General features: G+C 66.2%; 56 protein-coding genes and 2 tRNA genes. 26 read left to right on the plus strand and 32 right to left on the minus strand.

Annotated elements, in window-relative coordinates; all coding sequences use genetic code 11:
• Positions 1–123: 123 nt before the first annotated feature.
• On the minus strand, positions 124–519 hold the full coding sequence (locus WC597_RS14795; RefSeq protein WP_372694483.1) for a PaaI family thioesterase: 396 nt from the start codon (positions 517–519) through the stop codon (positions 124–126).
• Positions 516–968 (minus strand): PaaI family thioesterase, encoded by a 453-nt coding sequence (locus tag WC597_RS14800; RefSeq protein ID WP_372694485.1) that lies wholly within the window; start codon positions 966–968, stop codon positions 516–518. The genes WC597_RS14795 and WC597_RS14800 overlap by 4 nt, the downstream gene beginning before the upstream one ends.
• A gap of 85 nt (positions 969–1,053) precedes the next feature.
• Here WC597_RS14800 and WC597_RS14805 point away from each other — a divergent pair, with 85 nt between their 5' ends.
• Positions 1,054–2,085 carry a ligase-associated DNA damage response exonuclease gene (locus WC597_RS14805; protein WP_372694487.1) on the plus strand — a complete coding sequence of 344 codons (1,032 nt, stop codon included), beginning with the start codon at positions 1,054–1,056 and terminating at the stop codon, positions 2,083–2,085.
• A gap of 3 nt (positions 2,086–2,088) precedes the next feature.
• Here the strand turns inward: WC597_RS14805 and WC597_RS14810 are convergent, their stop codons facing one another.
• Positions 2,089–3,726 carry a response regulator gene (locus WC597_RS14810; protein ID WP_372694489.1) on the minus strand — a complete coding sequence of 546 codons (1,638 nt, stop codon included), beginning with the start codon at positions 3,724–3,726 and terminating at the stop codon, positions 2,089–2,091.
• A 199-nt stretch (positions 3,727–3,925) separates the two neighbouring features.
• Between WC597_RS14810 and queC the strand changes: the two genes are divergently transcribed.
• From queC to WC597_RS14825, 3 genes are read left to right on the plus strand one after another with little or no spacing between them, the layout of a single operon-like run.
• On the plus strand, positions 3,926–4,645 hold the full coding sequence (gene queC, locus WC597_RS14815; protein ID WP_372694617.1) for a 7-cyano-7-deazaguanine synthase QueC: 720 nt from the start codon (positions 3,926–3,928) through the stop codon (positions 4,643–4,645).
• Positions 4,642–5,277, plus strand: coding sequence for a 7-carboxy-7-deazaguanine synthase (gene queE / locus WC597_RS14820; protein ID WP_372694619.1), 636 nt, complete (start codon positions 4,642–4,644; stop codon positions 5,275–5,277). Before queC ends, queE begins: the two co-directional genes overlap by 4 nt.
• Positions 5,277–5,645 (plus strand): 6-pyruvoyl tetrahydropterin synthase family protein, encoded by a 369-nt coding sequence (locus WC597_RS14825; RefSeq protein ID WP_372694491.1) that lies wholly within the window; start codon positions 5,277–5,279, stop codon positions 5,643–5,645. The genes queE and WC597_RS14825 overlap by 1 nt, the downstream gene beginning before the upstream one ends.
• Positions 5,646–5,648: 3 nt before the next feature.
• Here WC597_RS14825 and WC597_RS14830 read toward each other — a convergent pair whose 3' ends face one another.
• Positions 5,649–5,927: a hypothetical protein gene (locus WC597_RS14830; protein ID WP_372694493.1), complete on the minus strand. Its 279-nt coding sequence runs from the start codon at positions 5,925–5,927 to the stop codon at positions 5,649–5,651.
• Positions 5,928–5,983: 56 nt separating this feature from the next.
• Entirely contained in the window at positions 5,984–6,832 is an 849-nt protein-coding gene (locus tag WC597_RS14835; RefSeq protein ID WP_372694495.1) for a thioesterase family protein, read from the minus strand.
• A 179-nt stretch (positions 6,833–7,011) separates the two neighbouring features.
• Between WC597_RS14835 and WC597_RS14840 the strand changes: the two genes are divergently transcribed.
• The 4 genes from WC597_RS14840 to WC597_RS14855 all read left to right on the plus strand — a co-directional run bounded on the left by WC597_RS14840 (position 7,012) and on the right by WC597_RS14855 (position 8,658).
• Positions 7,012–7,500 carry a helix-turn-helix domain-containing protein gene (locus WC597_RS14840; RefSeq protein WP_135195212.1) on the plus strand — a complete coding sequence of 163 codons (489 nt, stop codon included), beginning with the start codon at positions 7,012–7,014 and terminating at the stop codon, positions 7,498–7,500.
• Positions 7,501–7,609: 109 nt separating this feature from the next.
• Entirely contained in the window at positions 7,610–7,732 is a 123-nt protein-coding gene (locus WC597_RS14845; protein ID WP_372694621.1) for a hypothetical protein, read from the plus strand.
• A complete protein-coding gene (locus WC597_RS14850) occupies positions 7,726–8,250 on the plus strand; it encodes a helix-turn-helix transcriptional regulator (RefSeq protein WP_372694497.1) in 525 nt (174 codons plus the stop codon). The genes WC597_RS14845 and WC597_RS14850 overlap by 7 nt, the downstream gene beginning before the upstream one ends.
• Before the next feature lie 60 nt (positions 8,251–8,310).
• The gene (locus WC597_RS14855) at positions 8,311–8,658 is read left to right on the plus strand and encodes a VOC family protein (RefSeq protein ID WP_372694499.1); all 348 of its coding nucleotides are present in this window, start codon (positions 8,311–8,313) and stop codon (positions 8,656–8,658) included.
• A 6-nt stretch (positions 8,659–8,664) separates the two neighbouring features.
• Here WC597_RS14855 and WC597_RS14860 read toward each other — a convergent pair whose 3' ends face one another.
• From WC597_RS14860 to WC597_RS14895, 8 genes are all read right to left on the minus strand, one after another.
• On the minus strand, positions 8,665–9,354 hold the full coding sequence (locus WC597_RS14860; protein ID WP_372694501.1) for a response regulator: 690 nt from the start codon (positions 9,352–9,354) through the stop codon (positions 8,665–8,667).
• 158 nt (positions 9,355–9,512) lie between these two features.
• On the minus strand, positions 9,513–11,861 hold the full coding sequence (locus WC597_RS14865) for a TonB-dependent receptor (RefSeq protein WP_372694503.1): 2,349 nt from the start codon (positions 11,859–11,861) through the stop codon (positions 9,513–9,515).
• Positions 11,862–12,062: 201 nt separating this feature from the next.
• A complete protein-coding gene (locus WC597_RS14870; protein WP_372694505.1) occupies positions 12,063–13,988 on the minus strand; it encodes a S9 family peptidase in 1,926 nt (641 codons plus the stop codon).
• Between the two features lie 85 nt (positions 13,989–14,073).
• Positions 14,074–15,285 carry a tRNA 2-thiouridine(34) synthase MnmA gene (mnmA, locus tag WC597_RS14875; RefSeq protein WP_372694507.1) on the minus strand — a complete coding sequence of 404 codons (1,212 nt, stop codon included), beginning with the start codon at positions 15,283–15,285 and terminating at the stop codon, positions 14,074–14,076.
• Positions 15,286–15,377: 92 nt separating this feature from the next.
• On the minus strand, positions 15,378–15,662 hold the full coding sequence (locus WC597_RS14880; RefSeq protein WP_026108337.1) for a DUF1153 domain-containing protein: 285 nt from the start codon (positions 15,660–15,662) through the stop codon (positions 15,378–15,380).
• A gap of 172 nt (positions 15,663–15,834) precedes the next feature.
• A complete protein-coding gene (gene flgE, locus WC597_RS14885; protein WP_372694509.1) occupies positions 15,835–17,595 on the minus strand; it encodes a flagellar hook protein FlgE in 1,761 nt (586 codons plus the stop codon).
• Between the two features lie 48 nt (positions 17,596–17,643).
• On the minus strand, positions 17,644–18,372 hold the full coding sequence (locus WC597_RS14890; RefSeq protein WP_372694511.1) for a flagellar hook assembly protein FlgD: 729 nt from the start codon (positions 18,370–18,372) through the stop codon (positions 17,644–17,646).
• Between the two features lie 4 nt (positions 18,373–18,376).
• A complete protein-coding gene (locus WC597_RS14895; RefSeq protein WP_372694513.1) occupies positions 18,377–20,383 on the minus strand; it encodes a flagellar hook-length control protein FliK in 2,007 nt (668 codons plus the stop codon).
• A 399-nt stretch (positions 20,384–20,782) separates the two neighbouring features.
• Between WC597_RS14895 and flgK the strand changes: the two genes are divergently transcribed.
• The 9 genes from flgK to WC597_RS14940 all read left to right on the plus strand — a co-directional run bounded on the left by flgK (position 20,783) and on the right by WC597_RS14940 (position 31,418).
• Positions 20,783–22,900 carry a flagellar hook-associated protein FlgK gene (gene flgK / locus WC597_RS14900; protein ID WP_372694515.1) on the plus strand — a complete coding sequence of 706 codons (2,118 nt, stop codon included), beginning with the start codon at positions 20,783–20,785 and terminating at the stop codon, positions 22,898–22,900.
• Positions 22,897–23,862 carry a flagellin gene (locus WC597_RS14905; protein WP_372694517.1) on the plus strand — a complete coding sequence of 322 codons (966 nt, stop codon included), beginning with the start codon at positions 22,897–22,899 and terminating at the stop codon, positions 23,860–23,862. Before flgK ends, WC597_RS14905 begins: the two co-directional genes overlap by 4 nt.
• 66 nt (positions 23,863–23,928) lie before the next feature.
• Complete coding sequence (locus WC597_RS14910; RefSeq protein WP_372694519.1) at positions 23,929–25,158, plus strand: putative DNA modification/repair radical SAM protein; 1,230 nt, start codon at positions 23,929–23,931, stop codon at positions 25,156–25,158.
• Positions 25,158–26,720, plus strand: coding sequence for a UdgX family uracil-DNA binding protein (locus tag WC597_RS14915; RefSeq protein ID WP_372694521.1), 1,563 nt, complete (start codon positions 25,158–25,160; stop codon positions 26,718–26,720). Before WC597_RS14910 ends, WC597_RS14915 begins: the two co-directional genes overlap by 1 nt.
• A 230-nt stretch (positions 26,721–26,950) precedes the next feature.
• Positions 26,951–28,066 (plus strand): MlaE family ABC transporter permease, encoded by a 1,116-nt coding sequence (locus tag WC597_RS14920; protein ID WP_372694523.1) that lies wholly within the window; start codon positions 26,951–26,953, stop codon positions 28,064–28,066.
• The gene (locus WC597_RS14925; protein ID WP_372694525.1) at positions 28,063–28,851 is read left to right on the plus strand and encodes an ABC transporter ATP-binding protein; all 789 of its coding nucleotides are present in this window, start codon (positions 28,063–28,065) and stop codon (positions 28,849–28,851) included. Before WC597_RS14920 ends, WC597_RS14925 begins: the two co-directional genes overlap by 4 nt.
• A gap of 12 nt (positions 28,852–28,863) precedes the next feature.
• Positions 28,864–29,802, plus strand: a complete 939-nt coding sequence (locus WC597_RS14930; protein ID WP_372694527.1) for an MlaD family protein — start codon at positions 28,864–28,866, stop codon at positions 29,800–29,802.
• A complete protein-coding gene (locus tag WC597_RS14935) occupies positions 29,799–30,452 on the plus strand; it encodes an ABC-type transport auxiliary lipoprotein family protein (RefSeq protein ID WP_372694529.1) in 654 nt (217 codons plus the stop codon). Before WC597_RS14930 ends, WC597_RS14935 begins: the two co-directional genes overlap by 4 nt.
• An 84-nt stretch (positions 30,453–30,536) precedes the next feature.
• Entirely contained in the window at positions 30,537–31,418 is an 882-nt protein-coding gene (locus WC597_RS14940; RefSeq protein ID WP_372694531.1) for a hypothetical protein, read from the plus strand.
• Between the two features lie 53 nt (positions 31,419–31,471).
• Here the strand turns inward: WC597_RS14940 and uvrA are convergent, their stop codons facing one another.
• On the minus strand, positions 31,472–34,417 hold the full coding sequence (gene uvrA / locus WC597_RS14945) for an excinuclease ABC subunit UvrA (protein ID WP_372694533.1): 2,946 nt from the start codon (positions 34,415–34,417) through the stop codon (positions 31,472–31,474).
• Positions 34,418–34,468: 51 nt separating this feature from the next.
• Here uvrA and WC597_RS14950 point away from each other — a divergent pair, with 51 nt between their 5' ends.
• Positions 34,469–34,834 carry a hypothetical protein gene (locus tag WC597_RS14950; RefSeq protein ID WP_372694535.1) on the plus strand — a complete coding sequence of 122 codons (366 nt, stop codon included), beginning with the start codon at positions 34,469–34,471 and terminating at the stop codon, positions 34,832–34,834.
• On the plus strand, positions 34,831–35,118 hold the full coding sequence (locus WC597_RS14955) for a type II toxin-antitoxin system RelE/ParE family toxin (RefSeq protein ID WP_372694537.1): 288 nt from the start codon (positions 34,831–34,833) through the stop codon (positions 35,116–35,118). Before WC597_RS14950 ends, WC597_RS14955 begins: the two co-directional genes overlap by 4 nt.
• Position 35,119: 1 nt before the next feature.
• Here WC597_RS14955 and WC597_RS14960 read toward each other — a convergent pair whose 3' ends face one another.
• On the minus strand, positions 35,120–35,614 hold the full coding sequence (locus WC597_RS14960; protein WP_372694539.1) for a group III truncated hemoglobin: 495 nt from the start codon (positions 35,612–35,614) through the stop codon (positions 35,120–35,122).
• 24 nt (positions 35,615–35,638) lie between these two features.
• Positions 35,639–36,073 carry a hypothetical protein gene (locus tag WC597_RS14965; protein WP_372694541.1) on the minus strand — a complete coding sequence of 145 codons (435 nt, stop codon included), beginning with the start codon at positions 36,071–36,073 and terminating at the stop codon, positions 35,639–35,641.
• A 175-nt stretch (positions 36,074–36,248) separates the two neighbouring features.
• On the opposite strand from WC597_RS14965, the gene WC597_RS14970 reads away from it, so the two are divergent.
• A complete protein-coding gene (locus tag WC597_RS14970) occupies positions 36,249–37,859 on the plus strand; it encodes an ABC-F family ATP-binding cassette domain-containing protein (RefSeq protein WP_372694543.1) in 1,611 nt (536 codons plus the stop codon).
• Between the two features lie 214 nt (positions 37,860–38,073).
• Here the strand turns inward: WC597_RS14970 and WC597_RS14975 are convergent, their stop codons facing one another.
• From WC597_RS14975 to WC597_RS14990, 4 genes are all read right to left on the minus strand, one after another.
• Positions 38,074–39,651, minus strand: coding sequence for an EAL domain-containing protein (locus WC597_RS14975; protein WP_372694545.1), 1,578 nt, complete (start codon positions 39,649–39,651; stop codon positions 38,074–38,076).
• 117 nt (positions 39,652–39,768) lie between these two features.
• Positions 39,769–40,206, minus strand: a complete 438-nt coding sequence (locus tag WC597_RS14980) for a flagellar basal-body protein FlbY (protein WP_372694547.1) — start codon at positions 40,204–40,206, stop codon at positions 39,769–39,771.
• Complete coding sequence (locus tag WC597_RS14985; protein ID WP_346495873.1) at positions 40,203–40,505, minus strand: rod-binding protein; 303 nt, start codon at positions 40,503–40,505, stop codon at positions 40,203–40,205. The genes WC597_RS14980 and WC597_RS14985 overlap by 4 nt, the downstream gene beginning before the upstream one ends.
• A gap of 2 nt (positions 40,506–40,507) precedes the next feature.
• Entirely contained in the window at positions 40,508–41,629 is a 1,122-nt protein-coding gene (locus WC597_RS14990; RefSeq protein WP_372694549.1) for a flagellar basal body P-ring protein FlgI, read from the minus strand.
• 183 nt (positions 41,630–41,812) lie between these two features.
• Here WC597_RS14990 and WC597_RS14995 point away from each other — a divergent pair, with 183 nt between their 5' ends.
• Together WC597_RS14995 and dksA are read left to right on the plus strand one after the other, a co-directional pair.
• Entirely contained in the window at positions 41,813–42,238 is a 426-nt protein-coding gene (locus tag WC597_RS14995; RefSeq protein WP_372694551.1) for a flagellar assembly protein FliX, read from the plus strand.
• Between the two features lie 179 nt (positions 42,239–42,417).
• Complete coding sequence (gene dksA / locus WC597_RS15000; RefSeq protein WP_346495876.1) at positions 42,418–42,852, plus strand: RNA polymerase-binding protein DksA; 435 nt, start codon at positions 42,418–42,420, stop codon at positions 42,850–42,852.
• A 12-nt stretch (positions 42,853–42,864) separates the two neighbouring features.
• Here the strand turns inward: dksA and WC597_RS15005 are convergent, their stop codons facing one another.
• Both WC597_RS15005 and WC597_RS15010 read right to left on the minus strand, forming a co-directional pair.
• The gene (locus tag WC597_RS15005) at positions 42,865–43,257 is read right to left on the minus strand and encodes a type II toxin-antitoxin system VapC family toxin (protein WP_372694553.1); all 393 of its coding nucleotides are present in this window, start codon (positions 43,255–43,257) and stop codon (positions 42,865–42,867) included.
• A complete protein-coding gene (locus WC597_RS15010; protein ID WP_372694555.1) occupies positions 43,254–43,517 on the minus strand; it encodes a type II toxin-antitoxin system VapB family antitoxin in 264 nt (87 codons plus the stop codon). Before WC597_RS15010 ends, WC597_RS15005 begins: the two co-directional genes overlap by 4 nt.
• 104 nt (positions 43,518–43,621) lie before the next feature.
• Between WC597_RS15010 and gltX the strand changes: the two genes are divergently transcribed.
• Positions 43,622–44,956, plus strand: coding sequence for a glutamate--tRNA ligase (gene gltX / locus WC597_RS15015; protein WP_372694557.1), 1,335 nt, complete (start codon positions 43,622–43,624; stop codon positions 44,954–44,956).
• Between the two features lie 16 nt (positions 44,957–44,972).
• Here gltX and WC597_RS15020 read toward each other — a convergent pair whose 3' ends face one another.
• A complete protein-coding gene (locus WC597_RS15020; protein WP_372694559.1) occupies positions 44,973–45,266 on the minus strand; it encodes a hypothetical protein in 294 nt (97 codons plus the stop codon).
• Between the two features lie 105 nt (positions 45,267–45,371).
• Positions 45,372–45,977, minus strand: coding sequence for a TIGR00730 family Rossman fold protein (locus tag WC597_RS15025; RefSeq protein ID WP_372694561.1), 606 nt, complete (start codon positions 45,975–45,977; stop codon positions 45,372–45,374).
• A gap of 111 nt (positions 45,978–46,088) precedes the next feature.
• On the opposite strand from WC597_RS15025, the gene WC597_RS15030 reads away from it, so the two are divergent.
• Entirely contained in the window at positions 46,089–46,847 is a 759-nt protein-coding gene (locus WC597_RS15030; RefSeq protein WP_372694563.1) for a hypothetical protein, read from the plus strand.
• A gap of 78 nt (positions 46,848–46,925) precedes the next feature.
• Here WC597_RS15030 and mnhG read toward each other — a convergent pair whose 3' ends face one another.
• From mnhG to WC597_RS15065, 7 genes are all read right to left on the minus strand, one after another.
• Entirely contained in the window at positions 46,926–47,267 is a 342-nt protein-coding gene (mnhG, locus tag WC597_RS15035; RefSeq protein WP_372694565.1) for a monovalent cation/H(+) antiporter subunit G, read from the minus strand.
• Positions 47,264–47,545, minus strand: a complete 282-nt coding sequence (locus WC597_RS15040; protein WP_045810222.1) for a K+/H+ antiporter subunit F — start codon at positions 47,543–47,545, stop codon at positions 47,264–47,266. Before WC597_RS15040 ends, mnhG begins: the two co-directional genes overlap by 4 nt.
• Entirely contained in the window at positions 47,542–48,030 is a 489-nt protein-coding gene (locus WC597_RS15045) for a Na+/H+ antiporter subunit E (protein ID WP_372694567.1), read from the minus strand. Before WC597_RS15045 ends, WC597_RS15040 begins: the two co-directional genes overlap by 4 nt.
• Positions 48,027–49,622: a monovalent cation/H+ antiporter subunit D gene (locus WC597_RS15050; protein ID WP_372694569.1), complete on the minus strand. Its 1,596-nt coding sequence runs from the start codon at positions 49,620–49,622 to the stop codon at positions 48,027–48,029. Before WC597_RS15050 ends, WC597_RS15045 begins: the two co-directional genes overlap by 4 nt.
• Entirely contained in the window at positions 49,619–49,960 is a 342-nt protein-coding gene (locus tag WC597_RS15055; RefSeq protein WP_159851560.1) for a Na+/H+ antiporter subunit C, read from the minus strand. Before WC597_RS15055 ends, WC597_RS15050 begins: the two co-directional genes overlap by 4 nt.
• The gene (locus WC597_RS15060) at positions 49,960–52,878 is read right to left on the minus strand and encodes a monovalent cation/H+ antiporter subunit A (protein WP_372694571.1); all 2,919 of its coding nucleotides are present in this window, start codon (positions 52,876–52,878) and stop codon (positions 49,960–49,962) included. Before WC597_RS15060 ends, WC597_RS15055 begins: the two co-directional genes overlap by 1 nt.
• A gap of 220 nt (positions 52,879–53,098) precedes the next feature.
• Positions 53,099–53,173: transfer RNA gene (locus WC597_RS15065), tRNA-Asn, on the minus strand.
• 42 nt (positions 53,174–53,215) lie between these two features.
• Between WC597_RS15065 and WC597_RS15070 the strand changes: the two genes are divergently transcribed.
• Positions 53,216–54,046, plus strand: a complete 831-nt coding sequence (locus WC597_RS15070; protein ID WP_372694573.1) for a TrmH family RNA methyltransferase — start codon at positions 53,216–53,218, stop codon at positions 54,044–54,046.
• 54 nt (positions 54,047–54,100) lie between these two features.
• Here WC597_RS15070 and WC597_RS15075 read toward each other — a convergent pair.
• Positions 54,101–54,174: transfer RNA gene (locus WC597_RS15075), tRNA-Cys, on the minus strand.
• Positions 54,175–54,308: 134 nt separating this feature from the next.
• Between WC597_RS15075 and WC597_RS15080 the strand changes: the two genes are divergently transcribed.
• The gene (locus WC597_RS15080) at positions 54,309–54,938 is read left to right on the plus strand and encodes a protein-L-isoaspartate O-methyltransferase (RefSeq protein WP_372694575.1); all 630 of its coding nucleotides are present in this window, start codon (positions 54,309–54,311) and stop codon (positions 54,936–54,938) included.
• Positions 54,939–55,070 lie beyond the last annotated feature (132 nt).

A 55,070-nucleotide genomic window follows, 5' to 3' on the forward strand; every position in this document is an offset into this window, starting at 1 on the left:
GCTTTAACAAGCTCAAGCACTTCCGACGCTTCGCCACACGGTTCGACAGGCTGGCGCGTCACTACCTCTCCTTCGTCCACATCGCCGCCTCCATGCTCTGGATGCGGTGAATGTCGATTCGTCCTAGCCCTGGTTGTCGAGCAGGAAGTGGGCCGTCAGGGATGCGATTGGTTGTGCACGTTCTTCCTGCCACGCCTCGGCCTGAACATGGGCGACGCGGCGGCCCGCGCGGCTTATGCGGGCGCGGGCGAAGACGTCGATGGGCCTGCCAGTTCGTAGATAGGCGACCGTCACATTGATCGGGCGGGGCAGGCGAGAGCTGGGGAAGATGATCGCCACCTGGGCCATGGCGGTCATTTCCAGCAGGGCGGCCGTCGATCCGCCGTGCAGGGCGGGCAACATGGGATTGCCGATCAGCTTATCTGCAAACGGCATGATCACCGTGATCTCGTCGCCGCTGACCAGGGTCTGAAGACCCAGGAAGCGGGCATAGGGCATGCGGTTCAGGATGTCGGTCATGCGACGGCTCGCGTCGAAGACTCGCGGGTCTGGTTGAGGATATAGGCGGACTGGGCGGCTGCGACGGGATCGGACGGGTCGTCCTCGAACGCCCAGGCACGCACGAAGGCGATGGTGGGGGTCAGGCGGTAGCAGAGCCCCTGGGCCAGAAGATCCTGACGCGGTCGCGCCGCACGCATGTAATCCACACGCAAATCCAGGGTGGCGATGGGCTGGAAGGTGTCGAGCGCCGTCCAGACCGCCAGGCCGCCAATGTGGTCGAGCAGGGTGGTGACGAGGCCGCCGGCGAAGACGCCGCTGTCGGGATCGCCTACCAGATCCTCGCGCCACGGCACGCGGATGCGCGGCTCGCCGTCATGCAATCCATCGAAGGCGAAACCCAGCGCGCCAGTGTGGGCGGCGCCGGCGGCCAGTTGCGGCAGGATGGTGGTCAGGAAGCTCTCTTGCATCGTGCGGACTGGACCTTCTGGCGCCGATTTTCTGGACATCTTGTATGAGGCGGCGACCTGACGGCGTCGAGAGCGTTACCGCAACATGATCCGCCCCGAAGACCTGCTGCATCCGACGCCTGCCGGCCTCTATTGTCCGCCGGGGGACTTCTATGTCGATCCGGTGCGGCCGGTGGATCGCGCCGTCATCACGCATGGCCATGCCGATCATGCACGCGCCGGGCATGGCGCAGTCTTGGCCACGCGCCAGACCCTGGCGATCATGGCCGAGCGCTACGGCGCCGATTTCACGGGCAAGCCGCAGTCGGTGGAATATGGCGAGGCGACCGCGATCAACGGCGTGGATCTGCGGCTGGTCCCGGCGGGTCACGTCCTGGGGTCTGCCCAGGTCGAGGTGCGGTGGAAGGGACTGACCATGGTGGTCTCGGGTGATTACAAGCGTCGCCGCGACCCGACCTGCGCGCCGTTCGAGCCCGTGCCGTGTCATGTCTTTATCTCCGAGGCGACGTTTGGGCTGCCCGTCTTCAGTCATCCCCCGGCGGAAGAGGAGGTGGGGCGGCTGGTGCGGTCGCTGGGCCAGTTCCCCGAGCGCGCGCATCTGGTCGGCGCCTATGCGCTGGGCAAGGCGCAACGGATCATCCGGCTGCTGCGCGAGGCGGGCTGGGATCGCACCATCTATGTCCACGGCGCGATGGAGCGGCTGAACGCCCTGTACGAACGCGAGGGCGTCGATCTGGGGCCGCTGGCGCCGACGCGGGATCTACCCAAGAATGCGCTGGGGGGAGAGGTCGCCATCGCCCCGCCGTCCGCCATTCAGGATCGCTGGGCGCGGCGGTTCGCCGATCCGGTGACGGCCTTCGCCTCGGGCTGGATGGGGGTGAAGGCGCGGGCGCGTCAACGGGGCGTGGAACTGCCGCTGGTCGTGTCGGACCATGCCGACTGGAACGAGCTGACGGCGACTTTCACCGAGCTGAAGCCCGAGGAGATCTGGATCACCCATGGCCGGGAGGAGGGCCTGCTTCGATGGGCCGAGATCAACGGCCAGAAGGCGCGGGCGCTGCGTCTGGTCGGTTATGACGAAGAGGACGAGGAGGCGCTGGACGTTCGCCCGGACTGAGGATCAGGCGGCTGACCGGTCGCCTTCGTCTTCAGAGAGCCGGTCGGCGTCGCCGGCCTCTTCCTGCGCCGCCGAAAGGGCGGCGTTCATCGCCATTCGCAGGCGTTCGGGCTTGATCGGTTTTTCGACCACGGCGGCCATGCCGATGGAAAGATAGTGTTTGGCGTCTTCCGGGTCGGCGTTGGCGGTCAGGGCCACGATGGGCACGCGGCCGACGGCGCCGGGCAGGGCGCGGATCGCCTGTGTCGCCTGAACGCCGTCCATGCGCGGCATCTTGATGTCCATCAGGATCAGGTCGTAGCGGCTTTCCTGAACGGCCTGAAGCGCCTCAAGGCCATCCTCGGCCAGTTCGGAACTGCACCCGAACATCTCGCACAGGGCCTGGGCCACGACGCGGTTGGTGGCGTTGTCGTCGACGATCAGAATGTGGGGGGCCGACTTAAGGTCCAGCCCGGACAGGTCGGACACGTTCGATTGAACTTCGACCTCCACGGCCGCACGCGGTGCAGTCAGATCGAAGGCGAAGGTGGCGCCGCGACCCTTGTTGTTTTCGGCCCAAATTCGGCCGCCCATGCGGTCGATCACTTGGCGGCAGATCGATAGGCCCAGGCCTGCCCCGTCGGGGCCGGAGCCGTGAACGAAGGGTTCGAAGATCGAGTCGACGCGGTCGGTGTCGATGCCGGGCCCGTCGTCGCGGATTCGGGCCTCCATATGGATGCTCTCGCCCTCCACCCAAGCCTTCAGGCCCGCCTCGACGACGCCGTTGCGGGCGAACTTGAGGGCGTTGCCGACCAGATTGTTGAACACCTGTTTCAGACGCGTGCCATCGATCACGGCGGCCAGCTCGGTGTCTCCTTCGTAACCGACCAACAGGGTGACGCCGTCCTGAGAGGCGCGCGGCTCCCACATCGACTGGATGTCGTCCATTACGGCCCGCAGAGCGGTGGGGGTGCTGTTCAGCTCCAGCTCGCCGGCTTCGGCCTTGGACAGGTCGACGGCGTCCTGAAGAATGCGCAGCAGGGTTTCCGACGAGTCCATGATCGTCTGGACGTGCGCCTGAGCCGCCGCGTTCAGCGGCTGGCGACGCAGCAGTTCGGCGACCGCCAGCACGCCGTTCATCGGCGTGCGCAGCTCGTGGCTCATGATGGCCAGGAACTGGCTCTTGGCGCGGGCGGCGGCGATGGCCTGGGCGCGCGTATCGCTGAGGATCGCGGCCTGTTCGGCCAGTTGTTCGTTCTGTTCGCGTTGGCGCGTATTGACCGCTTGAAGCAGCGTCGCGGCCGTGCCGACGCCCAGATAGGCGCCGTTGTGCGTGACGATGAAGCCGCGCAGCAGGGCGGCCGGGCCGCCCTTCAGCATGATGTCGCAGAAGGCGTCGATGCGAACGCCGGCCTCGACCACGGCCGGCTCGGGATCCATGGCGAAGGTTATGGGGCGCAGGTCGTAGAGGGCGTGGCCGAAGCGGGCTGCGATCTTTTGGAGGAAGGCGGTGCGTTCGACCAGCCCGACCGGACGATTTCCATCGACAACGGGGATGACGAGCGTGTCCGGCTCGCGTTCGAAACGCGCCAGCACCTCGCACCCGAGCGTCGTCGGAGCCACCGGCTTGGGACGCTCGGAAAGGGTCTCGATGGTCGGCATACTGCCCGGAACTCCTACTCGTTGGGACTAAAGCCCAAAATCGCTTGCGGATTGGTTAAGCTGGCGCAGCGTGATGCAAATCGATGCAAAGGGTGATTTTGCGCCGCATCCGGGTCTGGTGTATGAGGCCCGCCTGACCCATCTGGGTTCCCATCCCTTTGTGCATGCGCGCGGCCGACCGGCCGACCGCAGATTCGTCATGAGCGTCATCCTGGAAAAGACCCCAACATCGGCTCTCGTCCTGTTCTCCGGCGGGCAGGACAGCGCGACCTGTCTGGCCTGGGCGCTGGAACGGTTCGAGCGGGTTGAGACGGTCGGCTTCGACTATGGCCAGCGCCATCTGGTCGAGATGGAGGCGCGTCAGGCCGTGCGCGCCGGCATGACCTCGGCCCTGCCGCAATATGCCGGCCGGCTGGGCGACGACCATGTGGTAGACCTGACCGGATACGGCCGGATCGCCGAGAGCGCCCTGACCGCCGATCGCAAGATCGAGATGGACGCGCGCGGTCTGCCGACCACCTTCGTGCCGGGACGCAACCTGATCTTCCTGGTCGCGGCGGCGGCACTGGCGGATCGGCGTGGGCTTGAGGTGCTGGTCGGTGGCATGTGCGAGACGGATTTCTCGGGCTACCCGGATTGCCGCCACGAGACGATGGAGGCGATGGCGCGAGCGTTGTCGCTGGGGCTGGACAAGCCGGTGGTGATCGACACGCCTCTGATGTGGTTGACCAAGGCCCAGACCTGGGAACTGGCCGATACGCTGGGCGGGGCCAAACTGGTCGAGCTGATCGTCGAGGATAGCCATACCTGTTATCGGGGCGACCGGACGCATCGGCATGCGTGGGGATATGGCTGCGGCGACTGCCCGGCGTGCGAGCTGCGGGCGGCGGGCCATGCGGAATGGGTCGCGAGCCGGTGACCTATTCGGCCAAGGAAGTCTTTCTGACGGTGCAGGGCGAGGGCGGACAGGCGGGGCGGCCTGCGGTCTTCCTGCGCTTCGCTGGCTGCAATCTGTGGAGCGGGCGTGAGCAGGATCGCGCGACGGCCGTCTGCAGTTTCTGCGACACGGATTTCGTCGGCACGGACGGCGGCGGGGGCGGTAAGTTCAGGACGCCAGAAGCCATGGCTGACCATGTCGCCGCGATGTGGCGGGGGCGGGAAGGGGATCCGAAACTGGTGGTCTGCACCGGCGGCGAGCCCTTGCTGCAATTGGATGCTCCTCTGGTCGAGGCCCTGCATGCGCGCGGGTTCGAGATCGCCATCGAGTCGAACGGCACCCTGGCGGCGCCTGACGGCATCGACTGGGTCTGTATCAGCCCCAAAGCCGATGCGGATGTCGTTCAGGTCACGGGCCAGGAGCTGAAGCTGGTCTATCCGCAAGCCAGGGCCATGCCGGGTCGGTTCGAACATCTCGATTTCGAGCGGTTCTGGCTCCAGCCCATGGATGGCCCCGATCAGGTCGAGAACACCGCCGCCGCCATCGAATACTGCCTGACCCATCCCCAGTGGCGCCTGAGCGTCCAGACCCACAAATACATCGGCGTCCGCTAATGCCCGTTTTCGAGATCACCAAACAGGCGACTTTCGACGCCGCCCACCATTTCCCCAACGAGCCTGAAGGCAGCATCTATCGCCGCGTTCACGGCCATTCCTTCACGGTCGAGGCGACGGTGCGGTCTGAGGTGCTGGACGCCGAGCACGGCTGGGTCGCCGACTTGGGCGCGCTGGACCGGGCGCTGAAGGGGGCGGCGGAGACGCTGGATCACGGCATGCTGAACGAACACGAAGGCCTGGAACTGCCCAGCCTGGAGAACCTGTGTCTGTGGTTCGTCAAGACGTTGCAGCCCGACTGGCCGGGCCTGTGCCGGGTTCAGGTCGCCCGGCCGACCGTCAACGAGCGGTGCGTGCTGAGCCTGTAAGCGTCAGCAGCGCTTGCCCTGACGCTGGCGCTGTTCGCAGCGCCGTTGCTCGCGGTCGTAGTCGCGCTGTTCGCGCTCGCGGCGCAGCCTGGTTTCCTCATCCGAGGTGGTGACGGCGTCGAAGCCGGCGCCGACGACCGCGCCGGTGGCCTTGGCCGTGCCGCCGACGACCGCAGCGGTCCCGCCGACGACGGCGCCGACAAGGCAGCCCTGAAGCATCAGACAACCGCCCAGAACGACGACGATTTGAGATACTGAAACGAGACGATTTCGACGACGCATGAGGACGACTCCAGAGATTTGGAATAGTCGTCGATAATGATGAATGAGGGCTGACTTCAGGCCGTGCGTTGCGGCAGTAGCTTTCGGCGCTGGCGCGAGAGGGCCAGCGGCGTTCCGTCGGCGCCCCAGGCGGCGGCCTCGTCCACCGTCCAGCCCAGGCCCAGGTCCAGCATCCTGAACTCGAAGAAGGCCCAGCCGTCGGACGCCGTCTGCGGCGTCGGATCGGTCAGGATGTCGATGCGCAGGTCCACAGTCGTCATCGCCGACGGCGTTTTCGACAGGGTCCAGGCCGGCGGATAGAGGGCGTCCAGCAGGTAGCACAGCCCGACCTCGTCCAGCGGCCGGCCGTCCGCCATCCGCATCCAGGTGCGCTCGACCGCCGGCCGGCCTGCATTGCCGCCTAGGATGTTGGGGCCGCCGTCGAACCGATATTCGACGTGCTGCGAGAAGTGCGGGGCCATCGGGCCGTGGATGGTCGCCTTTGGGTTCAGGCTGTCCAGCGGCGGGGGTGGCAGGTGCAGGGGCGTGACCGGCGGCGTGGCCCCGTCCAGTCCGTATGTGCCGGTGGCATGGTGGGTCAGACGGCCGTCCTGTTCGGCCTCGACCGCCGCATAGACGACGTTGCGGCCGCCGCGCAGCAGGCGCGGGCGAAAGGCGACCTGCTCGCCGAACTTGGCCGCCGACAGGTATTGCACCGACAGGGTGCGCAAGGGCGCGGTCAGGGCCAGACCCTGGCGCATCGACTGGGCGCACAGGGCCGCCAGCAGGCCCCCGAACGGAAAGCCCTTTTCCGGCGCCATGCCCGACGGGCCGTTGGAGAAATGGCCAGGCACCGGGGCGGACAGGCCGCCGTCGTCCAGAGTCTGAAAGGCCAAAGCGGCGTCGAGGGAGATCGGCAGCGTCATTGCGCAATCCTGCGTCAGGCGAAGAGGCGGCGGAAGACCTGATGAAGATCTCCCGCCGAAGTCGAAGGAACAAGGCGGCGAACCGAGAGGCCCGCACGTCCGTTGCCAAACAAGACTGACTTGGACCGTTCTGATTTGCAACCCTTGCCAAATGGCTGACGCGGGGTCACTTTCGCCGCATGGGACGCACCGCAGACTACAGCCGCCAAAGCTGCTCCATCGCCGCCACGCTTGAGGTGATCGGCGACCCCTGGACCCTGCTGGTCATTCGCGACGCCTTCAACGGCGTCAGCCGGTTTGAACAGTGGCAGGACAATCTGGGCGTGGCGCGCAACGTCCTGGCCGCCCGTCTGAAAAGCCTGGTCCAGCACGGTGTGCTTGAGCCGCAGCTTTATTCCGAACGCCCGCCGCGCAACGAATATGTCCTGACCGCCAAGGGCAAGGATCTGTACGGCGTGCTGGTGACCCTGCACGGCTGGGGCGCCAAACACGTCTATGGCGACGCCGACAGCGGCATCGACATGATCCACAAGACCTGCGGCTCGACCCTGACGCCGCGCATCGCCTGCGGCTGCTGCAACGAGATCGTAAAGCCAAGAGACATCCTGCTGACCCGCGCCGAAAACCGGCCCACGGTCGGGGACGTGATGCCAAAGGAAGCGGCGTAAGCCTCAGCCTGCTGCCGCTTTCTGGCAGGAGGTCTGCTAGGATCGTCGCGTGTCCCGGTCCGAACGTCTTCTCGATCTGCTGAACGTCCTGCGGCGACATCGTCGGCCGGTGAGCGGGCAGATGTTGGCGGATGAGATGGGCGTCAGCCTGCGGACCCTTATCGCGACATCGCCAGCCTGCAAGCTCAGCGGCCGACGATCGAGGGGGAGGCGGGGGTCGGCTATGTGCTGAAGCCGGGCTTCATGCTGCCGCCGCTGATGTTCACGCCGGAAGAGATCGAGGCGCTGGTGCTGGGCTCGCGCTGGGTGGCGGATCGGGCCGATCCGCGCATGCGGGATGCGGCGCTGACGGCCCTGGGACGGATTTCGGCGGTGCTGCCGCCGGATCTGAGGGACGAGATGGAGACCTCGGCACTGCTGGTCGTGCCGGGCGCGCCGTTCCCGGCGGACCAGGTCGACCCAGGGCTGTTGAGGAAGGCGATCCGCACCGAGCGACGGCTGAGGCTGTGTTATCGCGACGAGGCGGGGGCGGCGTCGGAACGGGTGGTCTGGCCCTTCGCCCTGGCCTTCTTCGACCGGGTGCGGCTGCTGATCGCCTGGTGCGAGTTGCGAAACGATTTCCGTAGCTTCCGAACAGATCGCATCGTCGAGGCCGAGGTGATGGAGGCGCGCTATCCCGCCCGTCGCCAAACATTGATGAAGACCTGGCGCGAGGCGCACGAAAGGTCGAGAGCGTCCGAAGGCTGCTGACGGAAACTGGCGGCAAGATCGGTTAGGCTTCGTGGTGTTGGAAACCAGGGGGCAGGGCTGATGACCGAGATCGAGGACATTCTTCTGGCCGTCGCGGATCCCGAAACCAGCGCGCGGTTCTATGCCGGCCTGTTCGGCTGTCGGCCCGTCATGGCGGGGCCGGATCGGGTCTTGTTCGTGCTGAAGTCGGGTCGGGCGCTGGGGCTGTTGCGGCGGGCCGGGGACGGGCAGGTCTGCGAGGTGGATTTTCCTCTGGAAGGCGCCGCGGCGGTGGATCAGGCGCATATCGACTGGTGGGACCGGGGTGCGCGCATCCTGACGCCGCCGATGGATATGCAGCCGGGCCGAAGCTTCGTGGCCGGCGACCCGGACGGGCATCGGCTCAGAGTCTATGCCGTCGCCGCGTGAGTATTGTCAGACCTCGGCTTCGAGCCGATAGCCGACGCCGCGCACATTGGTCAGCAGGCCGGCGGCGTCGGCGGCGTCCAGCTTGCGGCGCAGATGGCTGACGTGGCTGTCGATGGTGCGTTCCAGAACGTCCTGATTGGGGAAGCAGGCCTGCATGATCTCGGCCCGGCTGAAGACCCGCAAAGGCACGCGCGCCATATGGGCCAGGATGCGGAACTCGGTCAGGGTCAGGTCCAGGCGGCGCTTGCCCGCCGGGGTGAGGATGGCGGCCAGATAGTTTTCCAGCTGGACCTCCAAGGGGCCGACGCGCAGCACCTTGATGGAGCGGTCGCCATTGCTGCGCCGCAGGATGGCCTGGGCGCGGGCCACGACCTCGATCGGCTTGAAGGGTTTGACGACATAGTCGTCGGCGCCGATGCGCAGGGCCTGCAGCCTGTTCGTGCTGTAGTCCAGGTCGCTGACCATGATCACGGGCGTCTCGCCGCGACGACGCACCTCGCCCAGCACGTCCCAGCCGTCGCGGATCGGCAGGCGAATGTTCAGCAGGACCAGGTCCGGTTTCAGCGCGGCGTGCAGGTCGGCGGCCTTCTGACCATCGGCGGCGACGACCGTGCGGAAACCCTCGCGGCGCAGACAGGCGTCCAGGGCCTCGACGCTCTCTGCGTCGTCGTCAGCGATCAGGATCAGGCTGCTCATCGCGCCGCCATCGCCCTGTCGGCCGCTAAAATCCAGCAAAACCGGACGCGTTCGGACAAGTTTCATCGCGCCGTCGCAAAGGCTTCACGCAGATAAAGAAAAACCCCCTTCCGCCGTGGCGGAAGGGGGCAGTCTGTCTGTCGTTCGGGAGGAACGCTTCAGTAGGAGGCGCGCAACTCGATGCCGAAGGTGCGCGGGGTGTTGAAGTTGCCGTAATCGCCCAGCGTGGCCCGGTTCGAGGGGTCACGACGATAGACGTAGGTCTCGTCCAGCAGGTTGCGCGACCACAGAGCCACTTCCAGCAGCGGGCCGCCGTCGCGGGTCGTGATGTCGGCGACCGCCAGACGGGCGTTGACCGTGAAGGCCTTGTCGTTCTTGACCGCGAACTGTTCGAAGCTGTGCGACGCATCGGCGTAGTTGGCGTCGATGTGGGCGCGCAGGGTTGCGCCCATGAACGGCGATTCCCAGTCGGCGGCGACCGTGCCCGAGTTTTCCGGCGTGAAGGCGATGAACACCTGTTGGATCACGCCGTTGAAGGGGTTCACCGTGTCCGGGATCTTGGCGTCCGTATAGGCGTAGGAAGCCGAGAAGCGCAGGTTGGCGGTGGCCTGGAACTGGCCTTCCAGCTCAAGACCGCGGATTTTGGTGGTGCCGGGCGCATTGACCGTTTCCAAGGTGTTCCGGGTGCCGGTGATCAGGCTGAAGTCGATCTGGCTGTCCGTGCGGTCCATGGCGTAGAGGGCCGCGTTCAGGCGAAGACGGTTGTCCAGCATGTCGCCCTTGAAGCCGATTTCGTAGGCCTTGACCTCTTCCGGGCGGAACGAGCGGTAGGTCAGCGAGCGCGACGAGGCGCCGCCGGCGCGATAGCCGGTCGAGTATTTGGCGTAGACGTTCATCCGGTTGGTGATGTCATAGGCCAGGGTGACCAGCGGATCGAAGCGTTTGACCGAGGTGTTGAAGGTCAGTTCGCCGGAAACGCCGTTGACGACCGGCAGGGCGTTGTTGACGAGTTCGAGCGTGCCGTCCTTGTCATCCCAGGTGTAACGGCCACCGACCGTCAGGTGCAGGGCGTCGTCCAGAACCGCAGGGGTCCAGGTCGCTTGACCGTAGACGGCCTTGGATTCCGAATGAGCCGTCGAGGCGCGGTCGGTGAAGCGCGATCCGCGGAAGGTCGGAGTGGGGTCGTTGATGGTGTAGCCGGTGCCGTCTGCATTCCAACGGTTGGTCTGCGGCGTGGCCGCGTCGTCCGAAACCGTTTCCTTGAAGTAGTAGAGGCCGCCGACGTAGTCGATGCGGTCGCCCAGCGAGCCGACAGCCTGGAGCTCCTGGCTGAACTGATGCTGCCAGAAGCCGGCCAGCGAATAGCGGCTGAAGGTTCCGTTCGGCACGCCGATCGGCGGACGGTGGGCGCCGCCGATGTTGTCCCATTGCTCGACATCGACGTCGCGGTAGGCCGTGATCGAACGGAGTTCGAGATCGTCGTTCGGACGGTAGGACAGGTGCAGGTTGGCGCCGCGGGTGTTGTCGACGCTCCACTGTTGCGGCACGCCGATGTCGGCCTGTGTCATGCGCTCTTCGCCCTCGACCCGGACCAGCGGCGACAGGCCGCGGATGTTGCCACGAGCGACGGTGGATGAGCCCGAAACGACCGGCGAGGTGAACGGGACGACGTTCAGGCCATTGGGGTTGAAGTTCAGCAGTTGGCTGTAGAACGGGGTGTTCTTGTCCTTGCCGATGTCGGCGGCCAGATCGGCGGTGAAGTTGTCGCTGGGGCGCCAGCGCACCTGGGCGCGCAGGCCGCGACGGTCGTAGGAGCCGAAGCCTTCTTCGCCAGGCATGATGTTCTCGGTCACCGGGCCCTGGGCCGAGACCACGCCGTCGACCTTGAAGGCGAAGTCGCCGATGGCCGGGAAATCGACATGCAGTTCCGAGTTGTAGGAGTCGAGGTTGCCGACGCCGGCGACGGCGCGCATGCCGAACACGCCGGTGGGCTTGCGGGTGACCAGCGACAGGGCGCCGCCTTCGGTGTTGCGCCCGAAGAGGGTGCCTTGCGGGCCCTTCAAGACCTCGACGCGCTCGATGTCCAGCAGTGCGGCGCCCAGGCCGTGCTGGCGGGCCAGATAGACGCCGTCGACATAGACGCCGACGCCCTGTTCACGGGCGGGCTGGTTGGCGTCGTTCGGCACGATGCCGCGGATGCCGATGGTCAGGGCCGACTGGCGGGCCTCGAAAGTGGTGATACGCAGGCCGGGGACGCTGCCGTCGGCGAGGTCCATCAGGCTCTGGACGTGGCGGTTCGCCAGATCCTCGGAATTGACCACCGAGATCGAGATCGGCGTGTCCTGCAGGTTCGTCTCGCGCTTGGTCGCGGTCACGACGATGTCGTCCAGGCCGGCGGGCTCGGCGTTCACGGGCGCCGGAACGGTTTGGGCGAAGGCGGAAACGGGTGCGGCGAGAAGCGCGGTCCCCAGCAGCAGCTGAAGGCGCAGTTTGGTTTGACGATGCATTTTTATCCCCTGCTTAGTCGGTGCGGGGATTACGGCGCCATTGCGATGCGCAGTTTACATCTGCGCGACACTGGGATGCATCTTTGATGTCTGGAGTGAAGACCGACATTCGGTCAATCTCAATATATTCTCCATTCGATCTCCATAATCGAAAGCGAGGGGGCGCGGCCGGCGGACGCGCGCCCCCTCGCCGGCCGGCCGCTACTTCCTCACATATTTGTCCAGGAAGGTCAGATAGGCGTCCTGGGCGGTGATGCGGTTGTCGCGACGGGTGAAGCCGTGCCCTTCGTTGGGGAAGACGACGTATTCGACCGGCACGCCATTGGCGCGGACGGCGGCGACCAGTTCGTCGCTCTCGACCTTGAGCACGCGCGGGTCGTTCTCGCCCTGCACCACCAGCAGCGGTTTGTTGATGCCTTCGGTATGGAACAGCGGAGAGATGCGGCGGTGGCGCTCGGCGTCCGTCGCCGGATCGCCCATCTCGTCATACAGGGCGATGCGCTGGGCGCCCCACCACGGCGGGATCGACTCCAGGGTCCGCACCCAGTTGGTGACGCCGAAGATGTCCACGCCCGCCGCGAAGGCGCCGGGATGGAAGGCCAGCGCCGCCGCAGTGATGTATCCGCCATAGGATCCGCCCATCACCGCCACCTGGTCGTCGGCGATCCAATCCTGCTGCCTCAGCCATTCGCCGCCGGCGACGATGTCGCGCAGATCGGCTTCGCCGTGCTTCTTGTCGTCCAGGTGGAAGAAGGTCTTGCCATAGCCGGAACTGCCCCGGTTGTTGGCGCCCAGCACGGCATAGCCGTGGTTCACCAGATGCTGGACCATGGCCGAATAGCCGCGCCGGGTCTGGCCGCCGGGACCGCCGTGGACCAGGACGATGGCCGGGGCCGGATTGGCGGCGGACGCGCCCTTGGGCGTGTAGAGCACCGCCGGGATCATGACGCCGCCCTCGCCGGGGTATCGGACGATGGTCGCCTCTACGAGGGCGTTCTCGTCGATGGCGGGGTTCAGGGCATGGGTCAGGCGTCGGGCCTGGCCCGTCGTCAGATCGGCGACGAACACATCCGCCGGGGAGGTGTCGGACGAGACCGTGAAGGCGATGATCTTCTCATCGTCGTTGAAGCGCACACTGCCGATGTCGCCGTCGGGCAGGCCGGTCAGGGCGACGGGACGGTCGGTCGTGGCGTCAAGCAGCGTCAGTTCGGTCTTGGCGTCGGCGTTCAGGCCCGAGACGCGATAGCGGCCGGTGGGTGAATAGAAGACGAAGCTGACATCCCAATCCGCCTGGATCAGCGGCGTGTTCGCACCGCTCGCCAGATCATGGCGAATGGCCTGCTGGAACTCGCCGTTCTGGTCCGTGCCGATCAGGACGGCTTTCGAATCCGGCGTGAAGTCGAAGGCCGTATAGGCGACATTCCCCTCATGCGGGGTCAGCAGCTTCGGCTCGCCCGGTGCAGTCAGATCGACCAGATAGAGGTCGTTGTTCGCGCTGGTCAGCGACTTGTCCAGCACCAGCCAGCGGCCGTCCGGCGAAAGGGCGGCGGGCGAGAAGCCGCCGGTGTTCTCGAACACCGTCCGATGCGCATAGGTGGTCGCGTCATAGGCGACGACGTCGAAGGCCGAGGCGTCGCGTTCGTTCGATGTGACGAAGAAGGTCTTGCCGTCCTGGCTCCAGCTCAGGAAGTCCGCCTTGACCTTGTCGCCCGGCGTCAGGTCGGTGATCGCGCCGTCGGGCGTCCGCACGAACAGATGGCTAAGTTCGTCGCCGCCCCCGTCCTGGGTGAACAGGATGCGCGCATCGGCGGGGAAGTAGGTCACCGGATTGACGGCGCTGGTGGTCGAGGCGGTCAACTGGACGGGGTCGCCGCCGGCGACGGGCAGGGCGTAGGCGTTGAACACCCCCGTCTGATCCGACCGGATCAGCACCGACTTGCCGTCCGGCGAAAAGGCCTTGGCCCCGCCGTAGCCCAGGCCATACGTCGTGGTGTCGAAGAACTGCGCCGCCGTATAGGTCGGCGCGGCCGGACTGGCGGCCGGCGCCGGTGCGGTCTGCGCCATCGCTGCGGTGGGAAGGGCGGCCATCAGGGCCAGTACGGAAACCAGGCAGGCGGTGGTGCGCATCGGAACCTCTCGTCGGTGGGATGACCGTAGGAGGCGACAGAACATCACGTCGGATGCAGCCTGTCTCCGATTTAATGAATCGTCGCTATGCAGCGACCGCCGCCGTGTCTCGAATGAAGCCGCCGCCCAGGACGCGCTCTGTGTCCACAGGGTCGTAAAGGGCGCAGGCCTGGCCTGGCGCCACGCCTTCCTCGCCGGTGTCGAAGGCGATGCGGATGTCGCCGTCGATCATCGCAAGGCGGGCGGGGGAGGGCTGACGGGTCGAGCGGACGCGGGCCAGGACGGGGACGTTCGCCTCGGCGGCCTCGACGATGGTGGCTTCGTCGCCCAGCCAGTTGGTTTCTTCCAGCGTCAGTGAGGCGGTCAGCAGCGCCTCGCGCGGGCCGACGATAACGCGGCGCGTTTCGGGTTCCAGCCTGGTCACGAACAGGGGCTCGCCCACGGCGACGTTCAGGCCCCGGCGCTGGCCGATGGTGTAGTCGGTGATGCCGGCGTGCTTGCCCAGAACCCGGCCGTCCATATGCACGATCTCGCCGGCCTCACGGCCTTGGGGGCGCAACCTGTCGATCAGGGTGCGATAGTCGCCGGAGGGGACGAAACAGATGTCCTGACTGTCCGGCTTGGCGGCGATCTTCAGCCCCAGTTCGGCGGCGACGCCGCGCACCTGGGGCTTTTCCAGATCGGCCAACGGGAAGCGCAGATAGTCGAGCTGATCCTGGGTGGTGGCGAACAGGAAATAGGACTGGTCGCGCGAATGGTCGATCGCCTTGCGCATCTGCGAGCGGTTGCCGGCGACGGCGCGGCGGACATAGTGGCCCGTCGCCATGGCCTCGGCGCCTAGGTCGCGGGCGACGTCCAGCAGGTCGCGGAACTTGACCGTCTGATTGCAGCGGATGCAGGGGACCGGCGTCTGGCCCTTCAGGTAGCTGTCGGCGAACTGGTCGATGACCGCATCCTTGAAGCGGCTCTCATAGTCCAGGACATAATGGGGGATGCCGATCATGTCGGCGGCCAGACGCGCGTCGTGAATGTCCTGGCCCGCGCAACAGGCGCCCTTTTTCTTTAGCGCCGCGCCGTGATCGTAGAGCTGAAGCGTCACGCCGACGACGTCATAGCCGGCCTTGTGCAGCAGGGCCGCGACTACGGTGGAATCCACGCCGCCCGACATGGCCGCGACGACCCGCGCCCCGACCGGCAGGCCGACGGCCGCCCGCGCGCTCTCGACCGCCGCATCCATGTCGGTGCGGACGATGTTCGGAACGGCGCAGATGTCTTGGACCAGGGTCATTGCGGCCATTTAGTGCGGAACCGGCGCGATTTCGAGGCCCACATACGAAAAGGGCCGCACCCGTCGCCGGATGCGGCCCTTCTTCGTCTTCGGGGAAACCCTTAGGAGCGGTAGCTCTGGATCCGCGTCGTGCGCAGACCCTGCATGCCCCATTTGTCGATGGCCTTCTGCCATGCGAGGAATTCTTCGGCCGTCAGGCGATACTTCGCCAGGGCGTCGTCAAGGCTCAGCAGACCGCCGCGCACGGCGGCGACGACCTCGGCCTTGCGCCGGATCACCCACCGGTCCGTATTGGACGGCGGCAGATCGTTCAGGGTCAGGGGCGTGCCAGTCGGTCCGACCACGTATTGTTCGCCTTTGCTATTCAGGCGTCGCTCTTGCAACATGGGCTTATGCCTCTTTCACCAACACCGTAGTGTCATGAATGTAGGCGGCCCCGACTAAGGTCCGTTTAAGCGTCGTGGTGAAGGAACGGATAAAATCCGTCCCTCCGCGAACGACTCTGTCAACCTTGATTGCGCGACGATTCATCGAGACTAACGCTTACTTACTCGCCGATCAGCGTTTGATGTTGATCAGCTCGGCCAGCATTTCATCGGCCGTGGTGATGATCTTGGATGAGGCGGAATAGGCCCTCTGGGTGGTGATCAGGCCGGTGAATTCGGCCGACAGATCGACCGTCGAGGACTCCAACTGCTTGGCCGCGATCTCGCCCGCGCCGCCCGTGCCGGCGGCCTTCAGATTGAAGGTGCCGGACTGAAGGCTGACGGCGTAGGCGTTGCCGGACACTTCACGAAGGCTGTCGGGGCTGGGGAAGGTGGCGACCGCGACCTGGGCGATGCGACGCATCACGCCATTGTCGAAGATGGCGGTGACGAAGCCGCCTTCGTCGATCTTGATCTCGCTCAGATTGCCGAAGGCCGTGCCGTTGGTGACGGTCGATTGCACCACCGAGGCGGTGTTCAACTGGCTAAGGCCGCCGGCCGAAGTGTTAAGGTCCAGCGTCACCGCCTGGGCGGCGATGCCCAGGCCGTCGGCCCAGGCGACCTGGCCCGCAGGCATGGTCAGGTTGTTCGGATCCGACTTGCCGAAGTCCAGCGTCGCCATGGTCGGGTCATCGAACAGACCCGTGCCCGCCGGCCAGGTCTTCATCGTTTCCACGTCGAGACGACCCGACGGGGTGAAGGCGACCTTGCCGATCTTGATCTGGCCGTTGGAGAAAGGCGTGCCGGTGACGACATCGCTGGCCGGCACGGACACGATTTCCGAATACCAGATGTTCGGTTCGTCGCTCTTCAGGAAGCGGATTTCCAGATTGCGCTGGCCGCCCTTGGAGTCCGAGACGGGGATGTTCATCTTGAAGTCGGGCTTGACGCCGACGGGGTTGTCGTCGTCCGCGTTGTACATCGCCATCGAATTGACCGACGGGTCGTATTTGGTCTTGGCCACGTTGGCGTTGCCCAGGCCGATGTCCGCCAGGTTGACCGTGTAGGCCGGTCCGGTCGCGGGCGTGAACTGCAACTGGGTCGGCGGCGTGCCGATCGGGGTCGCCGTGCCTGCGTTCGCGCCTGTGACCGTCAGGCCGGTCAGAGCGCCGGTCGTCGCGTCGAAGGTCGCGGCGCCGTTGATCCTCTGCGTGCCGGACTTGATGACCACATCGTGGGTATTGGCGCCAGTGCGCGTGTAGCGGACCGAGACGTCGTGCGTGCCGGCCGTCGGCAAGGTCGTGTCTGGGATGCTCTTGTAGGATTGTGCGCTGGCGGCCGCGGCCGGGTCCTGGCTGGAACGCAGGTTGGCGTTGATCTGGACGCGGGTGGTCGGTTCGGCGGTGCCGCCGACCGAGCCGATGTTGATCGAGCGCAGGCGTGACAGGTCGGACGGGTCAGTCGCGATCTCGCCGTTGGGATCCACTGGCCAGCCCTGCAGGTACAGACCGGCGCTGTTCTTCAGATAGCCCTGCTTGTCGACGGTGAAGGCGCCCGCGCGGGTGAACAGGCGGGTGTCGGTCGAACCGACGTTCTCGGCCTGGGTCGTCGTGACGAAGAAGCCCTGGCCGCTGACGGCGAGGTCGGTGCTGGAGGTCGTGCGCTGAAGCTGGCCTTCCTGGCTGACGAACGACCGCGTGTTGGTGGTCACGCCGCCGGCGGAATAGCTGCCGCCGGATGAGGACTGGCTGTTGACCAGGGTCTGGAACTCGCTGGCCGTGCGCTTGTAGCCGACCGTGTTGACGTTGGCGATGTTCTGGGAAATGGCCGCCAGGGCGGCGGAGTTGGCGGCGAGACCGGACACGCCGGCCAGCATTGCACTGTTGAGGCTCATGGAAGAACGCTCCTTAAATGAAGGTCATCGGGAAGGCGGCGGATCGCATCATGCGGCCGCCTCCTCGGTGGGGACGTTCGGATTCTCCGTATCGTCGGTGTCATTTTCGGCCTGCGCCTTGATCTCGTTCAGCGAGATCACGGTCGAAAGCGGAAGGATGGAGTCGCCGATCACCAGATACGGCGCGCCGTTGTACATTTCGACGCCGGTCACCCGGCCCTGGATCAGGGCCTGAGCATCGACCTTGGCGCCTGCGGCATTGGTCGCGGCGACCTTCAGCGTATAGACGCCGCCGTCCTCGGCCGTGCCGCCGTCCTTCAGCTTGCCGTCCCAGTTGAAGGTGTGCAGGCCGGATTTCTTGTCGGGTGCAGCGCCTTCCCAGACGACGGCGCCCTTGCTGTCGACGACCTGCAGCGTGGCCTTGTCGGCGTCGGCGCCCAGTTCGTAGGCCCAGGTCGCCTTTCCGTCGTTGAACTCGGTCGCCGTCCAGGCGGCGGTCACGCTCTTGCCGATGTAGTTGGCGGCGTTGTCGAGCCCTCCGCCAGCTTGCGCCTTTAGCAGGCTGGTCAGCAGGTCGTTGGTCAGCAGTTGCTGCTCGACGCCGGCCATCTGGGTCAGCTGGGCCGTGAACTGGTTCGAATCCAGCGGCGACAACGGATCCTGGTTCTTCATCTGCGTGGTCAGCAGGGTCAGGAAGGTCTCGAAGTTAGAGGCCAGGCCCTTGGTGCCGGTCGTTACGCGGTTTGCTGCAGCATTGGTTGTGACGGCGTCGACCATGGGGTCAGACCTTCAGATCGACGCGCTCGGGCGTCTGGGAATGATTGACCCAGGCGCCGGGCGCCGGGACGATGGGGGTGTCGGCCTGGGCCGCCAGGCGAGAGCCGCCAGCGAACAGGGCGTTGCGTTGCTGCTGGCGGTCGAAGGCGCCGCCGTTGCCCGCAGACGGATCGCGTTGGGAGAAGTCGAGCGCGTCTCCCGCGACCTGGAAGCCGGCGTCCTGAAGCTGGCGACGCAGTTCGTCGGCGCGACCCTTCAGGTCGGCGGCGGCGGCGGGATTGTCGAAGGCCAGGCGGGCCGACAGCTGACCGTCCTTGCCGATCTCCAGGCTGACATCCACGCGACCCAGGTCTTCCGGCGTCAGCACCATGTCGAACCGGGTCGAACGGCTGTCCAGCCTGCGCGCGATCTGGGCGGCGAGTTGGGTGGTGGTCTCGACGGTCGCGCGCGACAGGGTCGAGAGGCCCAGATCGCGATCAGGCGCGACGGCCTGCTGGATGGGCTGGGCATCGGTGGGCGCCGCGCTGGTCGTCGGTGCGGCGGTGGGGGCGACCGCGAGAGGCGCGGGGGCGGCAGCCGTGTCCGTCGTCGCCGTCGGTTTGGCCGACGGTGCCGAGGCGGCGCCAGCGTCCGCCAGAGACATCGTCTCTGCGCCCGTCTTCTTCGTGTTGGTCGTTTCGGCCGGGTCGGGCGTCGTGGCTGCGTTGCTGGTTTGCTGAGCCAGTTCGTGGCGCGATGGCTTGAGCAGCGGCGCGGCTTGGGTGGGCGCGGGCAGGGTCTGCGACGGCGTGTCGCTGGATGCGGCCTCGGCGTGTTGGTCGGATGCGGAGGCCGTTTCGGATTTGGCGGACAGTTCGGCCACGATCACTGCTGCGGCGATATCGGCCGATACGGCCGGCGTCGGTTTTGACGACGCCGCAACGACCGAGATCTGGACCTGGGCCGCCGGGATCTGTGCGGCCGTCATGGCCTGGGCGATGGGCGAGGGGGCGGACGGCTTGGCGGTGTCCGCTGGTGTCGTCTGAGCGGCGGCCTTGGCGTTATCTGACGAAGCAGTGATCAGTGTCGCGGCTTCAGCCGGTCGCGTCGCAGCATCCGCCACAGGCTGACCCGCAGGCGTGGGGACGGCTGCGGGTTTCTGGGCGCTTGCCATCAATGCCGACTGAGCGGGTTGGCTCTGGTCATTATCGGCCGTCCGAGCAGTTTCGCTCTGGTCATTATCGGCCGTGGTCTTGTCCGAAATCTTCGCTGCGGTCGGAGTCGACGCCGGTTTTGCGACCGCCAGGAGATCGCCGAGTTCGGCTGCAACCGCTTGGAGGGCTTCGGGTAGGACGATGGCCGCAGCGGTTTTGGTCATGATCTCGACCGACAATGAAGTCGCCGCCGCGACGACATCCGATGCCACGGCGTCTGTCGTGGCGGGGGGCGGCGCCGGCGCCGATCCTGTCGTCGAAACGAATGGCGTGAGCGTCGCCAAACCTTGCGCAGCTTTCACATCGACGGAGGTCGTCGTCGAGGGTGCGGTCTCGATTGATTGCCCAGCGGAAACTTCCACGGTCAACGGCTGCGGCGTCGCTGACGTCAATGGCGCAACCGGTGGCGTCGGCTGCGGGGTGGAGAAGAGTGAGGACGTGACGGCGACGCTTGCCGCATCGTCATCGTTCGCGGCGTCTTCGGTTCCTACCGCCGTCTCGTCGGAAACGATGGGCGGGGTTTGGGAGTCGGCAGTCTCGATCGTGGCCGTTGCAGAGGGCTCGACCATCAGGACAGGCGCGACGACGTTCGTTTCGTCACTGACGGCTTGGGTCAGGGTGACGCCGAGCGATTGAACGGTCGTCAAACGACCGGGCGCGACCCGCTCGACCGGCGCGGTATCGAGGCCTGCGTCCAGAACAGCGGCGATCTTGCTGGAGAACAGGCCGGCGTCGGCCATGTCTGCGCCCGAGGCGACAACCGGCGTTCTGGTCGAAACCGGAGCGGCAGGCGCAAACAGGGCGGAGGCGATCGACATGGAGGCGCGGCGGCTTTCGTGAGGGATAAGGTCGGCGCCTGCTGCGCCCAAGGGTTCGCCGCCATCAACGCAAGGGTCGGGCCAAGGCCTTAGTCGAACAAAAACAGTGGGTAAGGCAGGCCATCCGATGGGCGGTCGTCATGGCGGCGGTCGTTTATTGCCGCGCTATCGCCATTTTTTGCCCGGCTGTAGACGAACGCCCCTCGATGCGCGCCCAATCCCAAAACCGCATCTGTCGCTGTTGGCCCGACCTTTGCGCGTCTTGCCGATCATGACGGCTGCCCGATCTGTGATCTTGTTGAAAAACAATGCTCTGCATGAGCGGGGGCGGCGCGTGGCTGGGCAAGAACTGCGCGCGACAGTGCAGCGGTTGCCGGGTAGGGCGGGGGAGATGCGTCAATGTCGCTGAACTCGATCATGAACATCGCGACGTCGGGGCTGAAGACCGCCCAGGCCCAGTTGCGCGTCACCGCCGACAATATCGCCAACGTCGACACGCCCGGATACATCCGCAAGGTCGCCGATCAGTCCGCCGCCGTAACCAACGGCTACGGCTCCGGCGTCGATGTCACGCGGGTCCGTCTGGCGACCGACCGCTTCCTGCAGGCGGCGAGTTTGAGCGCGGGGTCGGACGCCGCGCGCCAGACCGTGCGGTATGAACTGTACGACCAGATCCAGAACCAGTTCGGCGATCCCAGCAGCGACAGCAACTTCTTCGCCCAGGTCGACAAGCTGTTCGCCAGCTACGCCACCCTGGCGGAAAGCCCGACCTCGTCCGCCGGGCGTCAGGACACGATCTACAAGACCCAGGCGATCTTCAACCAGGCCTCGGGCATCGCGGCCCAGATTCAGTCGGCACGTCAGGAGGCGGACGGCCGGCTGCAAAGCGCGATCGAGACCGTCAATCCGCTGCTGGAGCAGATCGCCAAGCTGAACAAGACCATCGCTTCCGGGACGGTCACCAATGAGGACGTGACCGGCGCGCAGAACGCACAACTCGGCCTGATCAACGAGTTGTCGAAATATATGGACGTGAAGGTCGAGGCCCGGTCGAACGGTGGCGTGACCCTGCGTACCAATGCCGGCACGACCCTGGTCGGCGAAGGCGCCGCGACCCTGTCCTATCAGGCGGCCGGCACGGTCGGCGCCATGACGGCCTTCTCCGACATCATGATCACCGAGCCCAGCGGCACGCGCTGGCCTCTGCTGGACGGGGTGTCGTCGGGGCAGATCAAGGGTCTGGTCGAAATCCGCGATGTCGATGCGCCGGCGGCTGCGGCGCGTCTGGGCGAACTGACCGCCAAGCTGGCGGACGAGTTGAACCGCGCCCACAACGCCAACAGCAGCGTGCCGGCGCCGACCCAGCTGACCGGACGCAACACGGGTCAGTCGCTGGAAAACGCCCTGACCGGCTTTACCGGAACGACGACGATCACGGCGGTCAATGCGGCGGGCGTGGTGCAGGCCTCGGCACGGATCGTCTTCTCCGGCGGCACGATGACGATCAACGGCGCAGCCGCCGACCCCACCACCTTCCTCAGCGTGCTGAACGCCCAGATGGGCGGGGCGGCGACGGCAGGATTCTCGGAAGGCAGGCTGCAACTGGACGGCGCAGGCGGAAACGGCGTCGCCATCGCCGACGATGCGACATCGCCCAGCGCCAAGGGCGGGCGCGGCTTCTCGCAGTGGTTTGGGCTGAACGACCTCGTTTCGACGACGACGCCCAGCTTTTATGAGACCGGCCTGACCCTGGCGTCGCAACACGGCTTCGATCCGGGCGAGAGCCTGACCCTGCGCTTTGCCGGTGAGTCCGGGTCGCGCCAGCGCGACATCACCGTCTCGGTTCCGACCGGAACGGGCACGATGGGCGAGATGCTGGGGGCGCTGAACGACCCCATCACCGGCGTCGGCCGTTACGGCGCCTTCAGCCTGGATGCGGCGGGCAAGCTGTCGTTCAAGGCCTACGATCCGTCCGCCACGACCATGAGCGTGGTCAAGGACAACACGACCCAGAATCCCTCGGGCGTTTCCATGTCGCAGCTGTTCGGCCTGGGCGCGACCGGATCGACGCGCGCCGGCGCCTATAGCGTCCGCAGCGACATCCAGCAGGATCCCGGCAAGCTGGCCTTGGCGCAACTGAACCTGTCGGCGGCGGCGGGAACGCCAGCGTTGAGCAAGAGCGACGGGCGCGGCGGGCTCGTGCTGGGCGACGTGGGCAAGAAGAACGTCGCCTTCGGTGCGGCCGGCGGAAACTCGGGCGGGACCAAGACCCTGTCGTCCTATGCGGCGGATTTCGCCGGCGAGATCGGCGGCAAGGCCTCGGCGGCCAAGACCCGCAGCGAGACCGCGACCGCCCTGGCCAAGGAGGCGGACAGCCGCCGCACCTCGGCCGAAGGGGTCAATATGGACGAGGAGCTGGTCAATATGACCACCTTCCAGCAAGCCTATAACGCCTCTGCGCGCCTGATCCAGGCGAGCAAGGACATGTACGACGTTCTGATCGGAATCCTGCAATGACGCGCGTCGCCACGAGCGGAAACTACCAGTCGGCGCTTCTCAGCCTCATGAATGCGCAGAGCCGCGCCCAGCAGGCGCAGGAGCGGATCGACAGCGAGAAGATCGCCACCGACATGTCCGGCTACGGCCGGGGCGCCGAGCAACTGACCAGCCTGACCTCGACCCAGGCGCGTCTGGACGGCTTCATCTCCACCGGAGAGGCCGTGGCGGCGCGGTTGAGCGCGCAGGACTTGGCCATGAGCCGCATCTACGAAGGCGGAACCGGCGCGCGCGAAGCCATCGCCACCAGCATGGCGGCGGGCAATATCACCAACCTGATGACCGAGCTGGGCCTGCAGTATCAAACGGTCCAGGGCGGACTGAATGCCGAGCACCAGGGATCCTATCTGTTCGCGGGCGGTCAGGGCGACATCGCTCCGGCGACGGCGGGAACCATGGCCGATTTGGCGACGGCGCCGTCGGTCGCCTCGACCTTCGCCAACGACACGCTGAAGCAGAAGTCGCGCATCGACGAGAAGACGACGGTCGAGACCGGCTTCCTGGCCAGCGAGATCGGCGGACCGCTGACAGAGGTGTTCCGCAACATTCAGGCCTTCCAGAACGGCACGCCAGTGACGGTGGGCGGGATGACCTATACGCCGGCCGGGGCCGGAACCCTGACTGGGCAACCGAACGCCGACGTCACCGCCTTCCTGAAGGCGCAGCTTGGCGAACTGGACAAGGCGAACGTCGGCCTGACCAACCAGACCGCCAAGAACGGCTTGATCCAGAACCATGTCGAGGCGGCGCTGGACTCTCAGGAGGGCCAGAAGACGGCCCTGCAGAAGATGATGCAGGACAAGTCCGGCTATGATCCCGCGCGCGCGATCACGGACCTGCAGATGGCCCAGGTCGCCATCGAGGCCTCGGCCCAGATCATCAACTCGCTGAAGAATACGTCGCTGTTGAATCTACTGCGTTAAGCGGCGGCATTAAAAAAGAAAACGGCTACGCTGGACCGATCGCCGTGCGAGAACGTATCATGAACAATGGCTCGTCTCGATCTGCGTCGAAAACTGTCCGTTCTCGCTGATGCTGCGAAATACGACGCCTCGTGTTCGTCATCTGGAACGTCGAAACGGAACTCGGTCGACGGCAAGGGGATTGGTTCGACCGAGGGAATGGGCATCTGCCACGCCTATACGCCGGACGGGCGGTGCATCAGCCTGCTGAAAATCCTGCTGACCAACTTCTGCATCTACGACTGCGCCTATTGCATCAATAGGGTGTCGTCGAACGTGGAGCGAGCGCGGTTCGATGTGGACGAGGTCGTCGACCTGACGCTGAACTTCTACAAGCGCAACTATATCGAGGGGCTGTTCCTGTCGTCGGGCATCATTCGATCCGGCGACTATACGATGGAACAGCTGGTCCTGGTGGCCAAGACCCTGCGCGAGGTTCACGATTTCCGCGGCTATATCCACCTGAAGCTGATCCCCGAGGCCGATCCCAAGCTGGTGGAGATGGCGGGTCTGTATGCCGACCGTCTGTCGGCCAATATCGAACTGCCGCGTGACGAGGCCCTGGCCCGACTGGCGCCCCAGAAGGACGTCGGCGTCATCAAGAAGGCGATGAGCCAGGTGCGGTTGGGCGTCGAGGCGGCCAAGCGCGACAAGATTAAACCGCCGAAGTTCGCGCCGGGCGGTCAGAGCACTCAGTTGATCATCGGCGCCGACGGCGCGCCGGACACCGAGATCCTGGACCGCAGCGCGTCGCTGTACGGCGGCTATGGCTTGCGGCGGGTCTATTATTCAGCGTTCAGCCCGATCCCGGATTCCAGCGCCATCCTGCCGTTGTCCAAGCCGCCGCTGATGCGCGAGCACCGCCTGTATCAGGCCGATTGGCTGATGCGGTTCTATGGGTTTTCAGCGCCCGAGATCGGCGAGGGGGCGACGGGCGGGATGCTGGACCTGGCGGTCGATCCCAAGCTGGCCTGGGCTTTGAACAAGCGCGAGCAGTTTCCGGTCGATGTGAACCGGGCTTCGCGCGAGATGCTGCTGCGGGTGCCGGGGCTAGGCGTGAAGGCGGTGGACCGGATCGTGTCGGTGCGGCGGTATCGGACCTTGCGGCTGGAGGATGTCGGGCGGCTGACGCGGTCGGTGGCCAAGATCAGACCTTTCATCACGGCCTTGGATTGGACGCCGGGCGGGTTGACGGATGCGGCCGACCTGAGGGCGCGGGTGACCAGCCGCACGCCCGAGCAATTGAGCCTGTTCTGATGGCGATCGCGACACTGGACGGGGAGACGGATTTTGACGCCTGGCGCAAGGCGGCGCGGATGTTTCGGCTGGCGGGGGTGGAGCCGGCGGCTGTGCGGTTTGCGGTGCGGGGCGAGCTGTCTGCTGTTCAAGGCGGGTTGTTCGATACACCCCATTCCGCTCATCCCCGCGAAAGCGGGGACCCAGTGCTGTCGCGGGGCACGATGTCTGGGATCGGCAGCGGGACATGCCCGGAGGGGGGAACGCCCAAAGATCTGGGTCCCCGCTTTCGCGGGGATGAGCGGAGGGAAATAGAGTTCACCGTTCCCGCCGCCTTCGTCGATCTGGCCAAGAACGTGATCCTGCACCGATCCGCCGACCGGTTCGACCTGATGTATCGACTGCTGTGGCGGCTGAGGAAGGAGCCCGACCTGATCAAGGTGATCTCCGACCGGGATGTCGCCGACGCGCTGGAGCGGGCCAAGAACGTCAGCCGGGCGTCGCACAAGATGAAGGCCTTCGTGCGCTTTCGTCAGGTTCACGACGACCGGGGGGAGGCCTGGATCGCGTGGTTCGAGCCGCCGCACCGGGTGCTGGAGAAGACCGCGCCCTTCTTCCAGCGGCGGTTTACGACCATGCGCTGGTCGATCCTGACGCCGGACGGTTCAGCCTTTTGGGACGGCGAGACGCTACGGTTCGGCCCGCCCGCGACGCGCGACATGGCGCCGGCCCAGGACGAGATCGAGGACTTCTGGAGGACCTACTACGCCTCGACCTTCAATCCCGCGCGCCTGAAGGTGAAGACCATGCAGGGCGAGATGGCCAAATCCTATTGGAAGAACCTGCCAGAGGCCGCCCTAATCCCCGAATTGATCGCCGCCTCGTCTTTTCGCACCGAGACCATGGTGGCCGCACCCGCGCCCGAACCCAATCCGCGCTTCGCGCGTCTGACGGCGCCGGACCTTCACGCAGCGCGGCCGGACGCCGAGGCCGTGCCTGACAGCCTGACAGATGTGGTAAACGGCGTTCAGGCCTGCCGCCGTTGCCCCCTGTATCGCGATGCGACCCAGGGCGTGTGCGGCGAAGGGCCAACGACGGCGCGGTTGATGATCGTCGGCGAACAGCCGGGCGATCAGGAGGATCTGGCCGGTCGCGCCTTCATCGGGCCGGCGGGGCAGGTGCTGGATGCGGCTCTGGCCGAGGCCGGCATCGACCGGTCCGATGTCTATGTCACCAACGCCGTCAAACACTTCAAGCACGAGCCGCGCGGCAAGCGCCGTCTGCACAAGACGCCGAATGCGGGCGAGGTGCAGGCCTGCCGTTGGTGGCTGGATGCGGAGCGGCGGTTGATCAAGCCCAGGGTGGTGCTGGCCCTGGGCGCGACGGCCGGCCTGGCGTTGTTGGGGCGCAAACCCGCCGTGATGCAGGAACGCGGCGCGCCGATCGCGCTGGAAGATGGATCGAGCGCCGTCCTGACCGTTCACCCCTCCTATCTGCTGCGTCTGCCGGATGAAGCGGCGAAAGCTCAGGCGCGGCGGCTGTTCATCGATGATCTGGTCGCGGTTCGACGTCGTATGGATTGATCCGAGAACGAATCCCGTTCGGCCGCGTTTGGCATCAGCGCCAGCGTGACAGTTGGGAAAAAACGAATGGGGGAGGCGGTCTCGACACGGTCGAACGACAAACATCCGCGCGAATGTCATCGCGCGTTGACATCGTCTGCCGGCTTGACCATTAGCGCGGTAGGGATTTCGGCTGTCTTGAGAGGCGGCCTGGGGAAGATCGCGATGTCCGACCGGTCGTTCGAGGCCCGATGAACCAGCCGCAGTATGAAATCGTCGATGCGGACGGCGCGGCGAAGCTGCGCCTGTCCGGCGACTGGACGACGACGGCTCTCGGCCGTCTGCCAACCGAGCTGAGCCGCGATCTGGAAGGGCGCGAGATCGCCAGCATCGACACCGCCGACCTGGGCCGGTTCGATACGGCCGGCGCCCTGGCCCTGGTGCAGGCCTCCAGCGGCCGTCTTTCCAAAAGCCAGTGGAAGGATCGTCCCGAGGCGGGCCGCATCTATCACATGATCGAACTGCTGGAGCGCGAGAGCGCCCCGGCCCCGAAACAGCCCAGCGCCTTCATCCGCACCTTCGCCAAGATCGGCCGGGGCGTCTATGATTTCGGCGCCGAGGCCATGCTGTCGCTGGCCTTCCTGGGGCGGTTGATGGCCGCCGTGGTCGAGGCCGCCAAACATCCCGGCGGCATTCGTTGGCCCGCCTGGGTCAGCCAGGCCGAGCGCGCCGGTCTGGACGCCATCCCCATCGTCATGATCACCAACTTCTTCATCGGGGCTGTGGTCGCCTTCATCGGCGTGGACCTGCTGACCGACTTCGGCGCCCAGGTCTTTGCGGTGCAGCTGATCGGCGTGGCCATGTTCCGCGAGTTCGCGGTGGTGATCGCCTCGGTCCTGCTGGCCGGGCGTTCGGCGTCGGCATTCGCGGCCGAGATCGGGTCCATGCGGATGAACCAGGAAGTCGACGCCATGCAGGTCATGGGCGTCAATCCGTTCCAGGCCCTGGTCATCCCGCGCGTGGCGTCTCTGGTATTGATGCTGCCGCTGCTGACCTTCATGGGCATGATCGGCGGTCTGATGGGCGGTCTGGTGGTGTGCTGGACCTCGCTCAACCTCGGTCCCGCCTTCTTCTTCCAACGCCTGGTCGAGGACGGGACCATGGCCCAGCACATGATGGTTGGCCTGGTGAAGGCGCCAGTCTTCGCCCTGGTCATCGCCGCCATCGGCTGCCGTCAGGGCATGTCGGTCGCCGGCGACGTCGAGAGCTTGGGACGCCGTGTGACGGCCGCCGTGGTGCAGGCCATCTTCGCCATCATCCTGCTGGACGCTGTGTTCGCCCTGGTCTTCCTGGAGCTGAACATATGACCGACGCTTCCAATACCGAGGCGGAAAATCTGATCGAGGTGCGCGGCCTGCTGAGCCAGTTCGGCGACCGCACCATCCACGAGAACCTGGACCTCGACCTTGTGCGGGGCGAGGTCATGGGCGTGGTCGGCGGGTCCGGCGCGGGCAAGACCGTGCTGCTGAACACCATCATCGGCCTGAAAGAGCCCGAGGGCGGCTCGGTCAAGGTGCTGGGCTACGACCGCGCGACCCTGACCGACGATCAGTCGGCGGATATCGAGCGGCGCACCGGCATCCTGTTCCAGCAGGGCGCTCTGTTCTCGTCGCTGAGCGTGCTGGAGAATGTCGCCTCGCCCCTGGTCGAGCACACCAAATTACCCAAGGCCGTCATCTATGAGCTGGCAGAGTTGAAGATCGCCATGGTCGGTCTGAAGCCCGAGCACCATCACCTGAAGCCTGCCGAACTGTCGGGCGGGATGAAGAAGCGCGCCGGCCTGGCGCGGGCGCTGGCGCTGGATCCGGAACTGGTGTTCCTGGACGAACCAACGGCGGGGCTGGACCCCATCGGCGCGGCCGCCTTCGACGACCTGATCCGGCAACTGGCGGACGACCTGGGTCTGTCCGTCTTCATGATCACCCACGACCTCGATACGCTGTACGCCATCTGTGACAAGGTGGCGGTGCTGGCGGACAAGCGGGTCGTGGAAAAGGCCACGGTGCAGGAGCTGGAACGCTCCGACCATCCGTGGATCAAGGAATACTTCCTGGGGCCGCGCGGTCGCGCAGCCACCAAGACGGCGGCCTGAGGAGAGCCGACTATGGAAAGAGACGCACATTACGCCGCGGTCGGGATCGCCACCGTCTGCCTTCTGGCGGCGCTGGCCGTGTTCACCATCTGGCTGGCCCGGCTTCAGTTCAACAGCGACTACGACATGTACGACATCGTCTTCTACGGGCCGGTGAACGGCCTATCGGAGGGCGGCGAAGTGCATTTCAACGGCATCCGCGTCGGCGAAGTCACCGATTTGAACATCGACACCAAGCGTGGCGACCAGGTCATCGCCCGGGTGCGTGTGGACGGCACCACGCCGGTTCGCGTGACCTCGCGCGCCCAGCTGGAGCCGCAGGGCATCACGGGCCTGAACTACATCCAGATCACCGCCGGTTCGCCCAACAGCGCCCTGCTGAAGGACCAGTATCCCGACAATGTCGTGCCGGTGCTGCAAAGCCAGCCGTCGCCCATCGCCGAACTGCTCAGCGGTTCGGGCACGGTGCTGGCCCAGACGGTGGATGCCCTGAACCGGATCAACCGCGTCATGTCCGACGACAATATCCGCAGCTTCTCGACCAGCGTGAAGAATGTGGAATCCCTGACGACCGAGCTTGAAGCCCGCAAGGCCATCTTCCAGCAACTGGAAGAGGCTGTGACCAACGCCAATGCCGCAGTGAAGGAATATCAGGCCCTCGCTGTGGACACGCGTCAGATCATCAATACGGACGGTCGCCAGGCCATCGCCAACATCAACTCGGCGACGGCGGAGGCCCGCACGGCCATCGCATCGGCCAACCGGTCGATCAGCGGGCTGGAGCGTCCGCTGGGCGATTTCACCACCAACAGCCTGCCGCAACTGAGCGGCACGATCGAAGAGTTGCAGGACGCCACCCGTTCGCTGCAGTCCCTGATCGACGATGTCCGCGCCAGCCCGCGCGACTTCATCGGTCGTCCCCAATCCAAAGAGCTGGAGGTGCAGCCGTGATCCTTCGTCCTGTCCTTCGAATGGCGGCAGCCGCAGCAGTCCTGACGGCCCTGAGCGGGTGCGCCCTGCTGTCGAACCCCGACCCGGTGCAGAACTATCGGTTCGGCCTGCCGGTCGAGGCGCCGTCGGCCGTGGGCGACACGCCCGCGCCATTGACGGTCTCGATCCGCCGCATCGAGTTTCCGCAGGCGACCGGCGATGACCGCATCCTGGGCGTCACAGGTCTGGAGACGGCCTACATCGGCGGCGCGCGCTGGGTGTCGCCGGCCTCGACCCTGTTCGACGACAGCCTGAAGGCCGCCTTCGCCAACCGGGCCGACCGGATCCGCGTCCTGGGCCGTCGCGAAGCCGGCACGCCGCCCCTGGTGTTGCAGGTGACGGTCACGGCGTTCGAGGCGCGTTACGCCGCGCCGGGCGCCGCGCCGGACGTTGTGGTGACGGCGCGCGCGCAACTGCGCTCCACGCCTGAACGGCGGGCGGGGACGACCGGCGCCATTCGCCCGGAGGAGGGGCGTTCGGTCGAACGGGTCTTCACGGTGATCCAGCCAGCCGGCGACAATCGCGTGTCGGCCATCGTGGCGGCGTTCGATACGGCCACGCGCGATATCAATACCCAAATCGCCGACTGGACCATCAGCTCCGCCAACTGACGGCCGGTCGGCCTTCATCCCAGGGCCGCAGGACGCGGGCCTGCGGATGCGCTAGGCTGGCTCCGAATCTGACCCGGAGTTGTCATGAGTTTTTCCGCCACCGACGCCGCCTTCGAAGGCTTTCGGGTCGTTCGCCGTCATCCGGTCGTGGCCCTGGCCTGGGGCCTGGTCTATCTGCTGATGTATGTCGTCATGTTCGGCCTGGGCGCCGACAAATGGGCGGCCCTGATGGCGGCGGGCGAGGCGTTGGAACAGTCGGCCAATCCGTCGATGGCGGACTTCCAGGCCCTGGGTCAGGTCTATGCCGGCGCGCTGGCCTGGGCGGCGCCGGCCGGGCTGTTGATCGGCACGGTGTTGAGCGCCGCCGTCGCACGATCGGTCCTGCGTCCTGAAGAGTCGCGCTGGGGCTATGTCCGCGTGGGCATGGACGAGGTGCGCGTGCTTGTCGTCAGCCTGCTGGTCAGCATCATCGTGGGTCTCGCCTCTGGCGTGGGCATGGCCTTGGTGGGCGCCGCCATCGGCTTCGGTTCGGCATCGGGTCAGCCCCTGATGATCCTGGCGGGCGTGCTGCTGGTCTTCGCCGTCTTCGCCCTGATCGTCTGGCTGGCGATCAAGTTCAGCCTGGCCGTGCCGATGACCGTGGATCGCCGCAAGATCACGCTGTTCGAATCCTTCGGCGCCACCAAGGGCCATTTCTGGGCGCTGCTGGGCATGGCCGTCATCGCGGTCATCATGTACCTGATCGTCAGCATCCTGGGCATGATCATCGGCGCGGCGACCGACCTGATGACCGGCGGGATTCAGACCCTGGCCCGCTACGACGGCGTGGGAACGATGCAGATCCTGGCCCAGGCCTGGCCGGCCCTTCTGCTATCCTCGGTCGTCAACGCCTTCCTGTCGGCCCTGCAGTTGGCCGTGCTCTACGCGCCCTTCTCGGCGGCCTGGGCGGCATTGAAGCCGCGCTGAGCAACTTCCCCTCCATCGCCGTCGAGTCCCGGCGGCGATGGAGACAAAGGCGGCTAGGCGGAAGCCTTCGCCCGCTTCTTCTTGGCCGGTTCGCCGACCGATCCGCCCAAAGCCGCGACCCGCGCCTTGCGGCGGGTCTCGTGCCGATCAAGCACCTCCTTGAGGTATTTCCCGGTCCAGCTGGCGTCATTGTCCGCCACCTGTTCGGGCGTGCCGACTGCGACGATCTCGCCGCCGCCGTCGCCGCCCTCGGGGCCGAAGTCGAGCAGATAGTCGGCCACCTTGATGACATCGAGATTGTGCTCGATCACCACGATGGTGTTGCCCGCCTCGACCAGCTCCTGCAGCACCTCAAGCAGCTTGCGGGTGTCCTCGAAATGCAGGCCGGTCGTCGGCTCGTCGAGGATGTAGAGGGTCCGGCCGGTGGCCCGTTTCGATAGTTCCTTGGACAGCTTGACCCGCTGGGCCTCGCCGCCCGACAGGGTGGTCGCCGGCTGGCCCACCTTGACGTAGCCCAGCCCGACCCGCTCCAGCGTCAGCATCTTGTCGCGGATCGGCGGTACGGCCTTGAAGAAGGTCGCCGCTTCCTCGACCGTCATATCCAACACGTCCGAGATGGACTTGCCCTTGAAGACGATCTCCAGCGTCTCTCGGTTATAGCGTTTGCCCTTGCAGACGTCACAGGTGACATAGACGTCGGGCAGGAAGTGCATCTCGATCTTGATGACGCCGTCGCCCTGACAGGCCTCGCAGCGGCCGCCCTTGACGTTGAAGCTGAACCGGCCGGGGCCATAGCCGCGAGCCTTGGATTCCGGCAGGCCCGCATACCAGTCGCGGATCGGGCCAAAGGCGCCGGTATAGGTCGCCGGGTTCGAGCGCGGGGTGCGGCCGATGGGCGACTGGTCGATGTCGATGACCTTGTCGAAATGCTCCAACCCCTCGATTCGGTCGAAGGGTGCGGGGGCTTCTGACGCATTGTTAAGGCGACGAGCGGCGGCCTTGTACAGGGTCTCGATGGTGAAGGTCGACTTGCCGCCGCCGGACACGCCGGTTATGCAGGTGAAGACCCCGACGGGGATCTCGCCCGTGACGCTCTTCAGATTGTTGCCGCTGGCGCCGCTGATCTTCAGCATCCGCTTGCGGTCGATCGGACGGCGACCGTCGGCGGGGATCTCGATCTCGCGCTCGCCCGTCAGATATTTGCCGGTCAGGGACTTGGGATTGGCCATGACCTGGGCCGGCGTGCCCTCGGCGCAGACCTCGCCGCCGTGGATGCCGGCGGCCGGGCCCATGTCGATGACATAGTCGGCGGTCAGAATGGCTTCCTCGTCATGCTCGACGACAAGGACCGAGTTGCCCAGGTCGCGCAGCCCTTTCAGGCTTTCCAACAGGCGGGTGTTGTCACGCTGGTGCAGGCCGATAGAGGGTTCGTCCAGCACATAAAGGACACCGGTCAGGCCTGAGCCGATTTGCGACGCCAAACGAATGCGCTGGCTCTCACCGCCCGACAGGGTGCCCGACGCGCGAGACAGCGACAGATAATCGAGGCCGACGTTATTGAGGAACCGCAGCCGGTCGCCGATCTCCTTCAGAATGCGCCGGCCGATCTCCATCTGCTTGTCGCTGAGCGCCTCGGGCAGGGCCTGGACCCAGTCATAGGCCTTCTTGATCGACAGGGTGGAGATGTCGGCGATGTCCTGGGCGCCCACCTTGACCGCCAGGGCTTCGGGCTTCAGCCGCTTGCCGTGGCAGGCGTCGCATGGGGTCTCGGACTGATAGCGGGCCAGTTCCTCGCGCACCCATGCGCTGTCGGTCTCGCGCCAGCGGCGTTCCAGGTTCGGCAGCACGCCCTCGAACGGCTTGGAGACCTCGTATTTGCGGGCGTTATCGTCGTAGGTGAATTTGATCTTCTCGGCGCCGGTTCCATACAGAATCGCCTTGTGCGCCTGAGCCGGAAGCTCGCGCCACGCCACGTCCATCGAGAAGCCGTAGTGGCGGCTGAGCGACTGCAGCGTCTGGGTGTAGAGCGGAGAGGGGCCGCGCGCCCAGGGGGCGACGGCGCCCTTGTGCAGTGTCTTGTCGCGATCCGGGATCACCAGGTCGGCGTCGAAGGCCAGCTTGACCCCAAGGCCGTCGCAGACCGGGCAGGCGCCGAAAGGATTGTTGAACGAAAACAGGCGCGGCTCGATCTCGCTGATCGTGAAGCCCGAGACGGGGCAGGCGAACCGCTCCGAGAACAGCAGGTTGCGCGGTGCGGTCTCGCCCTCGGCCGTGCTCGCCCATTCGGCGTTGGCGATGCCGTCGGCCAGGCCCAGGGCCGTCTGCAGACTGTCGGCGTAGCGGGCTTCCTGGTCAGGCTTGGTGACGATCCGGTCCACGACGATATCGATGTCGTGCTTGAACTTCTTGTCCAGCGTCGGGGCTTCGTCGATCGGATAGAATTGCCCGTCGATCTTCAGCCGCTGGAAGCCCTGACGCTGCCACTCGGCGATCTCCTTGCGATACTCGCCCTTGCGGCCGCGCACGACGGGGGCCAGCAGCAGAATGCGCTCACCGTCGGGCAGGGCCACCAGCTTGTCGACCATCTGGCTGACGGTCTGGCTCTCGATCGGAAGGCCGGTCGCGGGCGAATAGGGCACGCCGACCCGCGCCCACAGCAGGCGCATATAGTCGTGGATCTCGGTCACCGTGCCGACGGTCGAGCGCGGGTTCTTGGACGTCGTCTTCTGTTCGATGGAGATGGCCGGCGACAGGCCCTCGATCAGGTCCACGTCCGGCTTGCCCATCAGCTCCAGGAACTGGCGCGCATAGGCCGACAGGCTCTCGACATAGCGACGCTGGCCTTCGGCATAGATGGTGTCGAACGCCAGGGACGACTTGCCCGAGCCCGAAAGCCCGGTCATCACCACCAACTGTTCGCGCGGAATATCGAGGTCCACACCCTTGAGATTATGCTCGCGGGCGCCGCGAACGCGAATGAAGTTGTGCTTTTCGGTCATGCTGTCCGGGAACGCGGAGGAGGCCGGTCGGGTCCGGCGCGACATCGCTATATGGGGATGAATCGCAGGATTGAAGCAAGAACATTGTGGGAACATTGCGGCGGTCCGCAGGCTGGGTTACCGTGCGGCATGGCCGATGGTTTCGACATCCATCTGAACGAAGATCAGGCGCGGCGGCTTAAGGCTGCGGCCGAAGCTGCAGGCGTTGAGCCGACGGCCTATGCGCTCCAAGCTTTGGAAGGCGTGATCGGCAATATCAGCATCGCAGGCGTCAGCGAATATCCGGCGGCTTGGGTCGCGGAGGACGCCGAACGCTGGGCGGAATATGAGCGGACGGGGGAGACAATTCCGCTTGAGGACGCGCTGGCCGCCTTTGATGCCGCTTTGGACGAGAAGCTGCGCGCGAAGGCGAGATGAAGTTTGCCGTCGTCGTGCTTCCGTCTGCGGAACGGGATTTACTGCGACTGACCTCTTTCCTGGCTGAAGCGGCGCCTTCGGCCGTAGAGCGAATGCGGGCGGTGTTGAAGGCAGCGCTACGGTCGCTGTCCGATATGCCGGACAGGGGGCAGAAGATCGACGATAGGGACCGGCGACTTAAGGCGCCGTTCGGCGAAGGCGCCTATGTCATCATCTATCGGGTCGAGGTGCGGCGGGTAGTCGTCTCGCATATCTTCCACTCTCGTGAAAATTGGCGGGCCTGACCTATTCCGGCGACCAAGCCTTTGTCGGCCGGACGAACCGCTCGCCCTTGGTTAGGATGACGCCGCTGGCGGTGGCGACGCCCAGTTCCAGGCTTTCGGCGATGCGGCGGGCGCGTTCGATGAAGTGATTGGCGGCGACGGGCGGGCACAGGGCGCGGGCGGTCTCGACGAAGAGCTCCAGCCAGCGGTCGAAATGGCGGGCGTCGATGGGCAGGGGCAGGTGTTTGGGCATGGGCCGGCCCTGATAGACGCCGGTGGACAGGGCGACCGACGACCAGAACAGCTTCATCTGCGCCAGATGCGGCGCCCAGTCGGTGATGCGGGCCGCGAAGATCGGGCCGATCAGGGCGTCGTCGCGGACGCGGGCGTAGAAGGCTTCGACCAGGGCGTCGATCATGGTCTCGTCAATGCCGGTCTCGTCACGCAGACGCTGGACTGCGGCATCACGACGCTCGGCGGCGCCGGCTGGATCTTCGATGCGGAAGCGGCTTTGCATCGTCGCCGTTTACCCGGCGAAATCCTATTGGTCGAGGAAGTCGCCGGCGTTGAAGGTCAGGACGCAGATCGCGTCGTCGCCGGTCGCGTCGGTCGAGCAATAGTCGACGCTGAACAGGTTGGCTTCGGCCTTGGCGGTGGACCGGAAGGTGCGGCCGTCGCGCTGGAAGGCCGAGCTGATCTTGTCGCTCCACGGCGCGAGCGCAGCGGCGAAGGCGGTCGCGGGTGCGCCAGTGCATGTGAACACCAGCAGTTCAGCGCCTTCGCCATTGTCCGTGCGGCGATAGGCGCCCGCTGCGGCAGCTTGTTCCAGACAGGCGGCGTAAAGATGGGCGTTTCGAGTCGGCTCCTGAGTCGGAACGGCGGTATAGTTCGGGGGCGCAGGCGGCGTGTCCGGGACGCTGGCGCAAGCGGCCGACGCCATGGCGGAAACGAGCGAGAGGCAGACTAGAGGCTTCATCGAGGCCTCCTGACGGTCAAGCTTCTCACGCGGCCGTGTTCGACACCAGACTTGCGCATTGCAGGATTACAACCCATCCTCCTTGTTCTGACGCGTTTTGCAGAAGGTTTGACGATCATGATCATCGCATTGGCCACCGGTTCCGCCCTGTCCGCCATGCTGCTCGTGATCCTCAATGTCAACCAGCCAAAGCCGAAACGCGTCCCCGTCCGCACGCGCGACACTCGACAAGGTCGCCGCCAGGACGCCTGACGGCGTAACCCTATTCGATAATCTGAGCCTGACGTTCGGCGCCGAGCGCACGGGCGTCGTCGGCCGCAACGGCGCGGGCAAGAGCACGCTGCTGTGCCTGATCTCGGGCGCTGCGACGCCGGCCGAGGGCGCGGTGGCGCGCGCCGGGTCGGTGGGTGTGCTGGATCAGCGCTACGACCCTGAGCCGAACGAGACGGCGGCGCAGACTTTAGGCGTGGCGCAGGATCTGGCCATCATTGCGCGGGTGCTGGACGGCGAGGGGACGGCCGACGATCTGGCCGAGGCCGACTGGACGCTGGAGGTGCGGCTGGGCGAGGCTCTGGCCGCCGTGGGTCTGTCGGAGGTGGCGCTGGATCGGCTGACCGTCAGTCTGAGCGGGGGCGAGCAGACACGTCTGAGGCTGGCGGGCCTGATGCTGGCGCGGCCGGATCTGATCCTGCTGGACGAGCCGACCAATCATCTGGACGTGGAGGCGCGGGCGCTGGTCGCCGAGGTGATCGGGCGCTGGGACGGCGGGGCCGTGGTGGTCAGCCATGACCGCAACCTGCTGCGTCGGATGGACCGGATCGTGGAGGTGTCAGGCTTGGGCGTGGCGATCTACGGCGGCGGCTATGACCTGTATGTCGCGCGAAAGGCGGCCGAGCGGGAGGCGGCGGAGCGAGGGCTGGCCGAGGCCGAGCGCGATGTTGCGCGGGCGGGCGCCGAGGCGCAGAGGCGAACCGAAACCAAGGCGAAGCGCGACGCGGCAGGGCGGCGCAAGGCGGCCAAGGGCGATCTGCCGAAAATCCTGCTGGGCGCACGGGCCGAGCGGGCCGAAAACAGCGGCGGGCGTGACCGGCTGCTGGCCACGCGACAGGCCGAGGCGGCGCAAGGTGCGCTGGCGGCGGCGCAGGAGCGGGTTGAACGGACGCGGGCGATGGCCATCCCCATGCCGACGACGGGATTGGCGGGCGGGCGAACGGTGCTGACGCTGGATCAGGCGTCGTGGGCGACGCCTGAGGGGCGGACCGTGGTCGGGCCGATCGACCTGAGACTTGTCGGGCCTGAGCGGGTCGCAGTCACCGGGGCGAACGGGGCGGGCAAGACGACCTTGTTGCGGCTGATCACAGGCGATCTGGAACCCACGGCCGGGTTCGTCGAGCGGCCGGTGCGGGCGGTCCTGCTGGATCAGGAGGCGGCTATTCTCAGGCCGGACGAGACGCTGGTCGAGGCGTGGCGGCGGCTGAACCCGCAAGGGAGCGTCAACGACGCCCAGGCGGCGCTGGCGCGGTTCCTGTTTCGCAATACGGCGGCCCAGCGCCGGGTCGGCGACCTGTCAGGCGGGGAACGGCTGAGGGCGGCCCTGGCCTGCGTCATGACCGGCACGACGCCGCCGCAACTGCTGGTGCTGGACGAGCCGACGAACCATCTGGATCTGGACGCCATCGCGGCCGTGGAGGCGGCGCTGACCGCCTATGACGGGGCGCTGATCGTCGTCAGCCACGACGCAGACTTCCTGGCCGCGTTGGAGATCACGCGCACCTTAGCCCTGTGATCCGACTTGGACTCCAAGTCAGAAAAAACAGTCCAACGAGTCTAACGAGTCCAACTTCTGGATGGATTTGAGTTTTCAAAGACCGAACGGATCATCATCGCACGGCTTGACCCCAAGACAGGTCGATTGTCGATGGTCGAAGTCAAGTCTCTGATCCGTCTAGGCTTTGCTGACAGAAATGGGATGGCTAGGCCACGGATGTCGCCTCCAGCCGTCAGCCCCAGGCTTCGACGGCGCCCTTGCGACGGACCATCGAGGGGCTGGTGAGCTGTGTGCGCGGTTCGGCCTCGGCGCGGCCGAACAACCAGCCTTGGCCATATTCGACGCCTGCGGCCTTCAGCTCGGCGGCGACCCCGTCGGTCTCGATCATCTCGGCGATGGTTTCCAGCTTCATCGAGCGGCACAGTTCGACGATGCTGTGCAGCATGGCCTTGGACCGTTCGTCCGTCTGGATGTCGCGCACGATGGCGCCGTCGATCTTGACCGCATCGACCGAGAGTTTGCGCAGATAGTCGAAGGCGGCGGCGCCCGCGCCGAAGTCGTCGATACAGACCTTGATCCCCGCTTCGCGCAGGGCGGCCAGGCGACGGTCGGCGGCCTCGATGTCGGCGAGGGCGGACGTTTCGGTGACTTCGACCATCAGACGCCGGCGTTCCTCGGGCGCGCCGGCGGTCATGCGCAGAAGCTGTTCGACATAGGTGTCGTCGCCCAGTGAGGCGCCGGAGACGTTGATGGCCATCTTCAGCAGGCCGGCGCCCGACTGACGCATCCGCTTCAGCACCTTTTCCGCCACGGCGAGATCGAAGGACTCGATCAGATCCAGCTCCTCGGCCATGCGGATGGCGTCTGCCGGGCCGGTATTTCCGTTGAAGCGGGTCAGGGCCTCGAAATGGTGGACGGCGCGGGAGTCGAGGTGGACGATGGGCTGATAGTGGACCTGGAACTCGCGCGACTTGACCAGGCTGCGGAAGGTCTCGGCGTCGCGGAAGGTGCGCTTCAGCGAGTCCGCGAAGGCGATCTGCGGATTGATCAGGCCATCGCCCTTGAGGCAGCCCTCGATGGCGAACCGCATGGCGCGCAGGACGCACAGCGAGTCCGATCCGGGCGGCACCGGCGAACTGAAGGCTTCGGCGCCGAGCGAAAGGCCTTCGGCGCGGCCGGCCTCAATGATCTCTGCGGCGATGTCGCGGCGGTCGTTGGCGGGACGCAGCAAGGCGAAACGCACGCCGGTCAGCTGGGCCGCGCCCGAACCGTCGATGGCCGCTGATTGCAAGGTCGCCTCGATGCGGCGGTTCAGACGGTCGGCGGCGTCGCCGCTGACGTTCTCCAGGCCGCGAATGTCCAGGAAGGACAGGGCGAGGTCCGTGTTGGCCTCCAGCACCCGCCCGGCGTCGGCCAGGAATTCTTCCGCCTCCAGCAGAGGGCGGGTTTCAAGATCTTCGAGCGCGAAGGCCGGGCCTTCATAGGAGATGGCGCAGGATACGGCCGGCGCCATCTGCGGCAGGACGAAGGCCCGGAACGTGGCGCGACGCACACGGTCGGGTCCTGCCGCCACGAGAATGGACGTAGAGGGAATGCGCACGCCGGACTTCATCTTGCCCAGGGCCGTCAGGGTGGATGCGCCATCGTGCAACAGATCGAGCAGCGGTCGGCCGGTCCAGGTCGCGCCGGCGTCCTCGCCCGCCGACGCTCCAGCGCCGATAGCGAAGGAGACAACGCCTTTCGGGTCCACCTCCACCAGTGTGTCGGCGGATGCGAAGGCCAAGCCTAGCAGGCGGGTGGTCAGCGTCATGAAGGCATGCTGACACGCAGTCGCTTAAAAAATAGGCAATAATCCTTAGGCGCAGGCTCGAAACTCATTTGCAATATCGATGAAATCTTAGCGAGATTTCTCTGCAACCGCAGGGATTCAGGCCATCCGGTTGATGGCGACGGCGCGTCCGTCGCCCAGCGCCGCGCGGCCGTCGGCGGCATAGGCGGAGGCCGGCGTGCGAGCGGCGGTGACCTCCGCCGCGATGGCGCGGACCAGGCCCTCGGAAATCTGACGGGCGGCGTCGACGGCGCGACCGTGGCGGGTCAGCACGGCGTCGAAGTCGCGCGTGGCGTCGATCAGGGTCTTGCGATCTTCGAGCGGCGCTCCGCTCAGCAAGGCCGGGTTCGCCTTTACGTGGGCGGAATCGCGACGATAGAGATTGGCCATCTCCTGGGTCTCGGCCAGGCCCGAGGCCACGTCCTGGGGGCGGCCGTCGGCGAAGGCGAGGGTCTCGGCTTCCAGGCGTTCGGTCAGGCGCAGCGTCAGCGCGGTCAGTTGCCGCACACGCGCCTGTGCCAGTTCTGTGTCGCTCATTGCCGCCCCTCCTGCATCTTCAGCATTTCGGCCATGACGGTGTTGCTCAGGCCGATACCGCCAGCCTTGACCGTGTTCTTGGCCATTTCGTCCAGCATGAAGCTGCGCCAGGTCGCCTCGCCCTGGCCGCCGCCGAACAGGCCGTCGGTCGACAGGCCCTCGAACATCGGCTTCAGCATCTGCGAGATGAAGGTGGCCTCGAATGCTTTTGCGGTTTCCTCGATCTTGTCGCGGTTCGGCGCCGTGGGCGCGGCCGCAGCGGGACGCAGCAGATCGGGGGAGACGGTCAGGTCGCTCATGCTCACATCACCTCAATGTCGGCCTGGAGGGCGCCGGCGGCCTTGATGGCCTGAAGAATGCTGATCATGTCGCGCGGGCTGACGCCCAGGGCGTTCAGGCCGTTGACCAGGGTGGACAGGCTGGCCCCGCCGCCGACCATGCGCATCTGGGTGCCCAGGTCCTCTTCGACGCTGACCTGGGTGGAAGGGACGACGGCGGTCTGACCTCGACTGAAGGGAGCCGGCTGGCTGACGATCGGCTGTTCGTCCACCGAGATGGTCAGGTTGCCCTGGGCGATGGCGACCCGAGAGACGCGCACCGCGTCGCCCATGACGATCACGCCGTTGACCTCGTCGATGATGACTTTGGCGGGGGTGTCGACGCTGACGGCCAGGTTCTCGATCCGGCTGATGAAGCCCGCCATGCCCAGTTCGCCGGGCGCGCGCAGGGCGACGACCGTGCCGTTCTCGGCCAGGGCCGAACCGGGATAGGCGGCGTTGACGACGGCGGCGACACGCTGGGCCGTGGTGAAGTCGGGGTTGCGCAGGTTCAGGCGCACCTCGTTCATGTTCGCCATCTGGAAGCCGGTCTCGCGTTCGACCAGGGCGCCCGAGGCGATACGGCCGGCGGTCGGCACGCCGCGCGTCACCGACGAGCCCGAACCACCCGAGGCCGAGACGGCGCCGGTCTGGACCGAGCCCTGAGCCACCGCATAGACCTGACCGTCCGCGCCCTGAAGGCTGGTGACGACTAAGGAACCGCCCAGCAGGCTTTTCGCGTCGCACATGGAGGCGACCGAGACATCGATGCGCGAGCCGGGCGTGGCGAAGGCGGGCAGGTCGGCCGTGACCATGACGGCGGCCATGTTCTTGGTGTTGGCGTTGGCGCCGCGGATATTGACGCCCAGCCGCTCGGTCATGCCTTCCAGCGACTGGCGGGTGAAGGGGCAGTTGCGTAAGGAATCGCCCGTGCCGTTCAGCCCCATCACCATGCCGTAGCCGACCAGTTGGTTGCCGCGCACGCCCTCGACGGCGGCGATGTCCTTGATGCGGGACTGCGACTGGGCCAGCGCCGGACCGGCCGCAGCGGCGACGGCGAGCGTCCCGATGGCGGCGGCGGCAAGGCGGGCAAGCAGATTTTGCATCGGTCAGGCGTCCACGCAAGGTTACGCCTGCATCCTTGCGAGGATCGTGCCGAATAATTAACGATGTGAATTCAATGCAGGCGGGCTTTGCAGCGAAAGGGAAGCGGCAGGATTTGCCGGGGCGTTAACCAAACAGTCACCGCCGCCCGTCATGCATGAGGTCATGACGCGGAGCACCTACGCATGAAGGTTGTCGGCCCCAACGGCGTCAGCACGCCCGCGAGCACACGCGCGACGCGATCCGCCAGCGGCTTTTCGCTGGGCCAGGCGCCGGCTGCGGCGTCGCCTTCGGCGGCGACGGCCAGCGCTGCGACCGGCGGCGTTTCCGACGTGTCGGCTCTTATGGCCTTGCAAGGGATCGAAGGGCCGCTGGAGAAGCGTCGCCGGGCGATCCGACGGGGCGGGGGCCTGCTGGACCGCCTGGAAGAACTCAAGCTGGCGCTTCTGACCGGCGACGCCGATGAGACCTCGCTGGATCAACTGGCGCGCACCCTGCGCGAAGAGCGCACCGACGACGGCGACGAAGGGCTGAGCGCCCTGCTGGACCAGATCGACCTCAGGGCCTCGGTGGAGCTGGCGAAGGCCGAAATGCGCGATAAACGCGGGTGAAGCGGAAAAATCGCCTAATCTCAGAACGCTAAGCTTGGTCAGTGAGTGACATTTGTCACTGTAAGCCCTCGGATCGCCATAATCGGATCACGGATTCGAGAACCACATTGCCGCGACTCGACAGGCTGATTATACGGCCATCTGCGCCACAGGGGGGCGCGTTAGAGAGCGTGAGATCGATGAACGCTTTGGCGTCCGTTGTGTCCGACGAAACCGGCCCGTATCGGCCGTCTGACAGCGAGCCGTTCATGAACGAACGGCAACAAGCCTATTTCAAGAAGAAGCTGCTGGCTTGGAAGGACGACATCCTTCGCGAGTCCAAGGGCACGGTGGTCAATCTGAAGGCCGAGACCGAAAACCATCCCGATCTGGTGGATCGCGCGTCATCGGAATCCGATCGGGCCCTGGAACTGCGCACCCGTGATCGCCAGCGCAAGTTGATCTCCAAGATCGACGACGCCCTGCGCCGGATCGAGGACGGCTCCTACGGCTATTGCGAAGATACGGGCGAACCCATCAGCCTGGGCCGTCTGGAAGCCCGCCCGACGGCAACCCTGTCGGTCGAAGCCCAGGAACGCCACGAACGCCGCGAACGCGTTCACCGCGACGACTGACCTTCAGCCCGTTCAGGCGGGCAGGGCGGGGGTCAGATCGGTCTGTCTGAAGTCGTCGCCCTTGAACAACAAGGGGGCGTCGCTTTCCTTGGCCAAGGCGTAGGCGAAACAGTCGCCTAGGTTCAGTTTGGCGGGCGTTCGCTTACCGAAATCGATTTGTGCTTGCGCGGCCACTTTCGCCGTTGCGGCCGTCGCTGGCGCGACCTTTATCCCAAAGTTGGCAATCAGGGCGTCGAGGTCTGCAACGCCGTCGCCGCCACGCAAGCCGTGGATTCGCGTATGCGCTTCCCAATAACCGATGGGCGACAGCACCGCCTCTTCGGTCGCCAGGATGGTCAGTATCTTGAGCTTCTCCGGCTCGTCCAAAAGCACGGCCACCAATGCGGAAGCATCGACGACGATCATTTGGGCAGGCCGTCCTCGTCATAGAAGTCGTCGTCGGTCAGTAGCGGCCCCAGGATGGGAAGCGACTGGAAATGCGCGACGATGGCTTCCGCCGCCGCGATCTTTCGATCGATCTCCGCCTGTCTGGCCGTATTCGCCCGAGCTTCCCGATCGCGCGCCATCTCATCGACAAGGTCGGTAATGGACAGGCCTTCGCGTCGCGCAAGACTGCGCAGCCGCTCGGCGACATCTGGCTTTCTGATCTGCACGGGCGCGTTCATGATGGTGGTAACTTTATCATGACAACCCGCTCAATCCAACCCGCGCCTTGACTTCGCCGGGTTGCGGGGCGACCTAGCCGCCTCGCTTTCGAGGTCGTCTACCCATGTCCGTCAAGGTCCGTTTCGCCCCGTCGCCCACGGGTAAGCTGCACGTCGGCAATGTCCGCACCGCCCTGGTGAACTGGATGTTCGCCAAGGGGCAGGGCGGGTCGTTCGTGCTGCGGATCGACGATACCGACCTGGCGCGCTCCACGCCCGAGTTCGAACAGGGGATCGAAGACGATCTGACCTGGCTGGGGATGCTGTGGGACGAGCGTGACAACCAGTCCAAGCGGTTCGACCGCTATGAGGAGGCTGCCGCGCGTCTGAAGGCCTCGGGGCGGCTGTATCCGGCCTATGAGACGGCCGACGAACTGGACCGCCGCCGCAAGGTGCAGTTGTCGCGCGGCCTCCCGCCGATCTATGACCGCGCCGCCTTGGAACTGACGGATGAGCAGAAGGCCGCCTACGAGGCCGAGGGCCGTCGTCCGCACTGGCGCTTCAAGCTGGACGGCAAGCGCGTCGCCTGGGAAGACCTGGCGCGCGGTCATGCCGAGGTGGACACCGCCTCCATGTCTGACCCGGTGCTGATACGCGAGGATGGCCTGTTCCTCTACACCCTGCCGTCGGTGGTCGATGACATCGACATGGCCATCACCCACATCATCCGGGGCGAGGACCACGTCACCAACACCGGCGCGCAGATCGAAATCTTCGAGGCGCTGGGGGCGACGGTTCCGGGTTTCGCCCATATGCCGCTGCTGGTCGGGGCCGACGGCGCGGCACTGTCGAAACGTCTGGGCTCGCTGTCGATCAGCGACATGCGCGACCAGGGCTATGAGCCGATCGCCATCACCAGCCACCTGGGCCGGATCGGCACGTCCGATCCGCTGGAAGTCGGCGCCTCGGTCGAGGCCTTGGGTCAGAGCTTCGCCTTCTCCAAGATGGGTCGGTCGCCGGCGCGTTACGACACGGCGGATCTGGACCGGCTGAACGCCCAGGCCCTGCATGTCATGGACTATGCGACGGCTCAGCCGCGCCTTCAGGCGCTGGGCGCCGATCTGGGCGAGACCTTCTGGTCGGTGGTGCGCGGCAATCTGAACAAGTTCGCCGATGTCGTTGAAATGGCGAAAATCGTCCAGGGGCCGGTTCAGCCGGTGATCGAGGACGTCGCCTTCATCGAGACGGCGCTGCGTCTGCTGCCGGACGTAATCGACGAGAACGCCTGGTCGGCGTGGACCTCGGCCGTGAAGACCGAGACGGGCGCCAAGGGCAAGGCGCTGTTCATGCCGCTGCGTCTGGCGTTGACGGGGCAGCAGCATGGGCCGGACATGGCGGCCATGGCCCCGTTGATCGGTCGCGAGACCATCCAGCGCCGTCTGAGAGGCGAGGCGGCCTAAGCCGCCTCGACCCGGATCAGGCGTTGCAGACGGCCAGTTCGTCGGCGCTCAGTTCGACGCCCTTGTAGGAGAAGGCGGTCACGGCGCCGAACTTCTGAACAACACGACGGCAGGCGCGCGTGGCGGGCTGTTCCGTGCCGCCGGCGGCCGTGCAGGTCGCGCCTTCGCAGGACCAGCGTGCGCCGTCGATGATGGTGGCGCGGTCAGGGGCCTTGGCGGCGTCCGCGAGGGTCAGGCTGGTGGCGGCCGGCGTCTGGGCGACGGCCGGAGCGGCGGCGAACAGGGCTGCGGCGATGAGCAGGGCGCGCATGAAAAACTCTCCGAAATGAAGAACGGCGGCATGCCGCTGCGCCCCAATGTCAGTTTTCCATAAAAACTGTCAATACGTAGTCGCGCGAATATTAGCGACGATCACTTACCGCTGATCATGTTTCAACTGCGGCGCGTCGCCGCCGGCCTGAACCTGGGCCATAGCCTCTTCGACGGTCTCGGCGACGGTCCAGGCGTCGAGGAACGAAGGCGGGGTCATGCCTTCCTCGACGCTGTGCTTCATCAGGGCGAAGAAGCCGTTCCAGAAGCCGTTAAGGTTTAAAAAGACCACCGGCTTATGGTGCAGATCCAGCCGCTTCCACGACAGCAGTTCGACGACTTCTTCCAGGGTGCCGATACCGCCGGGCGCGACCACGAATGCGTCCGACTGATCGTACATCAGTTGTTTGCGCTCGTGCATCGAGGTGACGACGACGGTCTCGACCTCGTCGAACAGGCGCTCGCGGCTGCGCAGGAAGGCCGGCATGATGCCGACGACACGCCCGCCCGCTTCGTGCGCCCCGCGCGCCGAGGCGCCCATCAGGCCCACGCCGCCGCCGCCATAGACCAGCCGCCAGCCGGCCTCGGCCGACGCCTTGCCGAAGGCGTAGGCCGCCTCGGTGTAGGAAGGATCGGCGGTTTCGGAGGCGCCGCAGAACAGACAGACGGAGGAGCCGTCGAACGGCAGGAACGAAACGGGGGGCAGGGACATGAAGCCTCGAAGAAAACGAATACCCGATCTGGCCATGGCCAAACCAACGGCGCTCAAGCTAACACAGGCTCAAGCCGCTGGGTCGCCAGTCCTATATCGTAGAGGCGCAGGATGAAACGTCGGATGATCGTCGCGTGTGTCGCGGTCTTGGCTGCGGCGGCCTGTTCCGACCGGCAGGGCGGCGTTGCGGGGCCGACGGGAGCGGACGAGGCCTCGCCCTGGGTCCGGCCGCCGCTGATCGACGGGGTGATGCGCGACGGCGGGGTGTTGGTCGTGCGCGGGGCGGCGGGTCCGAACGCGCGTGTCGTGCTGCGTGCGCCGGGTGCGGCTGCGGTGGCGGCCAGCGCGGATGGGGCGGGCCGATTCGAGCTCAGGCTGCCGCCCCTGCACGGCGATGTGCGGTTCACGCCCGAGGTGCAGGTGGGCGAGGACGCCGCCGTCTCACCCGAGACATTGGTGGTCATTCAAGGTGGGGCGGGGCCTGTCGTGCTGATCGCCCCCGGCCAGCCAACCGTGCGTCTGGACGGCGCGGGCGGCTTGGACGCGGTGGATTCGGACGGGGCCACGCTGATGGCGTCCGGCCAGGCGCAAGGGGCTGCGCCCGTTGTGACCATCAATGGCGTCGGCGTGACGGCGACGGCGATCGGGCGTGGGCGGTGGCGGGCCGTCACGGGGCAGGCGGGCGCAGCGACGATCACGGTGAACGGCAAGAGCGTCGACCATCCGGGTGCGGGTGTGGCGACCGGGTTCGTCATCGAGCGCGCGGGGCAGGGCTGGCGGATCACCTGGCCTGTGGCGCCGAATGGTCGCCAGTCGGCTTGGCTGCCGGACCGGGGTGTTAATGTTCTGGAAACCAATTCGGTTAACTAAGAGGTTCGTCCTCAGGGACACCATCACCGAACCTTATTTCAGCCCGGCGCCCCCGCCGGGCTTCTTTTTGATCCCGTCTCAGCCCTTGTCGGCCGTTTCCTTCGCCTTTTCCGTGCGGTCGCGGAACAGGGCGGCGCGGGCCAGAAGGATCAGGGTGACCGGCGTGGTGACGGTCAGGAACAGGCCGATCAGGATTTCGCGCGGCATAAAGCGCCCCTCGACCACCGTGAACCACACCACAGACGCCGCCAGCACCAGCGCCATGCCCAGGGTCGCCCCCAGGGTCGGCGCGTGGACACGCTCGTAAAAGGTCTTCAGCCGCGTCAGGCCGACCGCGCCCAGCAGCGACAGAGCCGATCCACCGACCGCCAGACCCACGACGACGATGGCGGCCCATGCGGGAACTTCAGCTTCGGTCATTCGATCACCTCGCCGCGCATCAGGAACTTGGCCAGCGCCACGGTGGCGGCGAAGCCCAGCATCCCGATCACCAGGGCCGCCTCGAAATAGAGCTGGCTGTTGGTGCGGATGCCGAACACCACGACCAGCAGCATGCCATTCAGATAAAGCGTGTCCATGCCGAGGACACGATCCTGGGCGCGCGGGCCGTGGATGATTCGCCACGCGGCCAAGCCCATGGCGCAGATCAGCATCAACTGGGCCAGACCCAGGCCCCAGGTCAGCACCGCCGCCGTCATTCGAAGATCTCCATCAGCCGGCGTTCGTAGCGGTCCTTGATCAGGCGCACCCAGGTCTCTTCGTCCACCAGGTCCAGCACGTGCAACAGCAGCCGACCGGTCGCGGACTCGTATTCGACCCATAGGGTGCCGGGCGTCGAGGTGACGATGATGGCCAGGACCGCCAGGCCATAGCGGTCGCGCAGATCCAGCGGGATATGGATGAAGCCGGACTTCCGCTCGTGGCGACGGCGGCCCAGGATGATCTGAGCCACGGCCCAGTTGGAGCGCACCACATCGCCGATGACATCGATGGCGAGGCGCGCCATGGCCTTCGGCGCCTTCAGGCGCACACGATCCACGCCAAGGGCCAGCATGATGACCGGCGCCAGCAAGGCCAGCAGCAGGGCCAGCACCAAGGAGGGCGGGGCAACCGAGGCGCTGAGCAGGATCGAGGCGACGAACAGACCCAGCGACAGGACGGGGTAGGGCAGGATGCGTCTCATCGGCCGCCTCCGCCCAGCACGGCGTTGATGTAGCCCTGCGGCTCGGCCAGCCAGGCCGCTGTGTGGTCGGTGTAGATCAGGGCGGAGCCGGCGAAGATGGCCAGGAACACGCAGGCGCCGAGCAGGGCGGCGACCGCCGTCAGTTCGGCCGCGCCCACGACGAATGCCGGCGCATCCTCGTCGCGGGTCCAGATGGCGCCGACCCCCAGACGGGTCAGGCCGATCAGGGCGCCGAGGCTGGATACGGACAGCACCGCCACCAGCATCCATTGCGCCGGGCCGCCCACGTTGACCAAGGCGTCGATCATCGACAGCTTGCCGACGAAGCCCGCCAGGGGCGGCATGCCAGCCACCATCAGGGTGCAGATCAGAAAGGCACCGCCCAGGGCCGCCACGGCCGCCGGGATGACCAGCCCAGGCTCGTTGCGTTCCTCGTCATCGAACGGATCACGATACTCGTCGTCGAAGACGGCGCGCGCCTCGCCGACATCGGCCTCGCGTCCTCGCTGCAGGATTTCGGCCAGAAGGAACAGGGCGGCGCAGGCCAGAGTCGAACCGATCAGATAGAAGAGCGCGCCGCTGAGCGCCGCCGTATCGCCGACCCCCAGGATCGCCAGCACGGTGCCCGACGAGATCATCACCCCGAACCCTGCAGCGCGCGACAGGTCGCGCGAGGCGATCAGGCCGAAGGTGCCGAAGGCGATGGTCGCCAGGCCGCCGAACATCAGCCAGGTCAGGCCGAACCCGGCGGACGCCCCTGCACCGGCGCCGAACAGCAGCAGGCTGAGGCGGATGATCACATAGACCCCGACCTTGGACAGGATGGCGAAGACCGCCGCCGCCGGGGCGCTGGCCGCCGAATAGGTCGAGGTCAGCCAGAAGCCCACCGGCCACATGGCGCACTTGATCAGGAAGGCCGTGCCCAGCACCGCCGCCCCGATGTGGAACAGGCCCAGGTCGCCCGCCACAATGGTCGGCACCCGCGTCGCCAGATCGGCCATGTTGAGTGTGCTCGTCACCCCATAGATCAGGCTGACGCCGATCAGGAACAGCAGCGAAGCGGTCAGGTTGACGGCGATATAGATGACGCCCGCCCGCACCCTGGCCTCGCCCGAGCCGTGCAGGGCCAGGCCGTAGGAGGCGGCCAGCATAACCTCGAAGAAGACGAACAGGTTGAACAGGTCGCCGGTCAGCAGGGCGCCGTTGACGCCCATGATCAGAAGCAAAAACAGGGCGTGGAAGCGCGGCCCGGCCCGGTCCCAGCGCGCCAGGGCGAAGATCAGGGCGCACCCGCCCAGCACGCTGGTCAGGGCCACCATTATCGTCGACAGCCGGTCGGCGACCAGGACGACGCCGTAGGGCGCGGCCCATGATCCCAGGCGATAGACGCGCGCGGTGTCGCCGCCGCCCACCGCGCCATTGGCGCTCTCGTGCAGCAGGATCAGGGCCATGACCAGAATGGCCGCCATGGCCGCCAGGCTGAGCGATGCCTTCAGGATGCGACGGCGCTCGTCCACCAGCAGCATGGCCGAGGCGATGATCATCGGCAGGACGATAGGGCCGATGATCAGATGGGCGTGCCAGTCGGTCATGCGTCAGGCTCCTTGCCGTCGACATGGTCGCTGCCAGTGATGCCACGCGCGGCCAGGATGACCACCAGGAACAGCGCCGTCAGTGCGAAACTGATGACGATGGCCGTCAGGACCAGGGCCTGGGGCGTAGGGTCAGTGTAGCGTGCGGGGTCCGAGACCTCGCCCGCCAGCACCGGCGGCGCGCCCGACTTCAGCCGCCCCATGGCGAAGATGAAGATGTTGACCGCATAGGACAGCAGCGACAACCCCATGATGACCTGGAAGGTGCGGGGCCGCAGCAGCAGCCAGACGCCCGAGGCCGCCAGCACGCCGATGGCCAGGGCGAGAACCAGTTCCATCATGACGGTTCTCCTTCCTCGGCGTCTCTCTGCTTGGGCTTGCGCAGCGACTGGTGCGCCAGGGCGACCAGGGTCAGGACCGTGGCGCCCACGACCAGGACGACCACGCCCAGATCGAACAGCACCGCGCTGGCCAGGGGCACACGGCCCAGGATCGGCAGGTCGGCATACTGGAACCAGGAGGTCAGGAAGGGATAGCCGAACAGCCAAGACCCGATCCCGCTGAGCGCGGCGATCACCAGGCCGGCGCCGATCCAGAAGATGGGCCGGATGGCCAGCCGCTCCTCCACCCACCGGGCGCCCGAGGCCATGTATTGCAGGATGAAGGCGATCGACAGGGCCACGCCAGCCGCGAATCCGCCGCCAGGCAGGTCATGACCACGCAGGAACAGGTGCACGGCCAGCAGGATGATGAAGGGGAAAATCCAGCGCATGACCACGCGCGGGATCAGCATGGTTTCCTTCAGGGTGTCGCCCTCGGACCGTGTCTCGTGATCCCGGTCCGAGGCGTTCTGGGCGCGCTGCTGGCTGGGGCCCGACAGGGTGTCGTCGGCCGGGCGGAAGCGACGCAGCAGGGCGAAGACGGTCAGGCCGACGATGCCCAGGACCGTGATCTCGCCGAAGGTGTCGAAGGCCCGGAAATCGACCAGGATGACGTTGACGATGTTGCGCCCGCCCGCGTCCTTGTAGGCATGCTCGACGAAGAAGCGGGAGATCCCCTCGACCGACGGCCGCGTCATGACGGCATAGGAGATGGCGGCCAGGGAAGTGCCGACGGCGGCGGCGATGATCAGGTCGATGCGACGGCGGCGACGCGAACGCCGCTCCATGGCCTGCGGCAGGCGGATGGTCTCCAGCCGTTTGGGCAGCCAGCGTAGGCCCAGCAGCAGCAGGACGGTGGTGACGACCTCGACCAGCAATTGGGTCACGGCAAGATCCGGCGCCGACAGCCAGACGAAGGACAGGCAGCTGGCCAGGCCCGCCCCGCCCATCAGAACGACGGCCGCCAGTCGGTGATACTTCGCCTGCCAGGCCGCAGCGACCGCACAACTGGCGCCGATCAGCCACAGGCCCGCGAAGGCCCAGTTCGACAGAGTGAGCGTCGGCATGATCGGCGTTATGATCAGCCCCGCGCCGATTGCGGACAGGCCACCCGCCAGCAGGGCGACAAGGACGATGGCGCGCAACTGCGGTTGTTGTCGCGTCGCGCCGAACAGGTGGACCAGGGCTTCGGACCCCTTGAACAGTCCGGTCATGGCCCGTTCGAACAGCCAGCCGCCGTTCAGCCGCTTCCAGCCCCAGGGGCCGCCGCGCGGATTGGCGTTGATCCGTTTGCCGAAGACGACATACAGGCCCACGCCCCCCGCCAGGGCGATGAGGCTCAGCACCAGCGGCAGGTTGAACCCGTGCCACAGGGCCAGGCTGTAATAAGGCAGATCGAAGCCCAGCACCGAAACAGCGGCGCTCTTCAGAAACGGACCCACGGTCACGGCCGGGAAGATGCCGACGACCAGACACAGGGCCACCAACACCTCGACCGGACGCCGCATCCAGGCGACCGGCTCGTGCGGCACGCGGTCCAGCTTGGTCGGGGGCGGGCCGAAGAAGGTCGTGTGGATGAACCGCAGCGAATAGAGGACGCTGAAGGCGCTGGCCAACGTCGCCAGGGCGGGCAGGAGCAGGTTCAGTCCGTGGGTGTTCACGCTGGCCACCGCCTCGGCCAGGAACATCTCCTTGGACAGGAAGCCGTTCAACAGAGGCACGCCCGCCATCGCCGCCGCCGCCACCATGGCCAGGGTAGCGGTGAAGGGCATGAAGCGGAACAGGCCGCTGAGCTTTCTCATATCCCGCGTGCCGGCCTCGTGGTCGATGATGCCGGCGGCCATGAACAGCGAGGCCTTGAAGGTGGCGTGGTTCACGGTGTGGAAGATGGCGGCGATGCAGCCTAGCGGGCTTCCCAGGCCCAGCAGGAGCACGATCAGGCCCAGGTGGCTGATGGTCGAATAGGCCAGCAGACCCTTCAGATCATGCTGGAAGATGGCGCACCAGGCGCCCAGCAACAGGGTCGCCAACCCCATTCCGCCGACGATCAGATACCAGCTCTCGGTCCCCGCAAAGACCGGCCAGAACCGGATCAACAGGAATATCCCCGCCTTCACCATCGTCGCGGAATGCAGATAGGCGCTGACAGGCGTCGGCGCGGCCATGGCTCGGGGCAGCCAGAAGTGGAACGGAAACTGGGCGCTCTTGGTCATGGCGCCCAGCAGCAGCAGGATCAGGGCAGGCAGATACAGCGGACTGGCCTGGATCGCATCTCGCGAGGCCAGGACGACATCCAGATCGTAGCTGCCGACGATCCGTCCGATCAGGATCATGCCGACCAGCAGGGCGATCCCGCCCGTCGCCGTCACCGTCAGCGCCATGCGCGAGCCTTCCCGCGCGGCAGAATTCTGGTGCCAATAGCCGATCAGCAGGAAGGAAAAGAGGCTGGTCAGCTCCCAGAAGACCACCAGCTGGATCAGGTTGCCCGACAGCACCACCCCCTGCATCGCGCCCATGAAGGCCAGCAGGAAGGAGAAGAAGCGCGGCACCGGATCCTTCGGCGACATGTAATAGCGGGCGTACAGCACCACCAGTGCGCCGATCCCCAGGATCAGGGCGCTGAATAGCCACGACAGCCCGTCCAGCCGCAGCACCAGATTGACCCCCAGCGACGGCAGCCAAGGAATCTCGTAGCGCAGCGTCTCGCCGTCCTGAAACATCGGCCACAGCGCCGCCAGACACCCCAGGCTGATCAAGGCCACGACCCACGACAGTATGGCCGCAGACGTTCGTGCATGACGCGGCAGGCCGGACGCGACGACGGCGCCGAGGAAGGGCAGGACCAGAATGACGACGAGGAGGAAGCTGATGGACATTGCGGCGGGGCGTCTCTCCGAAGTCTCGCGTGTGGCATGGCCGAACGCTCAAGGTTGAGCATGGTTCGACGCCTGCGACACCTACGAAGTCAAACGCCGCCCGTCAAAGCGACACCGCAGCGCGGCAAACGCCGCCGACTGCGGAGGTCGGCTCAATACTTGCTGTCTTTTGAGGAGGTTGTTCTCAAGGCCTGTCAATACAGCGGCCTTTACTCCCGAGTGGCTCCGCGGGTAGGATTCGAACCTACGACCAGCCGATTAACAGTCGGCTGCTCTACCACTGAGCTACCGCGGAACATGCTCGGGAGGCGGGCCTATAGCAGCGGGCGTTCTGATCTTGCAATGGGAAATTGAGCAAATCGACCCGATAATCATCGACGATCCCGAAGACCCGCGTGTCGCGGCCTATCGTGATATCCGCGAGCGCGATCTGACGGGCCGACAAGGCCTATTCATCGCCGAGGGGGAGGTAGTGGTGCGGGGGCTGGCGTCGGCGGCGTCACGCTGCCGGTCATTGTCGTTGCTGCTGGCCGAGAAGCGAGTGGCTGCCCTGACGGATGTGATGCAGGCCCTGCCGCCTGCGACGCCCGTCTATGTGGCGCGCCAGCCGGTTCTGGACCGGATCGCCGGGTTCGAGCTTCACCGGGGCATATTGGCCCTGGGCGAAAAGCCTGCGCCGCCGTCGCTGGCCGACGTACTGGCGGGCGTGGGGCCTCAGGATATGTTCGTCGTCGCCACCGGCATCGGCAATCACGACAATATGGGCGGGCTGTTCAGGAACGCCGCTGCGTTTGGCGCCAAGGCGGTATTGTTGGATCCGACCTGCTGCGATCCCTTTTATCGCAAGGCCATTCGCGTCTCGGTCGGGGCCGTGCTGCGCACGCCGTTCGCTATCGCCGAAGCCGAGGTCATCGTGGACGCGCTGAAAAAGGCGGGCGTCGAGGTGCTGGCCCTGACGCCGTCGGCGACGGAGCGCCTGTCGGAGTATCGACGCACGGGGCCGGTCGCCTTGGTGTTGGGGTCGGAGGGGCCGGGTCTGCCCCGTGATCTGATCGAGAGCTGTCGGCCCATCGGTATCGCCATGGCGGGCGGGTTCGATTCGCTGAACGTCGCCGCCACCAGCGCGGTGGCCCTGCATCATCTGACGACGACGGCTCATTCTGATTGAGACCGGAAACGCGAAGGTCGCCCCGAGGGGCGGCCTTCGTCCGTATCGTCGCGATGGAGGCCTGACCGGGAATCGAACCCGGGTGCAAGGATTTGCAGTCCTCTGCGTCACCACTCCGCCATCAGGCCGCTTTTTGTCCCCGATTTCTCGGGGGCGGTCATCGCGAGGGCCGTTCGCTATCAGATCGGATTGTCCGCTGCAACGCACGGACCTATAAGCGCGCGAGTTTTCCTCCCGGATTATCGTTGAAGGCTGCCTACAGATGGATTTCACCGCCGAGCGCAAGGCTATGGTCGACTCGCAGGTGCGGGTGAACGACGTGACGGATCGCGCGATTCACCTGGCCATGATGGCCGTGCCGCGTGAATCGTACTGCGCGCCCGACCGCGCCTTCGCCGCCTATTCCGAAGAATCGGTCGTCATCGCCGGCGATCGCCGCCTGATGCCCGCCCGCGATGTCGCCAAACTGCTGCAGGCGGCCGATGCACGGACAGGCGAGAAGGCCCTGGCCATCGCCGCTCCCTACGCCGCCGCCTTGCTGTCGCGTATGGGCGTGACGGTCACGGCCCAGGAATCGGACGACGCCGTCTTCGCCGTGGTCGGAGAGGCCCTGGCGGCCGAGGGCGTGACGACGGTGGTCGCGCCGCTGGCCCAACCGGCCGGCGAGGGCTGGGACCTGATCATTTCCGAAGGCGGCGTGCAGAGCCTGCCCGAATCGTGGGGCGCCGCCCTGCGTCCCGGCGGCCGTATCGTGGTGGTCGAGCGTCGCGGCGCTATCGGCAAGGCGGCCCTGTATGTTCAGACGCGCGAAGGGCTGTCGCGCCGCGAACTGTTCGATTCGTCCCCATCGGTCCTTGCCGAGCTGACGCCGGCCCCCACTTTCGCGCTGTAAGACAAAGAGACGCGCGGTTGCGACGGAAATCCCGTTCGCAACCGTGAAGAAAACTTAACTGGCGTGTGGTTCGGTCAGGCCGCAGTTACGCTTGAGAAAACATTCGGGCGTTCCTCGGGGCGTCGGGCAGGG

The organism is Brevundimonas sp., assembly GCF_041648115.1.
Classification (GTDB): Bacteria; Pseudomonadota; Alphaproteobacteria; order Caulobacterales; family Caulobacteraceae; genus Brevundimonas.

Coding starts and splice junctions, on each gene's coding strand:
- WC597_RS15025 (WP_372694561.1), bottom strand. CDS start 45,977: ATGTCCCTGCCCCCCGTTTCGTTCCTGCCGTTCGACGGCTCCTCCGTC.
- WC597_RS15020 (WP_372694559.1), bottom strand. CDS start 45,266: ATGCGCGCCCTGCTCATCGCCGCAGCCCTGTTCGCCGCCGCTCCGGCC.
- WC597_RS15050 (WP_372694569.1), bottom strand. CDS start 49,622: ATGACCGACTGGCACGCCCATCTGATCATCGGCCCTATCGTCCTGCCG.
- WC597_RS15055 (WP_159851560.1), bottom strand. CDS start 49,960: ATGGAACTGGTTCTCGCCCTGGCCATCGGCGTGCTGGCGGCCTCGGGC.
- WC597_RS14825 (WP_372694491.1), top strand. CDS start 5,277: ATGCCCGTTTTCGAGATCACCAAACAGGCGACTTTCGACGCCGCCCAC.
- WC597_RS14995 (WP_372694551.1), top strand. CDS start 41,813: ATGAAGGTTGTCGGCCCCAACGGCGTCAGCACGCCCGCGAGCACACGC.
- WC597_RS14880 (WP_026108337.1), bottom strand. CDS start 15,662: ATGTTGCAAGAGCGACGCCTGAATAGCAAAGGCGAACAATACGTGGTC.
- WC597_RS14920 (WP_372694523.1), top strand. CDS start 26,951: ATGAACCAGCCGCAGTATGAAATCGTCGATGCGGACGGCGCGGCGAAG.
- WC597_RS14830 (WP_372694493.1), bottom strand. CDS start 5,927: ATGCGTCGTCGAAATCGTCTCGTTTCAGTATCTCAAATCGTCGTCGTT.
- WC597_RS15045 (WP_372694567.1), bottom strand. CDS start 48,030: ATGAGACGCATCCTGCCCTACCCCGTCCTGTCGCTGGGTCTGTTCGTC.
- WC597_RS14985 (WP_346495873.1), bottom strand. CDS start 40,505: ATGAGCGACCTGACCGTCTCCCCCGATCTGCTGCGTCCCGCTGCGGCC.
- WC597_RS14940 (WP_372694531.1), top strand. CDS start 30,537: ATGAGTTTTTCCGCCACCGACGCCGCCTTCGAAGGCTTTCGGGTCGTT.
- WC597_RS14870 (WP_372694505.1), bottom strand. CDS start 13,988: ATGCGCACCACCGCCTGCCTGGTTTCCGTACTGGCCCTGATGGCCGCC.
- WC597_RS14915 (WP_372694521.1), top strand. CDS start 25,158: ATGGCGATCGCGACACTGGACGGGGAGACGGATTTTGACGCCTGGCGC.
- WC597_RS14795 (WP_372694483.1), bottom strand. CDS start 519: ATGACCGACATCCTGAACCGCATGCCCTATGCCCGCTTCCTGGGTCTT.
- flgE (WP_372694509.1), bottom strand. CDS start 17,595: ATGAGCCTCAACAGTGCAATGCTGGCCGGCGTGTCCGGTCTCGCCGCC.
- WC597_RS14865 (WP_372694503.1), bottom strand. CDS start 11,861: ATGCATCGTCAAACCAAACTGCGCCTTCAGCTGCTGCTGGGGACCGCG.
- WC597_RS14950 (WP_372694535.1), top strand. CDS start 34,469: ATGGGGATGAATCGCAGGATTGAAGCAAGAACATTGTGGGAACATTGC.
- WC597_RS14805 (WP_372694487.1), top strand. CDS start 1,054: ATGATCCGCCCCGAAGACCTGCTGCATCCGACGCCTGCCGGCCTCTAT.
- mnhG (WP_372694565.1), bottom strand. CDS start 47,267: ATGACCGAAGCTGAAGTTCCCGCATGGGCCGCCATCGTCGTCGTGGGT.
- WC597_RS14810 (WP_372694489.1), bottom strand. CDS start 3,726: ATGCCGACCATCGAGACCCTTTCCGAGCGTCCCAAGCCGGTGGCTCCG.
- queC (WP_372694617.1), top strand. CDS start 3,926: ATGAGCGTCATCCTGGAAAAGACCCCAACATCGGCTCTCGTCCTGTTC.
- WC597_RS15080 (WP_372694575.1), top strand. CDS start 54,309: ATGGATTTCACCGCCGAGCGCAAGGCTATGGTCGACTCGCAGGTGCGG.
- WC597_RS14990 (WP_372694549.1), bottom strand. CDS start 41,629: ATGCAAAATCTGCTTGCCCGCCTTGCCGCCGCCGCCATCGGGACGCTC.
- WC597_RS14925 (WP_372694525.1), top strand. CDS start 28,063: ATGACCGACGCTTCCAATACCGAGGCGGAAAATCTGATCGAGGTGCGC.
- mnmA (WP_372694507.1), bottom strand. CDS start 15,285: ATGGCCGCAATGACCCTGGTCCAAGACATCTGCGCCGTTCCGAACATC.
- WC597_RS14800 (WP_372694485.1), bottom strand. CDS start 968: ATGCAAGAGAGCTTCCTGACCACCATCCTGCCGCAACTGGCCGCCGGC.
- WC597_RS14960 (WP_372694539.1), bottom strand. CDS start 35,614: ATGCAAAGCCGCTTCCGCATCGAAGATCCAGCCGGCGCCGCCGAGCGT.
- WC597_RS14840 (WP_135195212.1), top strand. CDS start 7,012: ATGGGACGCACCGCAGACTACAGCCGCCAAAGCTGCTCCATCGCCGCC.
- WC597_RS14980 (WP_372694547.1), bottom strand. CDS start 40,206: ATGAGCGACACAGAACTGGCACAGGCGCGTGTGCGGCAACTGACCGCG.
- WC597_RS14970 (WP_372694543.1), top strand. CDS start 36,249: ATGTCAACCAGCCAAAGCCGAAACGCGTCCCCGTCCGCACGCGCGACA.
- WC597_RS14910 (WP_372694519.1), top strand. CDS start 23,929: ATGGCTCGTCTCGATCTGCGTCGAAAACTGTCCGTTCTCGCTGATGCT.
- WC597_RS14975 (WP_372694545.1), bottom strand. CDS start 39,651: ATGACGCTGACCACCCGCCTGCTAGGCTTGGCCTTCGCATCCGCCGAC.
- WC597_RS14955 (WP_372694537.1), top strand. CDS start 34,831: ATGAAGTTTGCCGTCGTCGTGCTTCCGTCTGCGGAACGGGATTTACTG.
- WC597_RS15010 (WP_372694555.1), bottom strand. CDS start 43,517: ATGAACGCGCCCGTGCAGATCAGAAAGCCAGATGTCGCCGAGCGGCTG.
- dksA (WP_346495876.1), top strand. CDS start 42,418: ATGAACGCTTTGGCGTCCGTTGTGTCCGACGAAACCGGCCCGTATCGG.
- WC597_RS15005 (WP_372694553.1), bottom strand. CDS start 43,257: ATGATCGTCGTCGATGCTTCCGCATTGGTGGCCGTGCTTTTGGACGAG.
- uvrA (WP_372694533.1), bottom strand. CDS start 34,417: ATGACCGAAAAGCACAACTTCATTCGCGTTCGCGGCGCCCGCGAGCAT.
- WC597_RS14855 (WP_372694499.1), top strand. CDS start 8,311: ATGACCGAGATCGAGGACATTCTTCTGGCCGTCGCGGATCCCGAAACC.
- WC597_RS14930 (WP_372694527.1), top strand. CDS start 28,864: ATGGAAAGAGACGCACATTACGCCGCGGTCGGGATCGCCACCGTCTGC.
- WC597_RS15030 (WP_372694563.1), top strand. CDS start 46,089: ATGAAACGTCGGATGATCGTCGCGTGTGTCGCGGTCTTGGCTGCGGCG.
- WC597_RS15060 (WP_372694571.1), bottom strand. CDS start 52,878: ATGTCCATCAGCTTCCTCCTCGTCGTCATTCTGGTCCTGCCCTTCCTC.
- flgK (WP_372694515.1), top strand. CDS start 20,783: ATGTCGCTGAACTCGATCATGAACATCGCGACGTCGGGGCTGAAGACC.
- WC597_RS14965 (WP_372694541.1), bottom strand. CDS start 36,073: ATGAAGCCTCTAGTCTGCCTCTCGCTCGTTTCCGCCATGGCGTCGGCC.
- WC597_RS15040 (WP_045810222.1), bottom strand. CDS start 47,545: ATGACGGCGGCGGTGCTGACCTGGGGCCTGGGTCTGGCCCAGTTGATG.
- WC597_RS14895 (WP_372694513.1), bottom strand. CDS start 20,383: ATGTCGATCGCCTCCGCCCTGTTTGCGCCTGCCGCTCCGGTTTCGACC.
- gltX (WP_372694557.1), top strand. CDS start 43,622: ATGTCCGTCAAGGTCCGTTTCGCCCCGTCGCCCACGGGTAAGCTGCAC.
- WC597_RS14835 (WP_372694495.1), bottom strand. CDS start 6,832: ATGACGCTGCCGATCTCCCTCGACGCCGCTTTGGCCTTTCAGACTCTG.
- WC597_RS14860 (WP_372694501.1), bottom strand. CDS start 9,354: ATGAGCAGCCTGATCCTGATCGCTGACGACGACGCAGAGAGCGTCGAG.
- WC597_RS14890 (WP_372694511.1), bottom strand. CDS start 18,372: ATGGTCGACGCCGTCACAACCAATGCTGCAGCAAACCGCGTAACGACC.
- WC597_RS14905 (WP_372694517.1), top strand. CDS start 22,897: ATGACGCGCGTCGCCACGAGCGGAAACTACCAGTCGGCGCTTCTCAGC.